This window comes from Actinoplanes sp. NPDC000266 (assembly GCF_042899005.1).
Taxonomy (GTDB): Bacteria; Actinomycetota; Actinomycetes; order Mycobacteriales; family Micromonosporaceae; genus Actinoplanes.
In genome coordinates, this window is sequence record NZ_JBIAZI010000007.1 from 531,253 (window position 1) to 588,923 (window position 57,671).

Here is a 57,671-nt window from a genome sequence, read left to right on the forward strand (position 1 = left end):
GCCGGCGTCCACGTCGTCCTGGGTCACTGTGTACGACGGCGCGTCGCACAGCATGGTGGCGGTCGGCGCGAGCGTGGGAGCAGGGCAATTGGCCGGGCCCGACAAAGTGTCCGTGACGATGATCTGGTCCAAGGGCTCCGTGCCGTCGTTGGTCAGGCGGTAGCGGAACGGAACCGTGTCACCGGCGGCGGCGGGAGAGCGTGGGCCCTCGACCGCGATGGCCAATGAGGTGCTGTCGTGGCTGGCCGTGATGGTGGCCTTCTTCTCCTTGTCCTCCGTCGAAACGGTCAACGACAGCGGGCCGGAGATCAGGGCGGTGGCGGTCAGGTCCAGATGCGCCGCCGCGCCCGGTGGGATTTCGGGGACCGTCCACGTGCCGTCGCTGTAGGCGCCCACGTCGGGCGTGCCCGCGGTGATGGCCAGACCGGAGGCTGGCCGGACACGGACGGTCGCGGCCGCCGGGGCGTCGGTGTCGTTGCGTACGGTCGCCTGGAAGCTCGCTGTTCCGTCGCGCGCGACGCGTGGGGTGCTGGTGGTGACCGTGAGGTTCAAGGGGCGGTCGGCCGGTGGCGTGTCCGCCGGGGAAGGTTCGAAGCCGATCACGTTGTCGCGTGGGGTCAACTCGTCGGTGGTGCTGGATGCGGTCACCGTGACGTCGTCGTGGGAGTCGACGGCGGTGACGGTCATCGTTCGGGACTCGCCCGGCGGCAGGGTGGGGTAGGAGCACTCGGCGGTGGTGCTGGTGACGGCGCACGTGCCGCCGGGAGAGGTGGCCGAGACGGCGGTGGCTCCGTCGGGGAGGGCGGCGGTCACCTGGGCCGACTCGGCGGGGCTGGGGCCTTTGTTGCCGGTGGTGATCTCGTACGTCGTCACGGGGCCGGCTTCGGAGGTGGCGTCGACCGTGAGATCCGCGGCGGGGGCGATCTCGGTGCCTACCGTGTTCGAGGTCGAGGTCAGTCTGTCGCCCGAGCCGGTCAAGGTGGTCGCGTATTCGGCGGTCGTCCTCGTGCGGAGCGTGGTGCCGGCGTTGTCGGGGGCCACGCGGACCTCGTACGTCCGGGTGTGGCTCTCGCCCGGGCGCAGGATGCCGACCTCGATGGCGGAGGGGGCGTTCGTGATGGTCGTGGACCGAGCCGGGTTGCCGCCCGCGTTGCGCGTCGTGACGACGTACGACAGACGGTCCTTGACCTTGGCCTTCGACTTGCTGACGGTGGTCGTGGTGACCAGGCAGGCGGGGGTGCCGAAGGCGACGGCGTCGATCGCGGTGGGGCCGGTGGCGCGCAAGGCGAAACGCGTGGTGGTCTGGCCCTCGGGGACCGTGTAGGCGCCGGCGTACGTGGCCCAGGCGGCCCGGTCGCCGCTGATGACGTCGCCCTGCTGCTCGAGGTGGCCTGTGGCTGAGCCGGCCAGGACGGTCAGGGTGCCGCCGCGGTGGCGTAGCTCCCAGTGCAGAGTCTGGCCAGGGGTGGTGGTCACGTCCTGGTGGATCGTGCCGGTGGTGAGCTCGGCGTGCTGGCCGTCGTCGTGGCGCAACAGTGCCTGGCCGCCCTCCCAGCCGGGGAGAGGCACGGCGGCGACCGAGCCGTCGGCGATCAGTGGGGACTCGAAGTCGCCGTTGCGGAGCGCTACCGGGGAGGCGCAGGTGCTCTGCGCGGCGCCCACCGGACGCTGGTCCAATGGATCGGCGGCTCCGACGACGTACAGGACGGCGGCCATCATGATGACCGCCATCCACCGGGAAAACGCAGCCCAAGGCACATCAGCACGCTAACCGGGGGTTAGGTACCTTTCGGGCTGTATCGGCAAAATCAGACGCGGCCGAAGTCCTGCGTCCAGTACGGTGCGCCGCCCGACGTGTAGGCCACGCCGACCCCGACCGCGGTGTTCGCGCAGTTCAGGATGTTCTTGCGGTGGCCCGAGCTGTTCATCCAGCCAGTGACGACCTGCTGCGGGGTGCGGTAGCCCCAGGCGATGTTCTCGGCGGCGGCGCCGTTGCGCGGGTAGCCGGCGCGGACCTCGCGGGTCACGAAGTTGCTGCCGTCCGAGCCGGTGTGGCTGAAGAAGCTCTTCTTGACCATGTCGGTGCTGTGGGCGCGGGCGGCGGTGGTCAGGCGGGCGTCGGTGCGGAGGCTCTTGCAGCCGTTCTTGACCCGCTGGGCGTTCGTGAGCTTGACGACCTCGGCCTCGTACGCGGCGGGGGTCGTCGGCGCGGCCTGGGCGGCCGCGAAAGCCGGGGCGCCGAACAGCGTCGGGATGGCGGCGAGGGCGGCGGTGACGACGGCGCGGCGGACGAAACGCTTCAAGAGGTGGCTCCTTCTTTCGATCGGCTGTCGCCAGTCAGATCGGGGAGCCGGAGCGCGGATGAAGCAGCGGAACCGGGAAGCAACCTGGGGCAACCCAGGTGCTCCCCGGCACCGCAAAACTGGATCAGAGGGTCAGGGTCCAGGTGTTGATGTAGCCGGTGTCGGCCGAGTAGACGTCCTGCGCCCGCAGCTTCCAGGCGCCGTTCGCGGCCTCGCTCGACAGGTTCTTGGTGTACGTGGTCACGATGTTGTCCGCGCTGTCCGAAGACGACGTGGCCTTCAGGGCGTACACCGTGCCGTCCGGCGCGACCAGGTCGAGCTTCACGTCACCGCGGTAGGTGTGCACCACGTTGACCGCGATGGTCGAGGTGGCCGAGGCCGACCGGGCGCATCCGGCGATCGTGATCGTGCTGGTCACCGCGGAGCCGGCGTCGGGGATCGTCACGTCGGTGGCGTTGGTGCCGGTGCAGCCGGTGGTCGGCGGCGGGGTGGTGGTCGGCGGGGTGGTCGGCGGCGTGGTGCCGCCGGTGCAGGTCGGGTCGGCCGACTGGGCCGGGACGCTGACGGCGTCCCACGCGGCCTTGACCGTGTTGAACTCGGTGCAGCTGCCCGTGAACAGGTTCTTGGCCGCGGTCAGCGTCCAGGTGCGGTACTTCAGGTACGAGGAGCTGGACGTCTTCATCAGCATCGCGTTGTACATGATCTTGATGGCGTTCTGGATGCCGAGGCCGGTGACCGTGCTGCCGTTGCAGGTCGTGCTGGCCGGCTGGCCGTTGCCGCTGGTGCCCTGGGCGAGCAGGTAGAACCAGTGGTTGCCGGGGCCCGCGGCGGCGTGCACCTCGTCGCCCGGGGTGCTGCTGGAGTAGCAGTTGTCGTCCCCGGCCAGCGACGGGTTGTACATGTACCGGATCGGGCCGCTGCCGACCAGGTTGACCTCCTCGCCGACCTGGTAGTCGGGGGCGTCGTTGGGGTTGTTGATGTACCACTCGGTCGCGGCGCCGATGGTGTCGGCCACGAACTCCTGGGTGTTGCCGTTCGAGATGCCGCCCGGCGTGTAGTCGTCGATGCCGTGGCCCAGCTCGTGGCCGACCACGTCCGCCGAGGAGATCCACTGGCCGGCCGTGTTCTTGCCGATCTGGATCTGGGTGCCGTCGTAGTACGCGTTCTGGTCGTTCAGGCCGACCCGGATCGGCCAGGCGCCGCCGCTGCCGTTCTGGCCGTTGCGGCCCAGCCACGCCGAGAGCATCGCGTACTGCTTCTGCGCCACGTAGAAGGCGTCGACGCAGCCGGTCTCCTTGTTGGTGCCGGTGCCGTTGCCCCAGACGTTGTCACTGCCGCTGAAGGTCGTGTTGTTCGCGGCGTCCTGGCAGCGGATCGTGGTGTGACTCGGGTCCTGCAACGTGTAGGTCGAGCCGGACTGCGTGGTGTCCAGCGTGACCGAGCCGTTGATCCAGCCGGTTCCGGTGCCGGAGACGTCGGTGACGTGCTCGTACTCGCGCAGCACGGCGCCCGAGGCCGCGTCGACGTCGACGGTCAGCCGGCTCGGCCCCTCGGCGCTGGTCCCCTTGACCGTGGTCTCCCAGGCCAGCTTGCCCGGCTTGTTGTCGAGGGCGACCACGACGAGCTTCGTGCCCTCCACCTCGGTCACCGTCTTGAGCTGCGCCCTGGCGATGCCGGCGGCCGCGGTGTCGGCCAGCTGGGGCACGGTCGAGATCTCGCCGATCGGCTGGGTCAGGGCCACCGACGTGTACCTGGTGGCGCCGGCCGAGTCGGTGACCACGACGAAGTCGCCGCCGATCACCGGAAAGCCGTTGTAGGTGCGGTCGTAGGCGACGTAGTTGAAGCCGGCGGAGCTGTAGACCTGGCGCCGCTGGAACGTCTCGTTCGGGCTGGCGGCCAGGACCGCGGGGCGGGAGGCGACGAGGGCATCGGCCTTGGCGGCGGCCGACTGCGGATCCTGTGGGACGGCGGTGGCCGGCTGGGCGACGGCGACCATGGCGGTGGCGGCCAGGGTTCCGGCGGCCGCCGCCATGATCAGGGGGGTTCGACGTTTCACGCGCGTACTCCTTCAGGGGTGACTTGTTGAAGGACGCTAGGCATCGATGGTCGTCACCGAATCAGGGAAAACCCTTGCGCCGGTCATTCAACAATTTCTTTCGGTGACGCCCTGAGCGCTGGCAGTGACTGTCGTGGTGGGGCATCATGGCCGGACAGCGTCCCGTCAGGAGTGTGTGATGACCTCACAACTCGAGTTCGCGGCCCGATCCGCGTTCGCGCAGGTGCTGAACGCCTGGCGTACACGCAGGGGCCTCTCCAAGAAGCAGCTCGCCGCGTCGATGGGCTACCACCCGTCGTACATCAGCCACGTGGAGAGCCTGCGTCACCACCCGACCTTCGAGTTCGCCTGCCGCGCCGAGGCGGTTCTGGCGAGCGGGTCCGAGATCATCGAGGCGTACACGGGCTGCCGGCAGGCCACCGGTGAGCTCGAGCCGGCCGCCCGCTCCGGCTATGAGCCGAGCCAGATGCTGCCGGCCACCATCGTCATCGAGGACGAGCTGGCCACCCTCACCTACACCGACGACTGGTACGTCTGCCGGGTCGAGCGGCTCGTCCGCAACGTCGGCGACCGCCCGGTCACCACCTGCCCGGTCCGCATCGACGTCGACCGTTTCCCCGATCAGCCCGGCGTTTCCCGGCGTCTCTACCAGGAGAAACCGCTACGCCTGGCCGATCTCGACTTCGCGGCCGCGGCCGGCGAGGAGCTTATGGACGTACGCGTCACGCGCACCAGCGACGCGTATCTGAAACTGGCCCTCGTGTTCGGCAACGCGCGCGCCCGGTTCCCCCTCTACCCGGGCGAACAGACCCGGGTGGCCTACTCGTACCGGGTGCCGGCCAGCCAGTACGGCCAGTGGTTCCAGCGGGAGGTCCGCTTCCCGACCCGGGCCCTGACCGTGTCGCTGCGGCTGCCGGAGTCGCTCGGGGCCGAGGTGGGCGCCGAGGTGCTGTCGTACGCGGGCATCAAGTCGTACACACCGACCGTGGCCCACGCCGACGACGGCACGGTGCTGCACACGATGCGGATGCGGGAACTGCTGCTGACCAGCCAGGTGCGGCTGCGCTGGCGGTTCGCGGCGCCGCGGTCGTCAGCCCCACGGGCGGCCTGAGCCGCGGTACTGCGACAGCGGGATGACCTCGTCGCCGGCCGGCATCCGGTCGGTGTAGAAACGGCCCTCCAGGTGGTCGATCTCGTGGCAGACGTGGCGGGCCAGCCCGCCCGTGAACCGCGTGATGACCAGGCCGCCGTCGAGGCGCCGGTGCTCGACCTCGACGCTGAGCGGCCGGTGCACCCGGCCGCGCACGTCGAAGAAGCTCATGCAGCCCTCGTACTGCACGTCGTGGCGCCGGGACTCGTCCACAATGCGGGGATTGAGCAGCACGATCTCGCTGCCGCCGGGATCGGCCGGGCGGATCACGGCGGCGGCGCGGTCGATGCCGATCTGCGGCGCGGCCAGGCCCATGCCCTTGGCGAAGACGTGCGCCCGGGCGACCCGGTCCATCGCGGCGAGGACCCGGTCGATGACGCGGCGGGCCTGTGCGGCCTCGCGGGGGAGATCGAAGGGACGGGCCGGTGTGCGCAGGGCGGGATCGTCACGCTGGAGGATGCCGATCGCTGCCATCCGGTGGGCTGGGGTGAGTTCTTTGGAAACCACGAGAACCCCTCGGTTTCGGTCGTCGAACCCATTGATACATGGGGACGAGCTGAAAACCGCATGAACGGTCGTGAATGAGACCGTGAATGAAGGAGAGGACTCAGCCTGCGGTTTTACGCCCTCGGACGGCCCACGCGGAGGCGGTCAGCGGGATCTCGCCGGTCTCCGTGACGGGCAGGCGTTGGCGCAAATCGTCGCGAATCCGACGCCTTTCCGAGTCGCTCAAACCGGCCAGATAGGCCGGGGCGGGACCGGTGGCGCCGAGGAACGGGGTCCAGTAGTCGTCGAAGCTGGCGAAGACGGTGGGGATCTCGATGGCGCGGGTCCGCACGCTGGTCAGGCCGGCGTCCGACCAGGCCTCACGTAACGCTTCCTCGTGACAAATCGGAAATCTCCGGCTCTCGTCGCGATCGGGTGCGGCCGCGGCGTCCCAGAAGTGCCGCATCATCGGCATTCCCGAGGCGTAGTTCCAGACGTACGCGGCCACGACCGCCCCGGGCGCGGCGACGCGGGTGAACTCGGCGACGGCGTGGGCCGGGTCGGGCACGAAGTTGAGCGCGAGGCCGCTGACGACGGCGTCGAAAGAGCTGTCGCGCAGGGGGAGCGCGGCGGCGTCGCCGGCCACCCGGGTGGCGTCGAGGGCCGACCTCAGGAATCCGCGCGACGGGTCGAGGCCGATGACATCCGCCGGGCCGGCCGCCATGATCGCCGAGGTGAGCGCGCCCGTACCGCATCCGGCGTCGAGCCAGCGGCGGCCGCCCGGGACGCCGAGCCACTCGACGAAGAGCGGGGCGACCCGGCGGCTCCACCGCCCGACGTACGCCTCATAGGCGTCGCCGGCCGCCCAGATGTCGCCGGTCATGGGGTTGAAGGTAGGGCATCGGAGGGGCGAGGAACAGTCAGATCTGGCGGTCCCGGCCGGCGAAGAAGCCGGCGATGATCTGGGGGATCATCAGCAGGAGGACGAACGTCAAGGGGGCCCGCCAGCCGTTCGTGTGGTCGTGGAGGACGCCGACCAGGATGGGGCCGGGGATGGCGAACAGGTAGCCGGTGCTCTGGGCGAACGCCGACAGCTTCACCACCGTCGCGGGAGTGCGGCCGCGGAGGGCGATCATCGTCAGGACCAGCGGGAACGCCGTGTTCACGATGCCCAGCAGGATGGCCCACAGCAGCGGGGCGGCGGCCGGGGACCACCACAGGCCGCCGTAGCCGGCCAGGCCGAACAGGCCCAGGACGACCGCGATCCAGCTCTGGCTGCGGACCCGGCCGGCCAGCGACGAGAGCAGGAAACCCAGCGGCACGCCCAGGAACGAGGTCACCGCGAAGTACACGCCGGCCCGCTCGGCCGAGATGCCGGCGTCGCGGTAGATCTGCGGCAGCCAGCCGATGATGACGTACGCCGAGGTCGACTGCATGCCGAAATAGACGGCCAGCGCCCACGCGACCGGGTGGCGGGTCACCCGTACGACATCGGCCTTGTGGCTCTCGGGGTCGGGAGCGAACGGTTGCCGGGCCAGCGGGAGCCACGCCGGCACGGCCAGTACGGCCACCGCCGCCCAGCAGGCCAGGCCCAGGCGCCAGTCGTCGCCGAAGACGCTCGCGGTCAGCGGCACCGTGGTCGCCGCGGCCACGGTCGCGCCGATGTTCAGCGACACCGTGTACAGGCCGGTCATCGTGCCGACCCGATCCGGGAAGTACGCCTTCACGACCGACGGCAGCAGCACGTTCACCACCGCGATGCCGGCCAGCGCGACCAGGCTCAAGAGCAGGAACAGAGCGGTTCCGGGCGCGTACGGGCGGACCGCGAGCCCGGCCGCCAGCACCACCATGCCGGCGAGGATCACGCGGGCCGGGCCGAAGCGCCGGGCCAGCCGCGGCGCCAGGAAGCCGACGCCGGCGAAGCACACCGCCGGCACCGAGGTGAGCAGTCCGGCCACGCTGGAGCTCATGCCCAGCCCGGAACGGATCTCGCTGAGCACCGGGCCGACGCTCGTGACGGCCAGCCGCAGGTTGACCGCGGCCAGCAGCAGGGCGGCCACCGCGATCAAGCGGCCCTTGGTGGAGCTTTGTGTCAGGTCTTCCTCGGCGGTCACCACTTACCCATCATCGACCGCCGGGCCGGGCCGCTTACGCCCGGTCCTGCTCCTGTTCCACCTGCTGGTTCCATTCGCGCTTGGAGGACTGCCAGCCGTCCTCGTTCATGCCGCGCCGCCAATATCCCGAGATCGAGAGCTGATCCATCGGGATGCCCCGCTCGACCTTCAGATATTTCCGCAGGTCCTTGACGAAGTTGGCCTCGCCGTGAACAAAGGCCTGCACATCGTCGCTGGGGAACTCGAGACCTCGTACGGCCTCGATCAGCAGCTCGCCGGGAGCGCGGCCGGCCCGGTGCAGCCAGGTGATCCCGGCCTCGGTCTCGATCTTCTGCTCCTCGTCGGGGCCCTCGACCTCGATGAAGGCGGTGACCTTGGCGCCCGCGGGCATGCCCTCGAGCGCGGCCGCGATCGCCGGGAGGGCGCTCTCGTCACCGGCCAGCAGGTGCCACCCGGCGCCGGCGCTGGGCGCGTAACCACCACCGGGGCCCATGAACCGGAAGGGGTCGCCCGGCTCGGCCCGGGTCGCCCACGGGCCCGCGATGCCCTCGTCGCCGTGCACCACGAAGTCGACCCACATCTCGGGGACCTCGGGCAGCCACTTGCGGATCGTGTACGTCCGCACGACCGGCCACTGCTCGCGCGGGAAGCCCTCGCGGATCGCGGCCATGTCGAACGGCTCGGGATAGGTGACGCCGTCCGCGGGGAAGAGCACCTTCACGTAGTGGTCGGTGCACCTGCTCGCGTCGATGGCCCTGAGGGCGTCGCCTCCGACCACCACGCGGACCATGTGCGGGGTGAGCTGCTCAACCCGGGTGACGACCGCCTCGGTCGCCGCGCGTGCCGGCCTGTTCGCCATGTCGAACCTCTTCCTTGGGCGTCCGGTTGGTAAGGCTACCCTCAGTTGCTGAGTTCGGGATCACTGATCCCCGCACGCTTAGGTTTTCCGGTCATACGCACAAAGGGGCGGCCCGCACTTGGCGGGCCGCCCCTGTTGCTGCTGTCGGCACTTACTCCCAGGTGGTGCCCGGACGGCGGCGGCGGGTGAAGGCCATGATCGCCATGCCGGCCAGCAGCAGAACCGCGGCGCCGGCGATCGCGGCGAACGTGTTGCTGCCGGTCAGGGCGAGCAGGCCACCCTGCTCCTTGGTGGCGCTCTCGGCCTGCACCTGGGCGACCTGCTCGGCCACCGGGGCCTTGTTGCCCGAGTTGAACTGGCCGTCCTCGCCGTTCGAGTAGGTGTAGTCGGTGCCGCCGGCCGCCGCGGCCGGGGAACTGCTGGTGGCGCGGGGCTTGGGCGCCGCCTTGGTGGTGGGCTCCTGGGCGGGAGTCTCCTCCTGCTCCGTGGTGCCGTTCCCCGAGCCGGAGTCGTCGGTGCCGGAGTCGCTGCCGGTTCCGGTCCCGGTGCCGGAGCCGGTGGCGGGCTTGGTCGTCGTGGCCGGCTTGACCGGGGCCTTCGTGGTCGGCTTGGTGGCCGGGGTGGTCGGGTCCGGCGTGAAGTCGTCCTTGGTGTCGGCCGGCGTGCCGGGCGGAGCCTGCGTCGGGGCCTTCGTGGGCGGCTTGGTCGGGGTCACGCCGCCGCCATTGGTGCCGTTGCCGCCACCGTTGTTGCCGCCGCCCGTGTTCCCGCCGTTGTTCCCGCCGCCGGTGTTGCCGCCGTTGTCGCCGCCGCCGGTGTTGCCGCCGTTGTCGCCGCCGCCGGTGTTGCCGCCGTTGTCGCCGCCGCCGGTGTTGCCGCCGTTGTCGCCGCCGCCAGTGTTGCCGCCGTTGTCGCCGCCACCGTTGTCGCCGCCACCGTTGTCGCCGCCGCCGTTGTCGCCGCCGCCGGCGGCGTTGCGGACGGTGATGCGGATGGCGTCGATGGCGGGCGTCTGGTTGGCGCGGACCATCATCGGCACGCGGTGCGAGCCGTCACCGGCCCACGAGGCGCACTGCGCGGTGCCCTCGGTCGGCACGCCCGGCACGGTGATGCTGACCTCGTCCGGCGTGGCGCTGCCCCGGCTGTCCTCGGTCGCCACGAAGAACGCGGGAACCGGGTCGGGCGCGGGGGCCGCGTTCGTGTTCTCGAGCATGCGGCACGCCGTGTGGAAGTGGCCGCGCACCAGGCCGTCCTGGAGCACCGAGCTCTCCACGTAGTACCCGCCCTTGCCGGCCGCCAGGAAGCGGTCGCGGATCAGGTTGCGGGTGCTGATCTTGAGGGTGAAGGGTGTGTTCGGCGCGACCTGCTGGGGCGCGTCGGTGATCAGCAGGGACGGGTTGTTCGCCGCCTCGCCGACCTCGCCGAACTCGGTGGAGACGCACCGGTTGCCGTTCTGGAAGCCGTCGTGCGGAGTCAGGTTGCTGTCGACGCACGTGTCGGTGAGGATCACCTGCCCGTTCACCACCTTGCCGGCCCCGCTGCCCTCGGGCCGGTCGTTGGTGGCGGCGTTACCGATCTGAGCGAAGGCGACCGCCGCGCCGGCGGCGGTGATGACCGCGCCGACCGCGAACAGCCGCCGGTTGCGTCCCGACGGCGTGGCGGCCGCACGGCGGTAAGCAGACCTGCGCATGCGCGATACCTCATCTTCCCGGAAATCCACCCGGCGACAATTCCCACCGGCACCCAGACGGTAGGAGCGCGCCCGCTGAAACGCAATTCCGATGAGGAAGTTGATGGATTCTTATCCGGGAATTAAAGAAAAGATATGCGACCGCCCTCGAACCCCGGACATCCTCCGAACGGATGATGTCGAGGGTTCACCAAGATCACACAAAAGTTTGCTGACCAGTGCACATTCCTCAGCGTCACTGGATGGTCCCACCGTAGGGCCCGAACCTGAGAATAGCCTCGGAATGTTACGGCGAAGCCATCCTGAGTGACTATTCACCCGGCCAGGCGCCGCGTTCGCGATAAACATTCCGCAGGATTTCCGGGCGGTCGGTCATGATGCCGTCCACGCCGAGGCCGAGCAGCCGGTCCATCTCGGCCGGGTCGTCGACCGTCCATACGTGGACCTGGAGGCCCGAGCGGTGGGCGGTGGCGACGAACCGGCGGTCGACCACGGTCACCGGGCCCTGCCGCGCCGGGACCTGGGCGGCTGCGATCGACGGGGGCAGCTTCAGCCGTACGCCCAACAACGACGCCAAGCGCAAGCGGGCCACCGAGGCCGGGCCCATCGATGTCGCCACCGCCGGACCGGCCAGAGCGCGCAGCCGGGCCAGGCGGCGGTCGCTGAACGAGGCCAGCAGGACGCGCTCGGCCGCGCCGGCGCGCCGGACGGCCGCGACCGTGGGATCGGCGCCGGCGTCGGCCTTGACGTCGATGTTGAAGCGGATCGTGGGCCAGGCGTCGAGGACCTCGTCCAGGCGGGGGATCGCGGCCGCGCCGCCGATCCGCACGGTCCGCAGATCGGTCCAGCTCAGGGCGCCGATCCGGCCCTCGGTGCCGGTCAGCCGCAGCAGTGACGAGTCGTGGAAGACGACGGGGACGCCGTCGGTGGTGGAGTGCACGTCGGTCTCGACGTAGCGGTAGCCCAGGGCGACCGCGCGGGCGAACGCCTCGGCCGTGTTCTCGTCGCCCTCGGCGGCGCCGCCCCGGTGGGCGAAGGCGAGCGGGGTCGGGGCGTCCAGGAACGCGAATCGGCGCACGCACCACAGCTTAGGAGCCGGGGTGGGCTAACCGGCCGACTGCCTCCCATTAGGGACAAATAGTCGAGACTCGGGCCCGCGGCTCGGCGTGCTGCCCTACTTTAGGCCACGTCCCACTTGGGGCAAATCATCCGATTTGGAGCGCAGAACCGTGTCTTCTTCACGTTCCACGAGAGTTGTCCGGGGAGGTCTGGTCGCCGCCTTCGCCCTGTCGATAGCGGCCGCCCTGTCCCCGGCGGGCGCCTCCGCGGCGTCCGACGATCCGTTGATCGACTACGAGACCTTCAAGGGCGCGTCGTCGACGCTCGACCGCAACGGCAGCGCCGACCTGATCTGGTCGTCGGGCGGCCGGGTCGACCAGCGCGTGCTGCGGCTCACCGCCGGCGGCTACAAGCAGATGGGCTCGGCCTGGGCCACCCAGAAGCTCGACGTCACGCGGTCGTTCGAGTCGACCTTCAAGGTCTATCTGCACCACGGCGAGCCCGGCGCCGACGGCGTCGCCTTCGTCGTGCAGTCGAAGGGCCCGCGCGCGCTCGGCGGCTGGGGTGGTGGCCTCGGCTACCGCGGTATCAAGCCCAGCGTCGCCATCGAGTTCGACACCTGGCAGAACACGAACGACCCGAGCAGCAACCACCTGGCCGTCGTCATGGGCGGCAACCCCGACTTCCAGGCCGACACGGCCGAGTCGGGGATTCCGCTGTACGGCAAGCCGTTCTCGGCCCGTGTCGTCTACGACGCCGACGAGTCGCTGCTCCAGGTCTACGTGAAGTCGCTGAGCGCGGGCTCGGAGGAGCAGCTGGCGCTCGAGCACGAGGTGAACCTGGCCGACGAGGTCGAGGAGTCCGGCGCGTGGGTCGGCTTCACCGCCGGCACCGGCACCGCCCTGTCCAAGCAGGACGTCTACTCCTGGTCCGTCGACGGCGCAGGGGCCTGACCGAAGAAGAAACGCCGGTGCCGCCGGGCGTGATGGCGGCGCCGGTGTCCCCGGCAATCGCCACCGAGTCCTTGGAGAGAAGTCATGTCTACGGTCCCCTACGTCCGCCCCGAGGCCGGGACGGGAACCGAGCTACCGCCGCCGGTGGTCGTGCCCGCGAGTGAGCCCCTGGTCAGCGTCATCATCCCCGCCCTCAACGAGGCCAAGAACCTGCCGCACGTGATGGCCCGGCTGCCCGAGGTCGACGAGGTGATCCTGGTCGACGGCGGGTCGACCGACGACACCGTCGAGACCGCGCGCCGGCTCATGCCCGGCATCCGCATCGTCACGCAGAACCGCAAGGGCAAGGGCAACGCTCTGGCCTGCGGTTTCGCCGCCGCCACGGGCGACATCATCGTCATGATCGACGCCGACGGGTCGACCGACCCCAAGGAGATCCCCAGCTTCATCGCGGCGCTGCGCTCGGGCGCCGACTTCGCCAAGGGCTCGCGGTTCAGCGGCAGCGGCGGCAGCGCCGACATCACCCGCCTGCGCCGGGCCGGCAACCGCTGCCTGAGCCTGATGGTCAACATCCTGTTCCGCACCCGGTACAGCGACCTCTGCTACGGCTACAACGCCTTCTGGTCGCGCTGCCTGGACGTCTTCGACCTGGACAGCACGAGCCCGGTGCCGGTCAAGAGCCGCGACGGCCGGCTGTGGGGCGACGGCTTCGAGATCGAGACCCTGCTCAACCTGCGGGCGGCCCGGGCCCGGCTGCGCATCGTCGAGGTGCCCAGCTTCGAGCAGCAGCGCATCCACGGCGAGAGCAACCTGAACGCGCTCACCGACGGCCTGCGGGTGCTGCGGACCATCGCCCGCGAGTGGCCGCGCCGCCGTGCGACCGGCGCCCGGCGCGCGCCGGAGCGCACCCGGTGAGGATCGGCGTCGTCACGAACGCCTACCACCCCGACATAGGCGGGGTGGAGACCCACGCGCGCCGGCTCTGCGCCGCCCTGGTCGCCGCCGGTGACCAGATCGAGGTGCTCACCCAGCACGCCGCCGGCTCCGAGGAGGAGATCGACGGGGTGCTGGTCCGCCGCTTCCCGCTCACGGTCGCGGCGGCCAACTACCGTTTCTCGCTTCCGCTGTGGCGGTGGCTGCGGCGTCACGCCGGGCGGTACGACGTGTTGCACGCGCACAGCTACCACGCGCTGGCCGCGCTGCCGGCCGCCCTGACCAACAGCACCCCGCTGGTGTTCACGCCGCACTATCACGGCACCGGGCACAGCCGCCTGCGGGCGGCGCTGCACCCGATCTACCGCCCGGTCGGCCGCCGCATCGTGGCCCGCTCGGCCCGGATCATCTGCGTCACCCGGGCCGAGCGGGAGCTGCTGATCAGCCACTTCCCGGAGGCCCGGGACCGGATGGTGGTGGTGCCCAACGGCACCGATCCGGCGCCGGTCGCCGAGACCGAGGCCGGTGAGGGCACCTCGATCCTCTGCGTCGGGCGGCTGGAGCGCTACAAGCGGGTCGACCGGGTGATCCGGGCCATGGTCCACCTGCCCGAGGACCACCGGCTCGACGTGGTCGGCTCGGGGCCCGCGGCCGACGAGCTCGAGCAGCTCGCCCGCCGGATCGGGCTCGGCCCCGAGCGGGTGGCCTTCCACGGCCGGCTGCCCGGCGACGCGTTCGCCGGCCGGATGGCGACCGCGGCCGCGCTGGTCTCGGCGTCCGAGCACGAGGCGTTCGGGATGGCCGTGGCGGACGCGCTGACCGCCGGCATCCCGACCGTGGCCTCGTTCATCCCGGCCCACCGCGAGCTGGCCTCGATGGCCGGGCCCGGGGTGCCGCTGTGGCTGGTCAACCCGGACGACGAGGTGGCGCTGGCCGAGGCGATGGTGACCGCGGCCGAGGCGGAGCGGGCCACGCTCGGCCGTAACCCGCTGCCGACCTGGCACGACGTCGTCGTGGCGACCCGGGAGGTCTACGCCGCCGTCGCCCCGCCGGTCCGGGTGATCCAACAGGCCGGCCGATGACCCTGACTCTTCTGGCCCGCTCCGGCGAGCGGACGCGCCCGGCGCCCGCTCCGGCGAGAGGCCGGCCGGAGCTGTGGTGCGCCGCCTCCCTGACCGTCGCCGGCGTGGCCGGGGCGGCGCTGCTGGTGGCCGCGAACCGGGCCGCCGAGTGGGACCGCGGCTCCCAGTTCGGCCTGTTCTGGCTGGGCATGCTGGTCTTCACGCTGCCCGCCGTGTGCTGGGCGGTGCGCCGGGCCACCGGCGCCCGGCTGCGCGTCGCCGTGCTGGCCGGTTACGCCGGCTTCACGTTCCTGCCCAAGCTGCTGCGCAACCCGTTCGGGCCGCTCTACCACGACGAGTTCGCCCACTGGCGGCAGAGCAAGGAGATCCTGCTCGACGGCCGCCTGTTCGAGCAGAACCCGATCGTCAAGGTGGTCGGCGACTTCCCGGGCCTGCACTCGACGGTGGCCTCGGTCAGCGCGCTGACCGGCATCTCGGTCTGGCACGCGGCGCTGCTCGTGCTGGCCGCCGCCCACGTGCTCGTGGTGCTCGGCGTGACCGTGCTGGCCGAGGAGATCTGGCAGGACGGCCGGATCGCCGCCGTGTCCGCCGTCATCTACAGCCTGAACAGCTCGTTCCTGTTCTTCGACACCCAGTTCGGCTACGAGTCGCTGGCGATCGCGCTGCTGGTGTGGACGCTGGTGGCGCTGCACCGGGCGATGCGCGGGCCGGCCCGCCGCTCCCGGGCCGGCTGGGCCGCGGTGACCGTGATGCTCTCCGGCGCCACCATCGCCACCCACCACCTGACCGCGATCGCTCTGATCGCCGTCATGATCATTATCTGCCTGGTGGTCACCGTCCGGGCCGTGCGCCGGGGCACGCCGGTCGCGGTGCCGATGACCGCGTGGGGGCTGACCCTGGCCGCGGCCGCGCTGGTGGTGGCCTGGCTGGCGCTCGTCGCGCCGCGCACCACCGGCTATCTCGACCCCTATCTGGCCCGCGCCCTCGACCAGATCGCCGGGATGGCCGGCGACGGCGGCGGTGGCGGCCGGACGCTGTTCCGCGAGTCGATCGCACCCTGGTGGGAGCAGGCGGCCGCGTTCGGCGCGCAGGGCCTGGCCGCGGTCGCGATGGCGGCCGCCGCCCTGCGCCTGCGCCGGGGCCACGGCACCGAGCCGGTCGCCCGCAGTGGCGCGCTGGCCATGCTCGTGCTCGGCTCGTTCTACTTCCCGGCCGCCCTGCTGATCCTCACCCCGTCCGGGGCCGAGGGCGCCCGGCGGTCGTGGGCGTTCAGCTATCTCGGCATCGCGCTGGTGGTCGCGCCGCTGGTGGTGACGCTGCTCGACCGCCCGGTGCGCAAGCTCGGCAAGGCCATGGCGGCCGGCCTGCTGCTCGCGGTCTGCGCGGTGGCGGCGGTCGGCAACACCGCGGCCGGGATGAACCCGTCCTACCGCTTCCCGGGCCCGCCGGTCTTCGGCTCGGACACCCGCTCGTCCATCCCCGAGGTGCGGGCCGCGTCGGCCTGGCTGCGGGCCACGCAGGGACGCGAGCTGCGGATCGTGGCCGACCGCTACTCCGGGTTGATCTTCGGCTCGTACGGCGGGCAGAACCCGGTCACCGGCTCGGTCACCTTCCCCACGTACGACCTCTATCTCACCCAGCCCGGCCGGCCCGCCCCGAGGCAGCTGATCCAGCAGCTCAGCGCATGGCGGTTCGGCTATCTGATCGTCGACAAGCGGATGGCCCGGGAGGTGCCGGAGATCCAGATCTACTTCGAGACCAACGAGCCGGTCCCGCACGACGGGCGCCCCGCGTTCACGCTCGGTCAGCTGACCAAGTTCGACCGCACACCGTGGACCATCAAGATCTACGACAGCGGCAACATCGCGATCTACCGCTTCGACTTCGCGCGGGCAGGACGATGACGACGTTCCGGCTGCTGGCCGCCGGCTCGGCCGGGCTGCTCCTGCTGGCGTTCGGCAGCGGTCTGCCTGTGGTGTTCCCGCTGGTCCTGCTGGCCGTGCTGCTCGTCCTGGGCGAGCTGTGGCTGCGGGCGCTGGCCGCGGAGACCATGCCCGCCCTGGCCCGCCTCGGCCTGGCCACGGCGGCCGGGCTGGTCAGCCTGCCGTTCACCGCGATCGCCCTGCACGCGGCGGGTGTGCGCATCCGGGCCGAGTCGATCACGGCCGGGCTCGCGGTGATGCTGCTCGTGGTGACCGTCGTGGTGCTGATCCGCGAGCGGACGGGGAAGGTGGCGGACGATCCGCGGCTGGCCCGCACCGCCCTCGCGGTGGCGATTCCCGGTGTGCTCACGCTGATCGTGGGGGTGGCGGCGGTTCAGATGTACGCCCGGATGCCGCACCCGCCGGAGCCGGGCTACACGAGCCTCGCGCTGAACGGCTGGGCCGGTGACGTCACCGGCCCGGTGCGCATCCCGGCCGGCGGCCTGATGCTGCCGCTGAGGGTGAGCAGCGCCGGTTCGCCGCCGGCGGTGGCGCCGCTGCGGGTGCGCGTGGGCGAGCGGTTGGTCTCGGCCCGCCCGTTGCGCATCGCGGCCGACACGACGCGGGCGGTCGAGGTCTTCGTGCCGCCCCCGCCGGCGGACGGCTGCCTGCACCGCGTCGAGGTCAGCCTCGGCGCCACCAGCACGGTCCTGTACGCCCGCGGAGCTGTGAGTGGTCGAGGGGCGGGCGGCGCGTGCTGAAGGCGGTCGCGCGGGACTCGCTGGCCCGTAACAGTGTGCTGATCATGGGGAGCACGGTCGGCACGGCCGGACTCGGTTATCTGTACTGGCTGCTTGCCGCTCGGGAGCTTCCGCAACCGGCGATCGGCACCGCGACCGCGCTCATCTCGGTCGCCACCGTTGTCAGCATGGTGTCCAATCTGGGTGTCGGGCACATGTTCATCCAGCGGCTGCCCGGCGCCGGCCTGGCCGCCTGGTCGCGGATCGTCAGCGCCGGGCTGCTTCTCGGCTGCTCGTCGACCGCCCTCGCGGCATTCCTGGCGGCGGCCGTCCTGCCCGCGATCGGCGCCAACTTCGCCTTCCTGGCCGGCGCCGGTGGGGCCCTGGCCCTCATCGTCACCGCGGTCGCGCTGACCGCGTCGACGCTGCTCGACTACGTCTTCATCGCGCACCGGGCCAGCCACGGCATGCTCGGGCGCAACCTCGGGGTGGCCGTCGGCAAGGTGCTCACGCTGGGCGCGCTGATCTGGTCCGGGGTCGGCGGACCGGCCGCGGTGCTTCTTGCCTGGACGGTGCCCTCGGTGGCCGTCACGGCGTACACCCTGGGGGTCAGCCTGACCCGGCTGCGACCGGGAGCGAAACTCCGGGGCGCCGGGATCGGCGCCGAGCTGCCGCACGTGCGGAGCTCGCTGACCGGGCACCACCTGATCAATCTCGCCCAGGCCGGGCCCAGCGCGCTGCTGCCGGTGCTGGTCACGGCCCGGCTCGGCGCCGAGGCCAACGGGCACTTCTACGTGGCCTGGATGACCGCCTCGGTGCTGTTCATGGTGTCGCCCGCGGTGGCCTCGGCGATGTACGCCGAGCGGGCCAACCGGTCGGCGGCCGGCCTGCCCCGCGCCGCCCTGGTCGTGCTGGTCGTCATCGGGGCGCCGGCGCTGGCCCTGTTCACCTGTGGAGAGGAGATCCTCGGCCTGTTCAGCGCCGGCTACGCGGCCGAGGGTGAGCTGCTGCTGCGGATCCTCGTGCTGGCCGCGATCCCCGACGCCGTCACCAACCTGGCCGTGGCCCACTGGCGGTCGCTCGGCGAATATCGCCGCTGCCTGCGGCTGAACCTGCTGATGGCGCTCATCTGCCTCTGTCTCACCTGGCTCTGGCTGCCCGGCACCGGCATCGAGGGCGCCGGCATCGCCTGGCTGGCCGGGCAGTGTGCGGGCGCCGTCGCGGTCGCCGTCATCGCCTTCCGTCGTCGTCCCCCTGGGAGGAACGTTGAAGATCCTGCACCTGTCCAACCTGTACGCGCCGATCATCGGCGGGCTTGAGCGCAGCATCGCCACCAGCAGCGAGGAGCTGGTCCGGAGGGGGCACGAGGTCACCGTGCTCACCCTGGCCACGCCGCGCGCGGCCCACGACGAGCAGATCAACGGGGTCCGGGTGCGGCGCGTCCGCAGCGTGGCCAACACCGTGCTCCCGGGCATGAACGAGGACGCGTCCAAGCCGTTCCACCCGACCACGGCCGACCCGCTGACCATGGCGGCGATCCGCTCGCACCTCAGCGCGAACCACTACGACGTGATCCACAGCCACGACTGGCTGATGTACAGCTATCTGCCGCTGCGCTTCGGCCGCCTGGGGCGGCCGCACGTGCACACCGCGCACGACTTCGGGCTGACCTGCGTCAAGAAGACCTTCACCCGGGACGACAAGACCTGCGGCGGTCCCCGGCTCGGGCGCTGCCTGCCGTGCGCCTCCGGCCAGTACGGCCGCCCCCGCGCGGCCCTGCTCACCACGGCCCTGCGGTCGCAGCGGCACCGGGGCATCGACGCGCTCACCGCGATCTCGCCGGCCGTGGCCGAGGCCCTCTCGCAGGCCCGCGTCCCCGGCGACCGGCCGGTCAAGGTGATCAGCAGCCTCGTGCCGGACGGCCTCGACGAGCTGGCCCGGCGCACGCCCCGGCCGTCCTGGCTGCCGGACCGGCCCTATCTGCTGTTCGTCGGCGCGCTCGGCCCGCACAAGGGCATCGACGTGCTCTTCGACGCCTACCAGCGGCTCGGCGACGACAAGCCGCCGCTGGTCTGCGTCGGCACGCCCCGGCACGACACGCCGCCCATCCCGGACGGTGTGATCGTGCGGCACAACGTGCCCCACCACGAGGTGATGGCCGCCTGGCACGGCGCCGCCGCCGGCGTCGTGCCGTCCCTGCTCGAGGCGATGGGGCAGGTCGCGGTCGAGGCCCTGCTGGCCGGGGCCCCGCTGATCGCGTCCCGGACCGGCGGCCTGGCCGACATGATCCGCGACGGCGAGACCGGCCTGCACGTGCCGCCGGGCGATCCGGTCTGGCTCGCCGCCGCCATCGTCCGGGTGCTCACCCAGCCCGGTCTGGCCGGCCGGCTGCGGGTGGCCGGTCACCAGCGCGGACTCGACTACACCGCCGCGCGCGTCGTCCCGCAGATCGAGGAGGTCTACCGTGAGTGCGTCCACGCCTGAGCCCACCCGCGTCGTCGTCGTCGGATCCGGCTGGCGGTTCCTCTCCGGGATCAGCTATTACACCTGCCGGCTCAGCAACGCGCTGGCCGGCCGCTACGAGGTCGGCGCCATCCTCATGCGGCAGCTGCTGCCGACCCGGCTCTATCCGGGACGGTCCCGCGTGGGGCAGCGCCTCAACGACCTCGACTACGCCGACGGGGTGCGCGTCCTGGACGGGATCGACTGGTGGGCCGTGCCGAGCCTGATCCGGGCCGTGCGGTTCCTGCGCTCGTTCCGGCCCGACGTGCTGGTGCTGCAGTGGTGGACGGGGACGGTGCTCCATTCCTACCTGGTGCTGTGCTTCGCCGCCCGTCTTCTCAACATCAAGATCGTGGTCGAGTTCCACGAGGTGCAGGACACCGGCGAGGCCGCGCACAAATGGGCCTCGCTCTACTGCCGCAAGCTCATCAAGCCGCTGCTGCGCAGCATGGACGGCGCGGTGGTCCACTCGCGGTTCGACCGGGTGGCGCTGCGGCAGACGTACGACCTCAGGGGCGTCCCGGACGAGATCGTGCTGCACGGGCCGTTCGACCACCATGTGGTTCCGGCGCCCCGGGCCGTCGTCCCGGAGCGGCGCCGTCTGCTCTTCTTCGGCACCATCCGGCCGTACAAGGGCCTCGAAGATCTGATCGAAGCCTTTGCTCTGCTGCCGGACGACTATGAGCTCACCGTGGTGGGGGAGACGTGGGAGGGCTGGACGCTGCCGGCCACGCTGATCGCGGAATCGCCGGCCGCCTCCCGCATCACGTTCGTCAACCGCTACGTGACCGACGCCGAGGTGGACGGGTTCTTCGCGGCCGCCGACATGGTCGTGCTGCCCTATCGGCGCAGCTCGGCCAGCGGGCCGCTGCATATCGCCATGAGCCACGGGTTGCCGGTCGTGGTCACCGCCGTGGGCGGGCTCGTGGAGGCCGCGGAGGAGTATTCGGGGGCTGTCTTCGCGCCCGCCGCGTCCCCGTCCGCCCTGGCCGCGTCGATCCTGAAGGCGGCGGAGAAGACGGGAAGGCGGCACACCGACCCCTCCTCGTGGGAGCGGTCGGTGGCCGCCTTCGAGCGCCTGTTCGCCGAGATCGGCGTGGTTCTGGTGCCTCAGGACGCGGTGATCACCGCGTCGTCGAACCAGACCGTGCCCTTGTTGTCGCCCGATTTGATGTGAACCTGCATGCTGGCCGAGCCGGCCGGGGCGACACCGTCGACCGCCAGCTTGGTCCAGCCCACGGTGCCGTTCGGCAGCCAGTTCGAGGCCACGCCGCCCAGCCACTTGTCGTTGATGTCGAACCAGCTCAGCGCGACCTGGGTGGTGCCGGTGGTGGCGTTGCCCCGGGCCCACACCTCGGCGTGCCACTTCTGGTTCGACTTCACCGGCGTGACCGGGGAGACCCGGTAGGACGGCGAGCCGGCCGCGGTCTTGCCGGTGTTGGACATGGTCACCGACCACTGGCCGGTGCGGCGCACCGTCTGCGTCTTGGTGGCCAGGCCCAGCTCCGGCAGGTACTCGCGCCACGGGCTCTGCCCGGCCGGCAGCTCGAAGCTCGGGTCCATCAAGCTGGCCGGCATGGCCTGGTTGGCCCAACCGGCCTTGACCACGGCGGCGGCCGGCTTGGCGGTGCCGTCGAGACGGAAGAGGCCGTAGTAGTACTGCCCGGGCAGCTTGGAGACGGCCGAGGTGGGGATCGAGCCCTGTGCCGAGTCGGTCAGGGTCCACGGCGCGACCGGCACGCCGGCGATCTCGGCCGCCTCGAACACGCGGCCCAGGAAGGCCGCCTGCTCGCCCTCGGTGTTCTGGAGGGTGTTCAGGCCGGTCTCACCGATCACCATGGGTGCCGGGGCGACGGTCGCCTCGGCCTGGTTGATCATCGCGAGCGCGCGCTCGGAGTTGCCGTAGAAGTGGAAGTCGTAGTAGTCGATGGGGCTGGCGGCCAGCGCCGTCTTGATCTTGGCCATGCCCTTGGCGCCCTGGCCGCCGTCGACCGAGAACGTCAGCGGCATGGTGGGGAACGCGGAGCGTACGGCCGGAACGATCTTCTTGGCCCAGGCCACGGCGGCGGCGTTGTCCGGGTTGAACTCGTTCTGGAGCTCGACCGAGATGATCCGGTTGTCGTTCTTGTAGGGCGCGAGCAGGGTCTTGGCCCAGGTGATGCTGCGGTCGACGTCGGTGTAGCCGTCCCACCAGTCGAACAGCGTGAACTTGACCGACATGCCCCGGGCGCCGGCCATGTCGACGAACTGGTCGAGCCGGTTGACGTAGGTGGCCGACGGCGTGGGCCAGCCGAACGTCGTCGGGAAGACGATGATGCGGATGTTGTTCGTGCCCAGCGTGGCCGCCTTGGCCAGATCGGCGTCGATCTTGGCGGCGTCCCAGCTGGTCCACATCTTCGACCAGCCGGCGGCCGACGGGTAGTAGTTCAGGGTCTTGGCGTTCTTCACCGCGTTGAGGCGGCTGGCCAGGGTGGGCACGGACGACGTCGTGGTGGCGGCCTTGGCAGTCGTGGTCGTGGTCGTGGTCGTGGTCTTGGTGGGGGCGGCGGCCTTGGCCGTGGTCTTCGCGAAAGCGGCGGAGTCGACCAGGCCGATGCCGAGCAGCAGCGACGAGGCCAGCACGGCGGCGCAGTGGCGAGGGGAGATCACTTAGGTCGTGCCCTTCAGTCAGACGAATCGAGGCGGAAGTGCCCCTCAATTCGGCGGACCGCGGGCCGGGTGTCGAAGAGTGCCGATTGCATCGCGGTTGCTCCGCGGTGCAACCCGGTTGTCTGGCCCCTTTCGGTCAGACGGGGTAGTGGCGAGGCGTGTATACGACCGTCGTGCCGTCGCCGCGGGTCACCGCGCGGGTCTGCGACGACCCGACGATCAGCAGGCAGCGCATGTCGATCGAGGCCGGGTCGAGCTCGCCCAGCGTCGTCACCCGCACCGACTCGTCCGGGCCGCCGACGTCACGGCCGACGACCACCGGCGTGCCGGCCGCCCGGTGCTCCAGCAGCACCTCGCGGGCCCGCACCAGCTGCTCCCGGCGGGTCTGGGAAGCGGGGTTGTAGAGGGCGATGACCAGGTCGGCGGCGGCCGCGCCGGCCAGGCGGCCCTCGATCACGGGCCACGGCTTGAGGCGGTCGGAGAGCGAGATGACGCAGAAGTCGTGGCCCAGGGGAGCGCCGGCCCGGCTGGCCACGGCCTGGGCGGCGGTCAGGCCGGGGACGATCCGGACCGGGACGTCCTTCCACTGCGGGTCCTCGGCCACTTCGAGCACGGCGGCGGCCATGGCGAAGACGCCGGGGTCGCCGGAGGAGACGACCGTGACGCGGCGGCCGCGCTTGGCCAGATCGAGGGCGAAGGCGGCGCGCTCGGCCTCGACCCGGTTGTCGGAGGGGTGCAGGGTCTGGTGCGGTCCGGGTACCACGCGTTGGAGGTACGTCACGTAGCCGACCAGGTCGTCCGCTTCGGCCAGGGCCGCTCGTGCTTCCGGGGTCAGCCAGCGCGGATCGCCGGGGCCGAGGCCGACGACAGTGACCTGACCCGCTTTTTCGGATTTGTCGCCCATAAAAGCTGAGGCGGCGGGGCTGGGGAGCAGAGCCAGCGAGAAGTACGGCACGGTGGCCGGATCCACGTCGGCAAATGGGGCGGAACGCTCGCGGTCGGTGGTGGCGCGCTCCACGTACCAGGCGTCGCCGAGCCGGCCCGCCCGCTCCAGCGCCTCGCGGACGCCGTCGAAAGTGCGGCCCAGCTTCATCACCGCGGCCGACTCGGTGCCGGACAGGCGCGCGGCCAGTTCGGCCGGCGGCAGCGTGCCGGGCAGGACGGTCAGGGTCTCGTCGCGCTCCATCAACGGGCGGCCGAGGACGGCGCTCGCGGCGCTCACCGAGGTCACGCCGGGCACCACCTCGGTCTCGTAGCGGTGCGCGAGCCGCTTGTGCATGTGCATGTAGGAGCCGTAGAAGAACGGGTCACCCTCGGCCAGCACGACGACGGTGCGGCCGGCGTCCAGATGAGCGGCGAGACGGGCGGCGGCCTCGGCGTAGAAGTCGTCGATCGCGCCCTGATAGCCGCCCGGATGGTCGGTGTCCCCGGTGGTCACCGGATAGATCAGCGGCTCCTCGATCTGCTCCTCGCGCAGCAGGGAGGCGGCGATCGCCCGGGCGTTGCTGCGGCCGTGCCGCGCGGCGTGGTACGCCACGACGTCGGCCCCGGCGATCAGCCGGGCCGCCTTCACCGTGATCAGCTCGGGGTCGCCCGGCCCGACACCGACACCGAAAAGCCGTCCCGCCATGCTCACTCCGCCTCCGAGGCCAGCGCGTTCACCGCGGCCGCCGTCATCGCGCTGCCACCACGGCGGCCGCGCACGATCAGATGGTCCAGATCGGACAGCGCCAGCGCGTCCTTCGACTCGGCGGCCCCGATGAAACCGACCGGGATGCCCAACACGGCCGCGGGCCGCGGAGCGCCACCGGCGATCATCTCGAGCAGCCGGAAGAGGGCGGTGGGCGCGTTGCCGATGGCCACCACCGAGCCCTCCAGGCGGTCGAGCCACAGATCGAGGGCGGCGGCGCTGCGGGTGGTGCCCAGCTTCTCGGCGAGGGCCGGCACCGAGGGATCGCGCAGGGTGCAGACGACGTCGTTGCCCGCGGGCAGGCGCTTGCGGGTGACGCCGGAGGCGACCATCTCGGCGTCGCAGAGGATCGGGGCGCCGTCGAGCAGGGCCTCACGGGCGGCCGAGGCGACGTTCGGGCTGTACGCGATGTCCCGCGCCAGATCGACCATGCCGCAGGCGTGGATCATTCGCACGGCCACCCGCGCCACATCGGACGGAAAGCCGCCGAGATCGGCCTCGGCCCGGATCGTGGCGAACGAGCGCCGGTAGATCTCGGCGCCGTCGCGCTCGTACTCCATCAGATCCTCCTCGCCGGCGCGATCGCGCCGAACGTCTCGCCGGTCGGTTGCCGGGTCACGGCATAGCCGGCCGGGGTCGCCTCCACTCGCACGTGTGCCCCGGACGGGCTGCCGCAACCCCGGGCGCAGCCGATCCAGTGCACCGGCAGGCCCTCGGCGAACTCGCCGGCCGCGGTGGCGTCGGCCCGGACATCGGCCAGGGACTTGGCGCAGCCGGGACGGCCGGCGCAGGCGGTCACACCGGTCCAGCGGGAGCCGGCGGTCGTGGGCAGGCCGGCCTCCTCCAGGTGGCGCTGCCAGCGGCGGGCGGCCTCGGGGGTCAGGTCGGGGACGACGACGCCGCGGGCGGGGGTGACGACCAGGCGGCGGGCGGTCGTGAGCAGTTGGAGAGCGTCGCCGCCGAGCATGCCCAACGGGACGAGGGCGCTGACCGCGACCAGGCCGCCGGGCTGCGGGAGGATGCCGACGGCGGCCGGTTCGGGGGTCCGCGTCACGGGGTGGGGCGTGCCGGGGGCGCCGAGCCGGGCGGCCACCCGGGCCGGGCCGCCCGGCATCTCGTGCAGGCGCCAGGCGGTGACGTCGGCGCGCTCGTCGAGGAAGGCGCGGGCGGCGGCCAGCAGGGTGCCGACCACGGCGGTCGCGGGAACGCGCAGGCCCGCGTCGTGGCCGGCGAGGAGGATCGCGAACGTGGCGCCCCCGGGAGCGGCGTCCCGATCGCGGCCGGCCGGCGCGGCGGCCTCCGGGACGGCGGCCAGGTCGGCGCTCAGGGGGACGTCGCCCAGGGCGAACAGGAAACGGCCCGGGAGGGCGGCCAGGGCCGGGTCGGCGCACAACGCCCGGTCGAGGTCGGTGACCAGGGTGCGGAGGGTGGCGTCGGCCAGGGGCGGGGCCGCGATGTTGCGTACGGTCTCGTGGGTCCACGAAGGCAGCAGGCCGGCGGCCGCCAGATGGGTCGCGAGGGCCGTCGGATCCACGTCGTTCAGGGCCCTGAGCTGGAGGTTCGCCCGGGACGTGAGCTCCACGGGCCCGATCTCGCCCAGCGCCGCGAGCTGGGCGCCGGTGAGCATGCCGCCGGGCAGCCGGACGCGGGCCAGCGGGCCGTCGGCGGCCGAGTGCAGCCGCAGGGCGCCGGGGCAGGCGTCGACCTTCGTCTGGCGGATGGGGGGAGGCACGGCCCGGATACTACGTTCGAGCACCGATGTGCCCGCATCCTCGGGTCGGGATCGTCACACCGCCGGACCCTCCTTGACGGCGGGTGGGAGCGCCCGGAAGGGTGGTAGGTCACGAGCGGCGACGCCGCGGAGGAAGCCGGTGTGAATCCGGCGCGGTCCCGCCACTGTCACCGGGCCTCACCGGCCCGGGAGCCAGGAACTCCGGTCGCCGTGGATTCCTACGACCCGGGGCGCGGACCCCGAGGGGAGCGCGCGTGTTCCTGTTGCTGTCGACCTCCGACACCGATCTGCTCAGTGCCCGGGCCAGCGGCTCGGCCTGGCGTCCGGCCAACCCGGCCCGCACCCAGGTGAGCGACCTTCCGGCCCTGCTCGACGGTGTCGAGCTCGTCGTGGTGCGCATTCTCGGCGGGCGCCGGGCCTGGGAGGAGGGGCTCGACGCCCTGCTCGCCGGGCCGGTCCCGGTGGTCGTGCTCGGCGGTGAGCAGGCACCCGACGCCGACCTGATGAAACTCTCCACCGTGCCGGCCGGTGTGGCCGCCGAGGCACACGCCTATCTGGCCCAGGGCGGGCCGGAAAACCTGGCGTCGGTGCACGACTTCCTCTCCGACACGGTGCTGCTGACCGGCCACGGGTTCGCGCCCGCGCAGGCCGCGCCCGAGTGGGGGCCGCTGCCGCGGGAGACCTCGGCCGAGGGGCCGGTCGTGGCGGTGCTCTACTACCGCGCCCACCACATGGCCGGGAACACGGCGTTCGTCGAGGCGCTGTGCCAGGCGGTCGAGGCCAAGGGCGGGCGGCCGCTGCCCCTGTTCACGTCCTCCCTGCGTACGGCGCCCGAGGAATTGCTGGTCGAACTCCGCAAGGCGGACGCCCTGGTCGTGACGGTGCTCGCGGCCGGCGGCACCAAGCCGGCGACCGTGGGCGCGGGCGGCGACGACGAGGCGTGGGACGTAGGGGTCCTGGCCGGGCTCGACGTGCCGATCCTGCAGGGCCTGTGCCTGACCAGCAGCCGGGCCGCGTGGGAGGAGAGCGACGACGGGCTGACCCCGCTCGACGCGGCCACGCAGGTGGCGATTCCCGAGTTCGACGGGCGGATCATCACGGTCCCGTTCTCGTTCAAGGAGATCGACGAGGACGGGCTCTCGGTCTATGTGGCCGACCCCGAGCGGGCCCTGCGCGTGGCCGGCATCGCGGTGGCGCACGCCCGGCTGCGCCACGTGCCGCCGTCCGAGCGGCGCATCGTGCTCATGCTGTCGGCGTACCCGACGAAGCACTCGCGCATCGGCAACGCGGTCGGCCTGGACACGCCGGCCTCGACCGTCGCCCTGCTGGCGGCGATGCGGGCCAAGGGCTATCAGATCGGGGACTTCGGTCAGTACGACGGCGACGGGCTCATTCACGCGCTGATCGCGGCCGGGGGTCAGGACCCGGACTGGCTGACCGAGGAGCAGCTCAGCGGAAACCCGGTGCGGATTCCGGGTTCGGCGTACGCCTCGTGGTTCGCGACCCTGCCCGACGGCCTGCGCTCCAGCATGGAACAGCACTGGGGCCCGCCGCCGGGCGAGCTGTACGTGGACAACGGCGACATCGTGCTGGCCGCGCTGCGCGATGAGAACGTGGTGGTGATGGTGCAGCCGCCGCGCGGGTTCGGGGCCAACCCGGTGGCGATCTACCACGACCCCGACCTGCCGCCGTCGCATCACTACCTGGCGGCGTACCGCTGGCTGGCCGACGACTTCGGCGCGCACGCGGTGGTCCACGTGGGCAAGCACGGCAACCTGGAGTGGCTGCCGGGCAAGAACGTGGGCATGTCGGCCTCGGACGGCACCGACGCGGCGCTGGGCGACCTGCCGCTGATCTACCCGTTCCTGGTGAACGACCCGGGCGAGGGCACCCAGGCCAAGAGGCGGGCCCACGCGACGCTGGTCGACCACCTGATCCCGCCGATGGCGCGGGCGGAGTCGTACGGGGACATCGCCCGCCTGGAGCAGCTGCTCGACGAGCACGCGACGATCGCCACCCTCGACCCGGCCAAGCTGCCGGCGATCCGGGCCCAGATCTGGACGCTGATCGAGGCGGCCCGGATGGACCACGACCTCGGCCTGTCGGTCCGCCCCGGCGACGAGGAGTTCGACGAGTTCATCCTGCACATCGACGGCTGGCTGTGCGAGGTGAAGGACGCGCAGATCCGCGACGGCCTGCACATTCTGGGCGCGGCGCCGTCCGGCGAGGCCCGCGTCAACCTGGTCCTGGCCATGCTGCGGGCCCGTCAGATGTGGGCCGGAAAGGTCGCCGCCCTGCCGGGCCTGCGCGAGGCGCTGGGTCTGCGCGACGGCGCGTCCACCTGGGAGACCGACCGGATCGAGACCGTCGCCCGTGGGCTGGTCAGCGCGATGGAGGAGGCCGACTGGCCCACTGACGCCGCCGCGATCTCCACGATCGTGGAGGCCGCGCTTGCTCCGCTGGACGCCACTGCTCCCGAAACCGATATTTCAGAAATGTCCGAAGTGGGAGCGCTGGAGAGCGGAAAATCGGGCGGCGCGGCGGACGTGAGCGGCGTGAGCGGCGCGGGCGGCGTGGGCGGCGTGGGCGGCGTGGGCGGTGCGGGCGGCGTGGCCGACGTCAGCGGTGTGCGGGCGGTGCTGGAGTTCGCCGCGACCGAGGTGGTGCCGCGGCTCGATCGGACCACTGATGAGCTGGGCAATCTGCTGCACGCGCTGGACGGTGGCTATGTGCCGGCCGGGCCCAGTGGGTCGCCTCTGCGTGGGCTGATCAATGTGCTGCCGACCGGGCGGAACTTCTACTCCGTCGACCCCAAGGCGATTCCGAGTGCGCTGGCCTGGGAGACCGGGCAGGCCATGGCCGAGTCGCTGCTTCAGCGCTATCGGGCCGACTACGGCGACTGGCCCCGGTCGGTCGGGCTCTCCGCGTGGGGGACCAGCGCCATGCGTACGGCCGGTGACGACATCGCCGAGATTCTGGCGCTCATCGGGTGCCGTCCGGTGTGGGATCCCGCCTCGCGGCGGGTCACCGGGCTCGAGCCCATCGAGCGCGAGGAGCTGGGACGGCCGCGGGTCGACGTGACCGTGCGCATCTCCGGGTTCTTCCGGGACGCCTTCCCGCACGTGGTGGCCATGCTCGACGACGCCTTCCGGATGGTCGCCGAGCTGGACGAGCCGGACAACTTCGTCCGCGAGCACGCCCTCGCCGACCAGGCCCGCCACAGCGACTGGCGCCGGGCCACCACCCGCATCTTCGGGTCGCGGCCGGGGGCGTACGGCGCCGGGATCCTGCCTTTGATCGACAGCCGCAACTGGCGTGACGACAAGGATCTGGCCGAGGTCTACGCCGTGTGGGGCGGCTTCGCCTACGGTCGCGGGCTCGACGGCGTGCCGGCCCGGGACGACATGGAGAACGCCTACAAGCGGATCGACATCGCGGCCAAGAACATCGACACCCGCGAGCACGACATCGCCGACTCCGACGACTACTTCCAGTACCACGGCGGCATGATCGCCACGGTGCGGGCGCTGACCGGTAAGGCGCCGGCCGCGTACGTCGGCGACTCCACCAACCCGGACGCCACCCGGACCCGCAGCCTCACCGAGGAGACCGCGCGGATCTTCCGGGCCCGGGTGGTGAACCCGCGCTGGATCGCCGCCATGCGGCGGCACGGCTACAAGGGCGCCTTCGAGCTCGCCGCCACCGTCGACTACCTGTTCGGCTACGACGCGACGGCCGGCGTGGTCACCGACTGGATGTACGAGCAACTGGCCGCGACCTACGTGCTCGACCCGGAGAACCAGAAGTTCTTCCAGCAGTCGAACCCGTGGGCGCTGCACGGCATCACCGAGCGTCTTCTCGAGGCGGCGAACCGCAACCTGTGGGAGTCGCCCTCGCCCGAGACGCTGAGCGCGCTCCAGGAGCTGTACCTCGAGACCGAGGGCGACCTCGAGGACGCGTAGTTCCGGAACCGTCACCTCATTCACAGGTTCACCTGCGTCGATCCGGGTCGGGAAGATCAGAAAGCGCTTCCCGGCCCGCGACCAGGCATTGACAGCAATTGAAACCCCGGTTCAGAGTGGCGTCACAAAGAGCGCTTTCACACGGTGTCCCCGCACCGGGAGAGCGCATCCCCCCATTCTGGAGTCGCCCCATGACATCCCCAGTCCTGGAGAGACCGTTCCGGGTCGCCGCCCTCGTGGCGGGCCTCGTCGGCCTGTTCGCCGCCTATCTAGTCGCCACCGTCCAGCCGGCCCGCGCGGCCGAGGTGCTCGTGTCGCAGGGCAAGACCGCCACCGCGTCGTCCACCGAGGCGGCCGGCGCCTATCAGGCCGCCGAGGCCGTCGACGGCAACGCCGGCACCCGCTGGGCCAGCGCGTTCACCGCCAGCCAGTGGTGGCAGGTCGACCTCGGCGCCACGACCAGCGTCTCGCGCATCGCGATCAACTGGGAGGCCGCGTACGCCAAGGCCTTCACCGTCCAGTTCTCCACCAACGGCAGCACCTACACCCAGGCGTACGCCACCACGACCGGCACCGGCGGCCAGCAGAGCATCGCCGCCACCGGGTCCGCGCGATATGTCCGCATAAATCTGACGGAACGGGCGCTCTCGGCGTACGGCTACTCGTTCTGGGAGTTCCAGGTCTTCTCAGGTGACGGTGGCCCGACGACACCTCCGACGACCCCGCCGGCCGGCACCACGCGGCTGCTGTCGTACAACAAGCCGGCCCAGGCCAGCACCTGGCAGAACGACGTCAACTGCAACCCGTGCAGCCCGGACAAGGCGTTCGACAACGACCCGGCCAGCCGCTGGGCGACCAGCTCGACCAACGGCTGGGTCGACCCCGGCTGGATCTCGGTCGACCTCGGCGCCACCGCCCAGATCAGCCAGGTCGTCCTCCAGTGGGACCCCGCCTACGGCCGGGCCTACCAGCTGCAGACCTCCAGCGACAACGCCAACTGGACGACCTTCTACTCCACCACCACCGGCGACGGCCTCAAGGACGTCATCAACGCCACCGGCACCGGCCGCTACGTGCGGCTCTACGGCACCGCCCGCAGCAGCGCCTACGGATACTCGCTGTGGGAGTTCAGCGTCTACGGCACCGGTGGCAACCCCACCACGCCGCCGGCCAAGCCGGCCGACCCCACCTTCCCGGCCACCCGGCTCGTCTTCTCCGACGAGTTCAACGGCGCCGCCGGTGCCAAGCCCGACCAGGCCAAGTGGACGTACGACCCGGGCGTCCCGCAGAACGGCGAGATCCAGTACTACACGCCGAACAGCGAGAACGCGCAGATGAACGGCCAGGGCTCACTGGTCATCGAGGCCCGGAAGCAGGATTACCAGGGACGGCAGTACACGTCGGCCCGGATGAACACGAGCAACAAGTTCCACGTGCAGTACGGCCGGGTCGAGGCCCGCGTCAAGGTGCCGAAGGGCAACGGCCTGTGGCCCGCCTTCTGGATGATGGGCGCCGACTTCCTCACCGGGCGCCCGTGGCCGTACAACGGCGAGATCGACATCATGGAGGTCCTCGGCCGCAACACCAGCGAGGCCTACTCCACGCTGCACGCCCCGGCCTACAACGGCGCCGGCGGCTACGGCCAGAAGTACGCCACGGTCGACCTGTCGCAGGACTTCCACACCTGGGCGGTGGAGTGGGACAGCAAGGGCATGCGCTTCCTGCTCGACGGCAACCAGGTCTTCTACGCCAGTAAGGACACCGTCGAGAACACCCGCGGCCCGTGGATCTACGACCACCCGTTCTACGTGATCCTCAACCTGGCCGTCGGCGGCGACTTCCCCGGCCCGATCGACGCCAGCACCCCCTTCCCGTCGCAGATGCTCGTCGACTACGTGCGGGTGTACCAATGAGGTGGGCGGCCGCGGCCCTTCTCGCCGCCTCTCTTCTGTTCGTGCCCGCCAGCGCCAGCGCCGCCGACGCCTTGATCTCCCAGGGCAAGCCGGCCACCGCCTCGTCCACCGAGTCGGCCGCCTTCCCGGCGTCCAACGCGGTCGACGGCAACCTGGGCACCCGCTGGTCCAGCGCCTTCAGCGACCCCCAGTGGCTCCAGGTCGACCTGGGCGCCACGGCCACGATCTCGTCGGTCGTGCTCAACTGGGAGTCCGCGTACGCCCGCGCCTTCAGCGTCAAGGCGTCGGCCAACGGCTCCACCTGGACCACGCTCTACAGCACCAGCGCCGGCACGGGCGGCCGCCAGGCGCTGACCGTCACCGGCAGCGGGCGCTACGTGCGGCTCGAGACGACGGCCCGCGCGACCCAGTGGGGCGTCTCATTGACGGAGTTCCAGGTGTACGGCAGTGGCGGCGGCACGACGCCGACCATCCCGCCCGGCGCCGTCCGGGTCGCCGAGTTCCTGGCCGACTGCCCGTTCAGCCACCGGCTGCCCGACGACCCGATCATCTTCCCCAACCTGCCGGGCGCCTCGCACATGCACAGCTTCTTCGGCAGCGAGGTGACCAACGCGGCCACCACCACGCAGGACCTGCTCAACGCGAACAGCAACTGCAACCCGTCGATCGACAAGTCGTCGTACTGGATCCCGACCCTCTACAACGGGAACACCCCGGTCGAGCCGACCACCGGCATCTTCTACTACCTGGGTGAGGGCGTGCGCGACGACCTGATCGCGCAGACCCAGCCGTTCCCGCTGGGCCTGCGGATCGTGGCCGGCAACGCCAAGGCGACCGGCCCGGCCGACAACACCATCGCCCGCTGGTCGTGCCTGCACGCGGGCGAGGTGGGCTCGTCGCCGAACTTCGTCACCTGCCCGGCCGGCACCATGCTGGAGTCCTACCTGGACTTCCCGCACTGCTGGGACGGCCTCAACCTGGACTCGGCCGATCACAAGAGCCACATGGCCTATCCGGTGAACAACGCCTGCCCGGCCAGCCACCCCGTGGTGGTGCCGAAGCTGCGCCAGGTCATGCGGTACCCGATCAACGGCAACCCGGCCAACTTCAGGCTCGCCTCGGGGGCCGGCTACACGATGCACGGTGACTTCTTCAACGCCTGGCCGGTGGACGAGCTGGCACGGCGGGTCAACGACTGCATCCGGATCATCGTCAAGTGCGGCACCGACGGACGTCCGTGAGTATGGGCCGGGGTGTTATAACGAACGCCATGACACCCCGGCCCCGCCATCCGACCATGGACCAGGTCGCCGAGGCGGCGGGTGTCTCCCGGGCAACGGTGTCCCGCGTGATCAATGGCGCCACCAGCGTGGACGCCAAGATCCGGGAGGTGGTCCAGCGGGCCATCGCCGAGACCGGCTACGTGCCCAACGTGGCCGCCCGCAGCCTGGTCACCCGGCGCTCCAACTCGGTGGCCCTGGTGATCAGCGAGCCCGACCGGCCGGACAACCACTCGTTCCTCAACCGCATCTTCACCGACCCGTACTTCGGCCGGGTCACCGCCGGGGCGACCGGCGCCCTGCGCCCGCACGACATCCACCTGGTGGTCATCCCGACCGACTCCACCGACCACCACCAGGTGATGCGATATCTGCGTCAGGGTCACGTGGACGGCGTGCTGCTGATCAGCAGCCACGAGCAGGACACGCTGCCGCGCCAGGTGCACGAGCTGGGCATCCCGGCCGTCGTATCGGCCCGGCCCACCTCGCCCATCGCGGTCAGCTACGTCGACGTCGACCAGCGGCTCGGCGCCCGGCTGGCCGCCGACCGGCTGCTGTCGCTGGGCCGCACCCGGCTGGCCACGATCAGCGGCCCGCTCGACATCCCCAGCGGCCTCGACCGGCTGGAGGGATTCCGGGCGCACCTCGCCGGACGGGACGTGCCGTCCATCGAGGGCGACTTCACCCGGGCCGGCGGCGAGGCCGCGGCCCGCCGGCTCCTCGAGGAGCACCCCGACGTGGACGGGCTCTTCGTGGCCAGCGACCTGATGGCCGAGGGGGCGCTGCGGGCGGTGCAGGACCTGGGCCGCCGGGTGCCCGGGGATGTGGCGGTGGTCGGCTTCGACGACTCCAGCGCCGCCCTGGACTGCCGTCCGCTGCTGACCACCGTGCGGCAGCCGGTCGAGGAGATGGCGGCCGAGATGGCCGAGGTGCTGCTCGCTCAGATCGCCTCGCCCGGACGATTGCCGCGGTCCGTGACTTTCCACCCCACTCTGGTCGTACGCGACAGCGGGTAACCACAGAGCGTCCCCGGCCGGTAACGTACCGTCCCATGGGGAGCGAACCGACCGCCGGGGCGCTGCTCGCCGCCGGGAACGAGGCCATGCTCGAGGCCGCCTTCCGGACCGGCGACTTCCTGCCCGCCCGCCAGATGCTGGAGGCCGCCCGCGACCGTGCCCGCGCCCAGCGGGAACGGGTCGCCGAGGCGACCGCCCTGACCCGGCTGGGCATGCTGGCCCACTTCGCCGCGATCTCCGGCGACCTCACCCGCGCCGACTGGGCCGGCGAGCAGCGGCTGTTCGCCGAGGCGCTGCTGATCCAGCGCGAGGTCGACGACCCGGCCGGCGCCGCCGAGTCGCTGTTCGGGCTGGGCCTGGTCCACCAGGTGCTGCGCGGCGACTGGGGCACGGCCATGCCGTTCTACACCGAGGCGCTGACCCTGGCCGAGCGCTACGCCGACGAGATGGTCCGCTCCGAGGTGCACCGCCACATCGGCTTCTTCCACGTCTTCGTCTCCGGCGACACCGAGCGCGGCCTGCGCCACCTGCGGATGTCGCAGGTGCTGCGCGAGCGCTACGGCGATCCGCGCCGGGTGGCGACCGGCACGCTGGCTCTGGGCGAGGCGGAGATGGCCGCCGGCAACCTGCCCGAGGCCCTGCGGCTGCTGCGCGAGGCCGTGCACCAGGCCCGCATGGCCGGGCTCAGCGCGCAGCGCGTGGGCTGGGCCGAGCACGCCCTGCACGACGCCGAACGCGCCGTCGCCCTCCCCGACCGGGGGGCATAGCGCGCCGATCATGATTGGACGGCCCCGATTTGGGGCATGCTGGCCGGGTGCGTCGATCTTTGGCAGCGCTGGTGCTGATGGCGGCCCTTTCCGGGTGCGCCACCGTCGGCGACCAGGAGGACGCCGCCGCCGGAGTCGCCACGCGGCTGCTGAGCGCGGTCGAGGCCGGCGAGGGCGACGCGGCGTGCGCGACCCTCGCGCCGGAGACGGCGAAAACGGTCGCCGAGGACGAGCCGTGCCCCGACGCGATTCTGGACAAGAGCCTGCCGCGCCCCGGAACGGTCGTCGGGACCTCCGTCTACGGCCAGTGGGCACAGGTCAAGTTCACCGACGACACGGTCTTCCTGGCCGCCTTCCCCGAGGGCTGGCGGGTGGTGGCGGCCGGGTGCACCCCGCAGGCCTCCCGGCCGTACGACTGCACCGTGGAGGGCGGCTGACATGCGCGCGCTCTTCGTCCTGCTGCTGCTGATCGTCGGGGCCGGCCTGGCGTACGTCATCACGCTCGGGGTGTTGCACCGATGAAGCGGTTCCTGCGGGAGAACGGGATAGGGCTCGTCTTCGGCGTGCTCTTCCTGATCGTGCTGGTCGGGCAGGCCTTCGCCGGGCTGGCCCAGTTCAACGACGCGCAGCGGGCCTCGGGCCTGCCCGACATCGCGTTCTGGCGCTACGTCACCTCGGCCAGCTTCGGCGTCGACGTGGCCGAGAACTGGCAGTCCGAATATCTCCAGTTCTTCCTGTTCATCATCCTGACCGTCTGGCTGCTCCAGAAGGGCTCGCCGGAGTCGAAGTCGCTCGACAAGCCCGGCCGCGAGACCGACAAGGACCAGAAGATCGGTCAGTACGCCACACCCGAGTCACCGAAATGGGCCGGCGTGGGCGGATGGCGCACGACGGTCTTCTCCAACTCGCTCGGCCTGGTGATGGGCCTGATCTTCGTGGGCTCGTGGCTGGCCCAGTCGATCGCCGGCGTCGCCGCCTTCAACGAGGAGCAGCTCAGCGAGCGTCAGGACCCCGTCTCCTGGGGCCGCTATCTGCTCGAGGCCGACTTCTGGAACCGTACGCTCCAGAACTGGCAGTCCGAGCTGCTCGCGGTGGCCTCGATGGCCATCCTCGCCATCTTCCTGCGCCAGCGCGGCTCCTCACAGTCCAAACCGGTCGGCTCCCCGCACGACGCCACCGGCGTTGAGGGTTAGAGGTCCTTGATCAGCTGTTCGGAGACGACGGGCAGGGCCAGCCGGTCGGCGAACTCCTCGGCGCCGTGGCTCGAGGCGGAGACCAGAAGACCGATCTGGGGTACGCCGTGACGCGCGACCGTGGCCTCGGCGGCGGCCACCATCTCGCGGCCCAGACCCTTGCGGCGGTACGGCTCGTCGACCGACAGATAGAGGACGGTGCCGCTGCCGGGGCGCGCCGGTGACGGCTTGGTGATCCAGATCCAGCCGACCGGGCGGCCGTCGGCGATCGCCGTGTGCAGCCCGTCCGGGCCGAGCTCGGCCGCGCGCCGCCGGGCCCGTTCCGGGCGCTCCCGGACGAGCACCATCGGATCGGCCGCGACCAGCTCGTCGAGGCGCCGCTCCTGCTCACCGGGCGTCATCGGCGCGAGGGTCACCGAGCTGGCCGTCTCCGCGGCGGCGCGGGCCCGGATCTGGGTGAGCATGCGATAGCCGAGGCGGCGGTAGAGGCGCCGTGCTCCGGTGTTCCGGCCGAAGACGTGCAACCCGACCCGGCCGACCCCGCGGGCGGCCAGCTCGGTCTCGGCCGCGCGCAGCATGGCGCTGCCGTAGCCGTGCGAGCGGTGCTCCTCGGCCACCTCGATCTCGGAGATCCAGGCCATCGTCTCGAAGGTGGTGCCGGGCAGCGAGAGCCAGAGGAAGCCGACCTCCTCGCCGTTCACCACGCCCTTGCAGAGCAGCTGGTCGGCGGTGTCGACGCCGTCGGGCAGCAGGGAGCGGGTCTGCCGCTCGGACTCGCGGGCCGCCTCCTCACGGGTGAAGCCGTGGTGCTCGGCCAGGGCGTCGGCGAACAGGGCGGTCATGGCCGGCATCCGGCGGTCGAGGTCATCGGCGGTCAGCGGGAGGAGTTCGATCGTCATCTTTGTTGTCCAGCCTTCGTCGGATGTACGACGGATCGATCGCGGTCTGTTCTGTCGGCTCTGTGACCGATGTTAATTTGACGGCCAGGAGCACGACGGTCACAGGGGGCGGCCTTGACCGATGACTCGGGTTTCCACGGCGTGATAGGCATCGACGTCGGCACCAGCTCGTGTGCCGTGTCGGTGTGGGACGGCACCAAGCTCGTCGTGGTGCCGTGCCCCGACGGCACGCCCACCATGCCCGCGGCCGTCGGCCAGGACGGCACCGGCCAGGTGGTGGCCGGGCTGCCCCCGGCGGCCGACCCCGAGACGGTCATCGCCGGCATCAAGCGCCAGCTCGGCAGCGGCGACCGGGTCCGGTTCCGCGGCCGCACCTATCAGCCCCGCGAGATCTGCGCCTTCCTGCTGCTCGAGCTCAAGCGCCAGGCCGAGGTGTTCGTCGGCGGGTCCGTGCACGACGCGGTGATCACTGTGTCGGCCGCGGCCGGCGAGGCCCAGCGCCGCGCCCTGCGCGAGGCGGCCGGCCTGGCCCAGCTGAACGTGCGCCGCCTGGTCGAGGACCCGGTCGCGGCCGCGATGGCGCTGGCCGCCGACGCCCGGCCGGGCATCTACGCCATCTACGACCTGGGCGGCGGCACCTTCGACGCGTCGATCGTGCGGATCGCGCCGGGCACGGTCGAGGTTCTCGGCAGCGCCGGCGACCCCCGGCTCGGCGGCGACGACTTCGACGCGCGGATCGTCGAGTTCACGCTGCGGCAGATCCGCGAGCGGCACCACGTCGATCTCAGCCAGGACGCGAGCATCCGGCGGCGGATCCGCTGGGAGGCCGAGATCCGCAAACGGGAGCTGTCGGTCACCGACACCACCACCCTGGAGCTGCCGCGGCTCACGGCCACGGTCAGCGCCGCCGTGCCGCTGACCCGGCGCGGCTTCGAGGCGATGATCGAGCCGGACGTGCAGCGCTCGCTCGACCTGCTCACCGAGGCGGTGGCGGCCGCGCACGCCGCGCACGGCATCGGCTGGGGCGACATCGACCAGGTGGTGCCGGCCGGCGGCTCGTCGCGGATCCCGATCGTCCGCGAGCGGCTGGCCGGCTATTTCGGCTTCGGCCCGTCCGGTATCCGCGACGACCTCGACCCCGACGAGCTGATCGCCCGGGGCGCCGGCCTGGTGGCCCGCGACTACGAGCCGGCCCAGCTGTTCGAGGGCTCGCCGGTCGGGCTGCTCAGCGCGAGCCTGCGCCTGCGGGCCGAGCTGGCCGGCGCGCCGGTGGTCCCGTCGGCCACCGGCCCGCCCGAGGCGACTGGGCCGCCCGACCTCTCCGGCCCACCGGCCGAGACCCCGGCCGACTTCCGGCCGGCCGCGGTGGCCGCCTATCTCCTGCTGATCTCACCGTCCCCGTCCCCCGACGGCGTCCTCACCCCACTGCGCACCGCCTACCTCGACTTCATCGCGGCCGTGCACGCGGCCGCCCCCGACGCGCGCCTGTCCGAGCTCGGCGAGGCGCTGACCTCCGAATACCGGCGCAGCCAGGCCGCGGGTTAACGTTGCCCGATGTTGATCAGTTGCGGCGCTCCGGTGGCCGGGGCGTGGGCCGATCCGGTGTCGCTGACGGGCTTCGCCCGGCGGGCCGAGGAGCTCGGCTACCACGGGCTCTGGGCCTTCCAGCGGCTGCTGGTCGGCGAGGGGCAGCGGCTCGAACCGGTCTATCACCGCGTGCTCGACCCGCTGCTCGCGCTCACCTGGGCCGCCGCGCACACCACGTCGATCCGGCTCGGCGTCGCGGTGATCAACATTCCGTACGTCTCGCCGGCCTACCTGGCCAAACAGGCGGCCACCCTCGACGTGCTGTCGGGCGGGCGGTTCGACCTGGGCCTCGGCACCGGCTGGTCCGGGCCGGAGTTCACGGCCACCGGCTCCGATCCGCGCCCGCGCGGCGAGCGCATGACCGAATACCTCGAGGTGCTGCGCACCCTCTGGACCGGCGAGGTCGGCTCGTTCGACGGCCGGCACTACCGGGTGCCGCCGAGCGTCATGGCCCCGCGGCCGGTGCAGCCGGGCGGGCCGCCGGTGCTGCTGGGTGGCACGGCCGACGCCGCCCTGCGCCGGGCCGGCCGGGCCGCGGCGGGCTGGGTGAGCAGCAGCCGCGCCAGCTTCGAGCAGATCGCCCGGGGCGCCCAGATCGTGCGGCGGGCCGCCGAGGAGGCCGGGAACGACCCCGGCCGGGTGCGTGTCGTGGTGCGCGGTGTCGTCCGGCCGGGGGAGCGCCACGACGACGTGCCGCTCTCCGGCGACTGGGAGCAGATCCGGGCCGGCGCCGAGCTGTACGAGCGGGCCGGTGTCACCGAGCTCTTCTACGACCTCAACTGGGACCCGGTCATCGGCGCGCCCGGCACGGACCCCCGGGTCGCCGCCGAGCGGGCGGAGGAGATCCTGACGGCCCTGGCGCCGGGGGCCTGACGGCGCGGGTACCTCCCGGAGAGGTCATACCGTCGCGCGATGACGGACATCGAACTCGGTATTGGCCCGCGAATGGCTACCCGATTCGTTATCGGAATGGCCGCCGTCTCCGTATGAGCTTCTTTCCATGGTCTACGCGGCGTGACCCGGGAGCAACGGAGATCACCCGCGATCCCCGTCCCGCTGGCCGGGATCACCGTCGATACGGTCCCGTCTTCACACATGTACCGAAGATCTTGCGCCGCCAGGCCCCGATGGCCGGAGGAATGAACGGCGGCGAAGGCCCAAGATCGACACTCTCGCGAAACTGTCGTGAAACAGCGGTCTGTTGCATCCTGATCGAGAGTTCCATAACTTTGCGCAACAGTACGATTGCCCTCTGGCGTTCCAAATCGGACATAGGAGGCAAAGATGAGTGTCGTTACGGGGGATTTGCCCGCTGGAGTAGCAGTTCTGCCGTACTACCGGTTGGACCGGATGTGACACGGGCCATCCCGGGCTTTCAGCGGGCCGTTATTCATTCGATGCGTCAACTCATTTCCTACGGGCCAGTTCCGAAGTACCTTGCCAACCGCAGCATCCGAATACCTCTCACGCACGGCGCATGTGAGGTGTGTCGTTCGAAGGAGGTGACCGACGCGTGGAACCGCTGATCGAGGAAGCCGAGTTGTCCCGGACACCGGCCTCGACCGATCCCATGACGGCCGCCGCGGGTGATCACGAGAAGAAGGTGACCACCCGTCGCAAGTCCCCGACGCAGATCGCCCTCGCGCGCCTGCGCAAGGACAAGGTGGCGGTGATCTGTGCCAGCATCTTCATCTTCTTCGTGCTCATCGCGATCTTCGCGCCCCTGCTGGCCAAGCTCGAGGGGCAGAGTCCGACCGAGTACCACCAGGACCTGATCGACCAGTACGGCTATCCGACGATCGCGCCCAACGGTGAGCACTGGTTCGGCGTCGAGCCGCGCCTGGGCCGCGACCTGTTCGCGCGCTTCGTCTACGGCGCCCGCCCGTCGCTCATCGTGGCCGGCTCGGTCACGATCATCACGACGGTCATCGGCGTGGTGGTCGGCCTGCTCGCCGGCTTCGTCGGCGGCTGGCTCGACCGGATCATCTCCTGGGTCATCGACTTCGTCCTGAGCCTGCCGTACCTCCTGTTCGCCATCGCCGTCCCGGCCGTGCTGCTGTCGGTGTTCGTCGGCACCTCGGAGGACGTCGCGGCGGACGACGTGGCCTCAGCGCGTTTCTACTCGCTGATCATCGTGCTCTCCTTCTTCGGCTGGGCCAGCCTGGCTCGACTGATCCGTGGCGAGGTGCTCTCCCTGCGTGAGCGGGAGTTCGTCTCCGCGGCCAAGGTGCTCGGCGTGCCGACGCACAAGATTCTCTTCAAAGAGCTGCTGCCCAACCTGGTGGCGCCCATCGTCATCTCGGTCTCGATGGCGCTGCCGACCTACATCGTCACCGAAGCCGGCCTGACCTATCTCGGCGTCGGGCTCACCGAGCCCACACCGTCCTGGGGCCTGACGATCGCCGCAGCACAGAATTTCTACCGGGTCGACCCGCTCTACCTGTGGATCCCGGTAGCGGCCATCACGATCCTCGTGCTCTCGCTGAGCCTGCTCGGCGACTCGATTCGTGACGCATTCGATCCCCGCACCCGACGGTGACGTGGTGACGCCCAGTATGAGAAGAGGAGAAATGGCAAGGCGATTTAACGTTGCCGTGGCGGCCACCGCCGCCGTGGCGCTCGGCCTGGCGGGCTGCAGCAGCCCGTCGTCGAACAACGACTCGTCGAACGGCGGCTCGTCCGACGCGGGCAAGATCACTCAGCAGGCCAACGCGCTCGACCCGAGCGCCAAGGGCCCCGCGAAGGAGATCGAGGGAGCCCGCAAGGGCGGTGTCCTGAACATCCAGGCGCAGACCACGCCGAACACGTTCGACCCGACGGACATCTACTACGTCGACTCGAACGAGATCGGCAAGCTCCTGTTCCGTACGCCGACCCAGTTCGACATCCGTGACGGCAAGCCCACCCTCGTCCCGGACCTCACCGACCTGGGCACCCCGTCGGCCGACAAGCTGACGTGGACCTTCAAGATGCAGCAGGGCATCAAGTACGAGGACGGCACGGACGTCAAGGTCGAGGACCTGGCGTACGCCATCAAGCGGTCCTTCGCCCACGACATCTTCGTCAACGGCCCGACCTACCAGCTGTCCTACTTCAAGGACGGCGACAAGTACAAGGGCCCGTACAAGGACGGCGACACCTACTCCGGTGTGGAGACCCAGGGCACCGACACCCTGATCATCCACCTGAAGACGCCGTTCCAGGACCTGCCGTTCTACATGACCTTCCCGATGTTCACGCCGATCCCCAAGGCGAAGGACACCCGGCAGGACTACAAGAACAAGCCGCTGTCGACCGGCCCCTACAAGTTCAAGTCCTACGCGGCCGGCACCTCGCTGGTCCTGGAGAAGAACACCAACTGGGACGCCAACACCGACCCGGCCCGCCACCAGTACCTGGACGGCTACAACTTCCAGTGGGGTGTCGACGCGGTCAAGTCGCAGACGGCCATCCTGAACAGCAACGGCCAGGACGCCAACGCGATCAACTACGACGTCCTCGACGCCACGCTGATCCCGCAGCTGGCCAGCAAGAAGGCGCAGCTGGTCCAGGGCGAGAGCCCCTGCACGATCGTGTGGCAGCTCGACAGCCGCAAGATCCCGCTGGAGGTCCGTAAGGCGATCGCCAAGGCGTACCCGAACGACCAGATCTGGAAGGCCGCGGGCTACAACGACTACGTCGCCGAGCCGGCCAGCACGGTCATGCCGCCGTCGGTCCCCGGCTACGAGAAGTACACCCCCGTCGCCGACCTGACCGGCACCGGCGCCGGTGACCCGGCCGCCGCCAAGGCTATGCTCGAGGCCGCCGGCAAGGCGAACTTCGAGGTCAGCTGGTACTACGACAACCAGAAGCCGCAGACGCAGCAGATCAGCCAGATCCGCGCCGACGCGCTCACCAAGGCCGGCTTCAAGGTCAAGCCGATCGGTGTCGCCACCGCCGACCTGCGTACCAAGAAGGGCGACTACGACGCCCCGGTCAACATGGGCCAGAGCCCGGCCGGCTGGTGCTCCGACTGGCCCGCCGGTGGTTCGTGGTTCCCGGTCCTCTTCCGCTCGCAGAGCATCGACGAGGGTCAGAGCTGGGGCATGCTGAGCGACCCGGCTCTCGACAAGGAGATCAACGACGTCGCCAACCTCCCGGCCGACCAGTCGACCCCGAAGTGGGCCGCCCTGGACAAGAAGGTCATGGAGCAGTACATCGCGATCCCGACGTACTACGACAAGCTGGCCGTCGTGCAGGGCACCAACGTCGGCACCACCCTCGGCGACCCGACCATGGGCATGCCGCTGTTCGGCTCGATGTACCTCAAGAGCTGACGTAGCACCTGAGCAGTAGGAACTGGTAGTACCCCGGGGTGGTCCGGTCCGCTGATCCGGCGGACGGGACCACCCCGGGCGCAAAATCAAACCCGGCGTTACCGGCGCCGATGAGAGAACACCGGGAAACCCACCCGGCGCCGTGACGAAAGAGGAGCAAGCGGTGCTGCTGTACATCTTGAAACGCGTCCTGAGCGCGATCTCCGTCGTGATCGTGACGCTGGTGGCCAGCTTCGCGTTGTTCTTCCTGGCGCCGACCGACCCCGCCGGCGTCATCTGCGGCCCCCGATGCACGCCCGAGCGCGTCGCCGACATCGAGGCGAGCCTCAGCCTGGACCAGCCGCCGCTGGTGCAGATCGGCCAGTACATGAAGGGCATCGTGGTCGGCCGCGACTACACCGCCGGCGGAACCACCCAGCACTGCGAGGCGCCCTGCCTCGGCTACTCCTACACGCTCGGCCAGCCGGTCACGAAGCTGCTGGCGGCGGCGCTGCCGGTCACCGTCTCGATCGTCGTGGGCGGCGCTGTCGTCTACCTCATCGTGGGCGTCCTGGCCGGAACGATCGCGGCCCAGGTGCGCGGCACGACCCTGGACAAGGCGGTCGTCGGCACGACGCTGTTCGTCCAGTCGATCCCGTACTTCGTGGTCGCCCTGCTGGTCGCCCTGTACGCCACCTTCCTGCCCGACTCGGGCTATCACCCGTTCTTCGACAACCCATTGACCTGGGCCAGCGGACTGCTCGCGGCCTGGCTGTGCGTGGGCCTGACGAACGCGGCGGCGTACACCCGATACTCCCGGGCCTCGATGATCGAGACGCTCGGCCAGGACTTCGTCCGCACCGCGACCTCCAAGGGCATCAGCCGCCGCCGTGTCGTCTACCGGCACGGCCTGCGGGCCGGCCTGACCCCGGTCGTCACGATCTTCGGCATCGACCTCGCGTTCCAGCTCACCGGCGCGATCTTCACCGAGAGCATCTTCGGCCTGCCCGGCCTGGGCCAGCTCACGCTGCGGGCCTTCGGCCAGTACGACCTGCCGGTCCTGCTGGGCGGTGTCCTGGTCGGTTCCGTGGTACTCGTGGTGATGAACCTCGTGGTGGACATCGCGTACACCTTCCTCGACCCCCGGGTCCGGCTCGGATGACCCCGAACCGCCCCCTCTCCCCACCCCGCAGCACGAAGGCGGCAGTATGAGCGACCAGACGATCCCGGGACCGACCACGGTGACCCGGGGTGCCCGCACCCCCGGGACGAACGAGGAGCCCTACCTGGAGGTCAGCGACCTCCACGTGCAGTTCCCGACGGCCGACGGACTGGTCAAGGCCGTACAGGGCCTGAGCTACTCGGTCCCGCTGCGCCGCACGCTGGCCATCGTCGGCGAGTCCGGCTCCGGCAAGAGCGTCTCCAGCATGGCCGTGCTCGGCCTGCACGACCGCCGCGTCGCCCGGATCACCGGCTCGATCAAGGTCGGCGGCCGCGAAGTGGTCGGCATGTCCGACAAGGAGCTGGAGAAATACCGCGGCGGTGACGCCTCGATGATCTTCCAGGACCCGCAGTCCTCGCTCCACCCGTACTTCACCATCGGCGACCAGATCATGGAGTCGTACCGGGCGCACCACAGCGTCAGCAAGCGCCAGGCCAAGGACCGCGCGATCGACATGCTGGGCCGGGTCGGCATCCCCAACCCGCGCCGCCGCGTCGACCAATATCCGCACGAGTTCTCCGGCGGCATGCGCCAGCGCGCGATGATCGCCATGGCGCTGGTGAACGACCCGAAGCTGCTGATCGCCGACGAGCCGACCACGGCGCTCGACGTGACCGTGCAGGCGCAGATCCTCGACCTCATCGCCGACCTCCAGCGCGACTTCGGCTCCGCGGTCGTCTTCATCACCCACGACCTCGGCGTCGTGGCCGAGGTGGCCGACGACATCCTGGTCATGTACGCGGGCACGGCCGTCGAGCACGGCCCGGTCAACAAGATCCTGGGCGAGCCGCTGCACCCGTACTCGTGGGGTCTGCTGGAGAGCATCCCGGCGCTGACCGGTGAGCCGGCCCCGCTGCACCCGATCCCCGGCTCCCCGCCGAGCCTGCTCGCGGTGCCCAGCGGCTGCCCGTTCCACCCGCGGTGCGAGTTCAAGGACCGGGTGCCGGACGACCTGTGCCGCACGCTCAAGCCCGAGCTGATCTCGCGCACGGCCGACCTGGGCCGCACCTCGCGGTGCCACCTGAAAGACCCCGACAAGGTCTTCGAGACCGACGTCCTGCCCCGGCTGCCTTAGGAACCGTCACCATGACCACTGCCACCACCACCGAGAAGTCCGGCGTCAAGTCGGTTCCGGGTGCGCCGCTGCTCGAGCTCGACAACGTCAAGATGCACTTCAAGACCAAGGGCGACGGCCTGCTGTCGCGCGGCACGAAGTGGGTCCAGGCCGTCGACGGGGTCAACCTGACCCTCAAGCCCGGTGAGACGCTGGGCCTGGTCGGCGAGTCCGGCTGCGGCAAGTCGACGACGGCCCGGCTGATCACCCGGCTGCTCGAGCCGACCGCCGGCGAGATCCGCTACCAGGGCGTCGACATCGCCCACATGAACGAGCGGAAGCTGCGCCCCTACCGGCGCGAGATCCAGCTGATCTTCCAGGACCCGTACTCCTCGCTGAACCCGCGGCACACCGTCGGCACGATCGTCGGCACGGCGCTGCGCACGCACGACATGGTCGACAAGAAGGGCGAGCTGGCCCGGGTGCAGGAGCTGCTCGAGCTGGTCGGCCTCAACCCGGAGCACTACAACCGCTACCCGCACGAGTTCTCCGGCGGCCAGCGCCAGCGCATCGGCATCGCCCGCGCGCTGGCGGCCCGCCCGAAGATCATCGTGGCCGACGAGCCGGTGTCGGCCCTCGACGTGTCGATCCAGGCCCAGGTGATGAACCTGCTGGAGAACCTCCGCAAGGAGCTCGGCATCGCGTTCGTCTTCATCGCCCACGACCTCGGCGTGGTGCGGCACTTCTGCGACCGGGTGGCGGTCATGTACCTCGGCCGGGTGGTCGAGGAGGCGCCACGCAACGAGCTGTACGAGGCGCCCCAGCACCCGTACACCCAGGCGCTGCTCTCAGCGGTGCCGGACATCGCCGTGGTCCGGGGCGTGCCGCCGAAGAACCGCATCCGCCTGGTCGGCGACGTGCCGAGCCCGGTCGACCCGCCGTCGGGCTGCCGTTTCCGCACCCGCTGCTGGAAGGCACAGGACATCTGCGCCACGAACGACCCGGCCCTGGAGGAGAAGGCCCCGTCCCAGCACGTGGCCTGCCACTTCGCCGAGCCCCCGGCCGAGTCGATCATCGCCGAGGCGGTCTGAGCAGTTGTCCGTCCCACCGTCCTACCCGCCGTCCTCCCCGCCGCCCTTCCCGCCGGAAATGTCCGGTGTGGGGCGACCGTCGTGGGGAGGGCCGGGCGCTGGAAGCTTCCCGCCGGAAATGTCCGGTGCAGGGCTGCCCGCGCGGGGAGGGGCGGGCGCTGAAAGCTTCCCGCCGGAAATGTCCGGCATGAGGTCGGCGTCGCGGGGAGGGCCGGGTTCTGAGGGCTTTCCGCCGGCGGGGCCCGGTGTTGAGGGCTCGGCCGGTAGCGGTGGCAGCCGGGTTTACCGCACGCGGGCGCATCGATGGCGGCAGCGCACGCTCTTCGCGCTGGCGGCGTTCGGGCTGCTGCTGGTCGGCTATCTGATCGGGCGCTGGCAGGACTCGTCGGCGCCGGCTGTTGCTTTGCCGCCTGTGCCGTCAGCTTCGGCGGACAGGGCGGGCGAGGCGTCGGAGGCGGCCGAGGAGCCCGCGCCGACCACCAGCCCGCCGCCGGTGCCGACGGTCTATCCGACTCTTCAGGCCGAGGCGGCCGACGAGAAGGTGGGGATCGAAGCCCAGGACACCGAGGATCAGGGTGGTGGGCAGAACGTCGGCTGGATCGCCAACGGGGACCGGCTACGGTTCGACGACTTCAACTTCGGTGAGGTGCCGGCGACCAAGGTGGACGTTCGGGTCGCCACCGACGCGGCCGACGGCGGGCGCATGGAGATCCGGCTGGACAGCCCGGACGGGCCGGTGATCGGCACGATGCGGGTGACCCGCACCGGTGGGTGGCAGACCTGGCGTACGGACGAAGTGACCCTCACGCCGACCACCGGGCGGCACACCGTCCACCTGGTGTTCGCCCGGGACGACGGCAGCGAGTTCCTCAACGTCAACTGGCTGCTGTTCGGGCACTGAAAGGCCCTCAGACGGCGGTGACCGCCACCTTGCGCGGCTGCGCCTTCTCGGCCACCGGGATGTCCAGGATCAGGACGCCCTGCTCGTAGCGGGCCTCGAGCCGGTCGGTGTCCAGCGTGTCGGAGAGGAACACCTGACGGCTCACGGGGCCGGCCGGGCGCTCGGCGACGATCACGTCGGCGTCCTCGCCGTCGGCGCGGCGCTTGCGCTCGGCGCGGACGGTCAGCACGTTGTGGTCGACGGTGATGTCGATGCCGGCCGGGTCGACGCCGGGCAGGTCGATGTCGATGAAGAAGTGGTCGTCGATGCGGTAGGCATCGAGGCGCGCGCCGGAGCTGCGGGTAGCAGTGTCGAACACGCGAGCGGTGAGCCGGTCCAGGTCACGAACCGTCGCGCTACTGAGCAACATTGGTGGTTCCTCCAGCGGAACTCTCATAAAGGTTGAGCGTTGTGCGCTCAAGTCTGAATGCGACAACAGAGATTCTCGTCGCGGAATTCCCCGAGGAACATGACCGGCGTCACGATCGGACGTAAAGCTTCGTTACATTCCGTTGTCCATCCGAAGAAAACCAACGAATATCGACACCCTGCGTGACGTATTCGAACAGGTGTTCTATGCTCTCGGCGTGGCCATCCTGCACGCCGACCTCGACGCCTTCTACGCGTCGGTCGAGCAGCGCGACGACCCGGCCCTGCGCGGCCGGCCGGTCCTGGTCGGCGGGGGCGTGGTCCTGGCGGCCAGCTACGAGGCCAAGGCCAGAGGCGTCCGTACGCCGATGGGTGTGGCCCAGGCGCGGGCGCTGTGCCCCGGCGCCGTCGTCGTGCCGCCGCGCATGAGCGCCTACTCGGCGGCCAGCAAGGCCGTCTTCGAGATCTTCCGTGACACCACCCCGCTGGTCGAGGGCATCTCCATCGACGAGGCGTTCCTCGACGTGAGCGGGCTCCTGCGGGTCAGCGGCACCCCGCGCGAGATCGCCGGCCGCCTGCGGGCCGAGGTCCGCGAGCGGGTCGGCCTGCCCATCACGGTCGGCATCGCGGGCACCAAGTTCCTGGCCAAGGTGGCCAGCGCCGTCGGCAAGCCGGACGGGCTGCTCGAGGTGCCGGCCGGCGGCGAGCTGGCCTTCCTGCACCCGCTGCCGGTCGAGCGGCTCTGGGGTGTCGGCCCGGTCACCTCGGCCAAGCTGCGTGAGCGCCACATCGACACGGTCGGTCATGTGGCCCGGGTCGGCGAGGCGGCCCTGGTCTCCCTGCTCGGCGCGGGCGCGGGCCGCCATCTGCACGCGCTGGCCCACAACCGGGACCCCCGGCGGGTACGGGTCGGTCACCGCCGCGGCTCCATCGGGGCGCAGTGCGCGCTGGGCCGCCGGCCGCGCCCGTTCACCGAGATCGAGGCGACCCTCGACGCGCTGGTCGACCGGGTCGCCCGCCGCATGCGGGGCGCCCGGCGGGCCGGCCGCACCATCACGCTGCGCCTGCGCTTCGACGACTTCGGCCGGGCCACGCGATCGCGCTCGCTGCTCAAGGCCACCATGCAGACCCGCACCATCGCCGGCACGGCCCGGCAGCTGCTGGCCGAGGCCCGGCCGCTGATCGACACCCGCGGCCTGACCCTGGTCGGCGTGGCCGTGAGCAACCTCGACGGCGACGGCCACGTGCAGCCGTCGCTGTTCGACGACACGGACGACGACGGTCTCGACCTGGCCATGGACGCGATCCGCGACCGCTTCGGCTCGTCGTCGCTGACCCGGGCCGCCACCATCGGCCGCCAGCTGGGCCCGTCTGTGCCGATCCTTCCCGACTAAGCGGCGGTGATCCGCGCCGTGCAGTACTGGTTCCACAAGTAGACCTTGTCGCTGCCGCCGGGCCGCAGCGTCAGCGGGCCGCCGCCCTCGGGAACCGTGCCGAAATCGAGCTGCCCGCCGGTCGCCGCGTCGTGCAGCGTGAAGTCGCAGCTCTTGTTGCCGTGGAAGTCGATCACCTCGATCGCGACCGGCCCGGAGACGTCGAACGCGTCGGTGTCGCCCAGCGTGCTCTGCACGAAGGGGACAGCGGCGTGGCCGGCTCCGGACTGGAGGGTGGTCAGGCAGCCCGGGTCGTTCACCGACCAGTTGAAGGTGCCGTCGCGCTGGATCTGGAACGCCATCGGGGCGTAGACGGCCGTCGGCAACGCGATCGGCTGGCCGCTGTCGTTGTGGACCATGGTGACCGTGCAGCCCACGTCGTTGCCCTGGATGTTGTCGCGGATCAGGAGCCGCCAGGGCGCCGCCGCCTCGAAGTTGCCGGCGGGCAAGGGGCCGTCCTGGGCGTACGACGCCGGATCGTCCGAATCGTTCAGCAGCAGCGCGGTCACGGCGGCGGCGGTGACGAGCACGGCCACTCCGGCCGCGTACACCCAGCGGCGGCGGCCGCTCGGCTTCGACGGCTCGGCCGGGGCGGCGGCCGGCGGGCGCACCTCCGGGATCGGGCGGCGGCTCCTGGCGACGTACAACTCGCCCTGCATCTCGATGTCGCGGCTGGGCGTCTGATGCGGCGTGCGCTCGCGGACGCGGTCGAAGACGTAGTCGTAGAGCTCGTTCAGGGACACCCAGCCGTCCTGGTCGCGGTCGGCCTCACCGGTGGCCAGGCCCTCCACGAGCGCCGACGTGAAGACCGACGGGCGGCTCTGGTTGTCGGCGAGCTGGTCGCCCTCGAAGGCGTACTCCATGGCGCTGGAAGCGGTGATGACCGCCCGCCCCCGGCTGCCGCCCGGGAAGTTGTCGAGCACGTCGACGTCGCCGGCCGCGCGTACCCGCACGCCCCGGCTGAACGCGCCGCCGTAGCAGCAGTCAAGCAGCAACACGACACTGCGCGACCGGCTCGCCCGCATGCAGCGCTGCACGAAGTCGGCCGAGACGGCGGTCGAACCGAGCCGGTTGGGCCGGGTGTTCGTGGTCGCGAAGAACAACTCACCCGACTCGCCCTTGAGCCCGTGACACGAGAAATGCAGCAACAGGACGTCGTCGGGGCGGCTGTCGGCGAACAGGTCCTCGATCCGCTCCTGGATCACGTAGGCCGGTTCGTTGCTCACGACCCGTACATCGAAATCTCCGATGTTGGGGTCTCCCAGAACGTCGGCGAGAGCGGAGGCGTCGGCGGCCGGCGCGAGCAGACGGCGGAAACCCTCGTGCTCGTACGTGTCGTTGGCGACGATCAGGGCTTTGCGGCTCATGTCTCGCCCCGGTGCTTGTGCACGAAAAGGTCGATGAGCCGCTGCTGCTCGGCCTCGCTCGCCTCGGAGATCTCCAGCACGTCGCCGCCCAGCTCGAGCCGCACGGTCCGGCGGGTGCCGTCGCCGCGCCCCAGCCAGCCGCGCACCACCGAGACGACCTCCTTGAGACCGGTGGCCGAGTTGCCGAGCATGACCAGCAGGGCGCCCACCGCGCCCACGTCGATGGCCCGGGCGCCGGCCGGCGGCGCCTCGGCCGAGGTGAGCCGGCGCACGTCGTCCACGTCGAGGAGCCCGATCTGGTCACGGACCTGGCCGGTGAGCAGGTCGAGCCGTTCCGCGTCGGCGCCCTCCTCGGCCAGGTAGAGCCGCAGGTCGTCAGTCAAGGCGTCCACCTCCCTCAGACCAAGATGCACCCCAGGTGTGCGGCTGGGAACCGTCCGAAAGTCGACCCCGAGAGGCGTATCTCCGGCGCGGCTACGGCACACTTGCCCAGGTGCGGAAAATCTGTCTGATCGGGATCGGCGCCGGCGACCCGGACCACCTCACCCTGCAAGCGGCCAAGGCCATCGGGCGTACCGACGTCTTCTTCGTCCTCGACAAGGGCGAGGTCAAGCAGAGCCTGGTCGACCTGCGCGAACGCATCATCCGCGGCTATTCCAAGCCCACCCGCAAGATCGTCGAGGGCCGCGACCCCGACCGCGACCGTACGCCGGCCGACTACGAGGGCACGATCGCCGACTGGCGAAGCCGCCGCGCCCTGGTCGTGGAGGAGCTGATCCTCGAGCACCTCAAGGATGACCAGCAGGGTTCGCTGCTGGTCTGGGGCGACCCCGGTCTGTACGACTCGTCGATCGCCATCGTCGAGGAGGTGCTGGCCCGGGGCAACGTCGAGTTCGAGTACGAGGTGATCCCCGGCATCAGCAGCGTGTCGGCGCTGGCCGCGAAACACCGGGTGCCCCTCAACCGGGTCGGCCGTCCCTTCCAGGTGACGACGGGCCGGCGCCTGGCCGAAGGCTGGCCCGAGGGAGTGGACGACGTGGTGGTGATGCTGGACGCGCAGCAGGCGTTCACGGCTCATCCGGACGCTCAGATCTACTGGGGCGCGTACGTGAGCACCGCCGACGAGATCCTCCGCTCGGGGCGGGTGGCCGACGTGGCCGATGAGATCGTCAAGACGCGCCAGGAGGCTCGCGATCAGCACGGCTGGATCATGGACACGTACATCCTGAAGCGCGACGCTTAGCCGGTGACCGATCCCTACGCGACCTTCGAGGACCGCGTCGTCGCCGAGTTCGGCGACGGCCATGATGTGGAGGGCATAGCGGCCCGCTACGGCCTGACCGTCGCTCAGGTCTACGCCATCGTCGAGCGCGAGGTCGGCCCGGCGGCCCCGCCCGCGTATCCGCCGCCGCCTCCGGGCTACTACGCTCCCCACCGCGCTTCGCGCGAGACGGCCGCCGCCGGGTTATTACGGGCCGCCGCCGCAGTCCCAGCCGTATCCGCCGCCGGGTTACCACCAGCCACAGCCCTATCCGCCGCAGGCCTATTACGCGCCGCCGCCTCCGCCGCCGGCCGGGTATCACCCGCCCGGCACCCCCGCCTGGGTGCCTAATGTGCTCGACGAGGACGCCATCGTCGCCGAGTACGGCGACGGGCACGACCTCGACGCGATCGCCCACAGACACGGCATCACCCCCGACCAGGTCCTCCAGGTGGTCCAGCGGGCTCTGGGCTGACCATCCACTATGCTGCGAATCACTCGGCGAATCCGTGCAGATGCCTGACAGAGGTGCGTATGGCGAGCGGTCTCGATCCCATGGTGCAGCGCCGGCGCCTGCGGGTGGAGTTGCGCAAGGCGCGTGAGGCCGCGGGCCTGTCCCAGAAGGAAGTCGCGCCGGAGATGGACTGGTCCGATTCCAAGCTGATGAGGATCGAGGCCGGTGCGGTCGCCATCGCGGTGAATGATCTTCGCGTGTTGCTCCAGCTTTACGGGATCACCGACAAGGAGCGGATCGATTCGCTGATCGCGATGGCCCGGGCCGCCAAGGAACCGGCCTGGTGGCGGCCGTACTGGGACACGGACACCATGACGACCCACTTCGCCAATCTGCTCAGCTACGAGTCGGCGGCCTCGATCATCCGCAATTACGAGCCGCTGCTGATGCCCGGCCTTCTGCAGACCGAGGACTACGCCCAGGCGACGCTGGCCGAGATGGCGCCGCAGGCGGCCGACGCGGTCTCGGTGGGGCGGGTCGACAATCTCGTCAGCCTGCGGATGAAGCGTCAGGAACAGCTGAGTTCCCGAGCGGATCGGCCGGAGCTCTTCTTCGCGCTCGACGAAGCGGTGCTCTATCGGTGGGTCGGTGGCCCGGGCACGATGCGCCGCCAGCTCGAGCGGCTCGCGGCCACGCTCGAACAGCCGGACGTCACGATCTGGATCGTTCCGTTCAGCCAGGGGCTCTATCCGCGCATGCGAGGGGCGTACGCCCTGCTCGAACTTCCCTCGGCCGACGAGAGCGAGGACATCCTCTACCTCGAGGATCCCCGGGGAGAGTGGCTGATCCGGGACGACATCGAGGAGGCGGCGAGCTATCTGGAGGCCTTCTGGGGCATCGAGCAGGTCGCGCGGAAGAACGAGGACGCACTGGTGCTCGTGGAGCGCGCGGTCGCGAGCCTCGACCGGTCCTGAAGTTCGGCGTCCGGGCGGACAAGCCGCCCGGACGCCAGGTCATGCCCGCGCCGGAAGGTCGAACTCTCCGTCGTTGACGCCGCCCACGAAGGCGGACCACTCGCTCCGGGTGAAGGTGAGGACGGGTCCACGCCCTTCCGCCTTGGTGTCACGCACGAGGATGACCTCTTGATCGGCCTGGTAGGAGACCTCGACGCAATTCCCGCCCGCGCTGCGCGTGCTCGTGCGCCATTCACCTGAATTCATTGAAGATCACCTATGCTTTGAGGGTCGCCGAAGGTATTGCTGAATGCTGTCTTGCGGTTACAATAGGCTCGGGCGTCGAGGCTTGTACGCCATTTGGCGGATAAGCCTGATGGAGTCAAGTCATAACCCGCGTGTGAGTTAACCGCGCAAGGGTACCGCCGATGGGCTTCGCTGTCCATTTTCGGAATTGAAGGAATCTCACGATGTTCGTGTGGTGAGATAGTGGACTACGAAATTCTGCTACCTGGCAGATTGCCGTTGGCAGACCGCCATGTCCGATATGCCGCCGAGCGTCGTGCCCACGGCAGGCCGTCGGGCTGCAACTCGGCTGTTGCAGGCCTCGGTCAGGCGCTTTGCGACCCGGCGGGGCGACGCCGGTCCGTATGCGATCGTCAATTGGACGCCCGGCGAATGGCCTTTCATCGGCCGGTGAAAGTCAGAGCGCCATAGTGCAAGCGGATACTTGGCAACTAAGGATCGATCTCGCATACTGATTGCGGATCCGCTGCCTCATGACTCGACGGCAGTGCCAACATTCGAGGCGGCTACCTCGAATCAGGCCGGATTGTCCGCTTTTTGCGACGGGCAATCCGGCCTTTGTCGTCGGATGATGATTTGTGGCTGGAAAGTCCTTGTGATTCTGGGGCACAATTACCGAGTGTCAATGATCCTTCACTTTTGGGCGTGAGTGGAAGATCTAATTCGACCGGGGGAGGAGGTGCTACGGATGCGCAAAGATTTCATGGACGTCGTGAGAGAGGCGATCGGATCGTGGCCCGCAACATTTCGCCTCTGCTTGATTCTCGTGGTAGCCGCCACGATCACGATGTACTACTTCGTCATGGGGGTGCCGGACCTGCCGGGTCTCATGAGGTAGCGGATCCGAGAAGAGCCCCGTCCCAGCGGCAACTGGGCGGGGCTCTTCGCCGTCAGTGGGCCAGGCGGTGGAACAGGCGGGGGGCCATGGTCAGGCCGGCCCAGATGATCAGGGACAGCACGCCCAGGACCAGGGCGCTCGCGCTGGCCGCCATGCCGATGGCCGGGGCGGCGATCATCATGGGCAGGGCCCGTACGGCGACCGCGCCACCCAGGGCCCGGACCGACGCGCTGTAGGCCAGGTCCCGGGTCAGGGTTCCCGGTGACGCCTCGGCGGCCACCCGGGCGTCCATGTCGCCCTCGAAGGCGGTTGTCGCCAAGCCGGCCGCGAACTGGGCCAGGAGCACGAACGGGGCGTAGACCGGGGCCAGGATCCAGCCCGCCAGCATGCCCAGGCCCCACAGCGACCACCGCAGCACGGCCGGCAGGCCCAGGCGTTCGATCCAGCCCACCGCGCTGTCGGCCAGCAGCGTTCCGGCGCAGAAGGCCACCGCCGCCCCCGCCACCCAGCCGCTTCCGTACAGCTCCTCGGTGACCGGGACCGCCAGCAGCGACGGGCCGGCGGCGATCAGCATGACGCCGCCGCCGGCCAGCATGAGGCGGGGCATGGGCAGGCGCCAGCCCGGTTTGGCGTGACGGCCGCGGGACGGGGAACGGGGGAAGACCGAGCCGGCCGGGATGATGCGGGCGCGGCGGGCGATCAGCATGACCGGCAGCAGGGTGCCCAGGAAGACGACGAAGACCGCGTGGAGCAGCCAGCCCGCCGGGCGGCCGTCCGGGCCCGACGGCAGCAGGGCGGCCAGGGCCGTGCCCGCCGCCTCCACGCTCACGATGCAGATCACGAAGCGGGTCATCGTGCGCGGCGACGCGTCCACCGCCGTCACCTCGGCCCGCAGCCCGGCGTAGCCGGCCCAGGCCGCCGTGTGCATGATCAGGATCAGCGCCGCCACCAGCCAGGCCGGCAGGCCCGCGACCACGCCGAACAGGACCAGGAAGCGCATCGGCAGCTCGACGCCGGCCGCCGTGCGCAGCAGGGCCCGGCCGTTCAGGCGGCTCGACAGCCAGCCCGCGGCCGGGGCCGACAGCACCGTGCCGACCAGCATGGCCGCGTTGTAGAGGGCGGCCTCGCCCAGCCCGCCCCGGGCCGTGCCCATGAGCACCACGAAGGTCCAGCCCAGGGCCATGCCGAACGAGTCGACGACGCCGGTGACGAGCAGCTCCCGCAGACGGCCGGCCCGGCGCAGACCGCCGGGGCCGGTGGCGCGGTGGGTGCCGCGACGCCGATCAGCCAGCAGCACGGGCGCCCTGGACGAACAGCTGTCCGGCCTGCTCGGCCGGGACCGGGCGGGAGAAGTAGTAGCCCTGCGCGAAGTGGCAGCCCATCTCGCGCAGCGCCTCGAGCTGGACGAACTCCTCGATGCCCTCGGCCACCGTGTCCATGCCCAGGCTCTTGCCGAGCTGCACGATCGTGTCGGCCAGGGCCGTGTCGTCGGTGAGGGCGCCGAGGCGTTCCACGAACGAACGGTCGATCTTCAGCGTGTCGACCGGGAAGCGGCGCAGATAGGCCAGCGACGAATATCCCGTGCCGAAGTCGTCGATGGCGAGCGTGACGCCCAGCGCCTTCAGGCGTACGAGCTGCTCGAGATTGTCGTCCGTGTCGGTCATCAGGACGCTCTCGGTCATCTCCAGGCACAGCTGGTCGGCCGGCATGCCGGTCTCGGCCAGGATGCCGGCGACGACCTCGACCAGGTCGGTCCGGTCGAACTGGCGCACCGAGACGTTCACCGCCATCTTCACCGGGCGGCCGCCCTCGGCCGACCAGGCGACGGCCTGACGGCAGGCCTCGCGCAGCACCCAGCGGCCCAGCGGCACGATCAGGCCGGTCGCCTCGGCGATCGGGATGAACTCGGCCGGCGGGATCAGGCCGCGCGTCGGATGCTCCCAGCGGGCCAGCGCCTCGAAGCCGATCACCTCGCCGGTGGCCAGGTTGATCGTCGGCTGGTAGTGCAGGTGCAGCTGGTGCCGTTCCAGCGCGAGCCGCAGGTCGGCCTCGAGCTCGAGACGGGCGACGAGACCCGAGAGCATTTCCGGGTCGTACGTCGCGTAGCCGCTCCCGCCGGCCGACTTCGCCTTGTACATGGCGAGGTCGGCGTTGCGCATGAGCTGCTCGGCGCCGTCCTTGGCGTCGCCGAGCATGTCGGCCGAGGCCAGGCCGATGCTGGCCTGCACGTGGATGTCGCGGCTCTCCCCGCCGAACGGCGTGTCGAGGGCGTCGATGATCCGCTGGGCGACCTGCTCGGCCTCGTCGGCGTCGCCGCCGGGAGCGGTGATGATCAGGACGGCGAACTCGTCGCCGCCGAAGCGGGCCACGATGTCGGCCGAGCGCACCGAGGACCGGAGCCGGTCGGCCACCTGCACCAGGAGCTGGTCGCCGGCCAGGTGACCGAGGCTGTCGTTGACCTCCTTGAACCCGTCCAGGTCGAGGAAGAGCACGGTGACCTCGCCGCCCTCGGCGCGGTGGTGCAGCGCGTCGCTGACCCGCTCCCGGAACAGCGCCCGGTTGGCCAGCTGGGTCAGGGCGTCGTGGTACGCCTCGTGGACGAGCTGGTCCTGAAGCTCCTTGCGCTCGCTGATGTCGCGGGTGTTGAGCACGAGCCCGGCCACGCTCGGGTCGCTGAGCAGGTTCGTGATGGTCATCTCGGCCTGGCGGACCCGCCCGTCACGGTGGCGGACCACCAGCTCCAGCACGGTCGTCGCGTACGGCCGGCCCGCGACCTGCCGCAGCGCCTGGGCCAGCCGCAGGCCCGACTCGGGGTCGAGCATCTTGGTGAGCCGCCGGCCGGTGAAGACCCGGGCCGGATAGCCGAAGACGCGCTGCACCGACTCGCTCTGGTAGAGCACGTCGGCCTCGGGGCTGACCACGGTGACGACGTCGGAGCTGTGCTGCACGAGCGCGTGGAACCGCTGCTCGCTGGCGAACAGCTCGGCCGTCCGGTCGGCGACGCGGGCCTCGAGCGTACGGGTGAGGTTGCGGTTCTCCCGCAGCGTGAGCAGTTGGCGCCCCACGATGAGCAGGATCAGCGCGGACCGCGTGTACGCCACGAAGAGGTTGCTGTGCCCCGTCTTGGCGTACCAGATCACCGAAGTCAGAAGCGCGGCCAGGACGGCGACGTACGGCAGCAGGATGCCGACCGGCTGGCCGTTGTCGGTCCCCTCGTCGTCACCGGCCGGCGACGACGGCTTGACCGCGGCCAGCAGGATCAGCAGGAAGCCGGCGAACCAGCCGATGTCGGTGGGCCCGCCCGAGCTGTAGCGGTCGACCAGCTGGAGATAGGCGTAGGCGATGTCGGACACCGCGAAGGCCGAGATGCCCGCGCCGACGAGCGCGAGCTGAGCGAACGTACGCCCGTGCCGTCGCTGCTGGGCCAGCATGTACAGCACGATCGTGATCGTCACGACGTCGCCCAGCGGATAGGCCAGGCTGATGTAGAGCGCGAGCCCGCTGCCCCGGCCGTTCTCCAGCAGCGGCGACACCACGAATATCCAGGCGAT

50 protein-coding genes and 1 riboswitch (2 of these 51 only partly in view) are annotated in these 57,671 nt (G+C 70.8%); of the genes, 30 read left to right on the forward strand and 20 right to left on the reverse strand.

Features of this window, described 5'->3' with window-relative positions; all coding sequences use genetic code 11:
• The 3 genes from ACFY36_RS30055 to ACFY36_RS30065 all read right to left on the reverse strand — a co-directional run.
• On the reverse strand, window positions 1-1,758 hold the 5' portion of the coding sequence (locus tag ACFY36_RS30055; protein WP_499749247.1) for a CLIPPER-2 domain-containing protein. Its footprint begins 1,053 nt before the window's first position; the window shows 1,758 of its 2,811 coding nt (coding positions 1-1,758); the start codon lies at window positions 1,756-1,758; its stop codon lies beyond the left edge, outside the window.
• Window positions 1,759-1,808: 50 nt separating this feature from the next.
• Window positions 1,809-2,303, reverse strand: a complete 495-nt coding sequence (locus tag ACFY36_RS30060) for a CAP domain-containing protein (protein WP_499749248.1) — start codon at window positions 2,301-2,303, stop codon at window positions 1,809-1,811.
• Between the two features lie 124 nt (window positions 2,304-2,427).
• Window positions 2,428-4,335, reverse strand: coding sequence for a M4 family metallopeptidase (locus ACFY36_RS30065; protein WP_499749332.1), 1,908 nt, complete (start codon window positions 4,333-4,335; stop codon window positions 2,428-2,430).
• 202 nt (window positions 4,336-4,537) lie between these two features.
• On the opposite strand from ACFY36_RS30065, the gene ACFY36_RS30070 reads away from it, so the two are divergent.
• Window positions 4,538-5,470, forward strand: a complete 933-nt coding sequence (locus ACFY36_RS30070; protein WP_499749249.1) for a helix-turn-helix domain-containing protein — start codon at window positions 4,538-4,540, stop codon at window positions 5,468-5,470.
• On the opposite strand, the gene ACFY36_RS30075 is transcribed toward ACFY36_RS30070, so the two are convergent.
• From ACFY36_RS30075 to ACFY36_RS30100, 6 genes are all read right to left on the reverse strand, one after another.
• Window positions 5,450-6,016, reverse strand: coding sequence for a peptide deformylase (locus tag ACFY36_RS30075; RefSeq protein ID WP_499749250.1), 567 nt, complete (start codon window positions 6,014-6,016; stop codon window positions 5,450-5,452). The two genes, ACFY36_RS30070 and ACFY36_RS30075, sit on opposite strands and share 21 nt — an antisense overlap.
• 100 nt (window positions 6,017-6,116) lie before the next feature.
• Window positions 6,117-6,878, reverse strand: a complete 762-nt coding sequence (locus ACFY36_RS30080; protein ID WP_499749251.1) for a class I SAM-dependent methyltransferase — start codon at window positions 6,876-6,878, stop codon at window positions 6,117-6,119.
• A 37-nt stretch (window positions 6,879-6,915) separates the two neighbouring features.
• The gene (locus ACFY36_RS30085; RefSeq protein WP_499749252.1) at window positions 6,916-8,109 is read right to left on the reverse strand and encodes a CynX/NimT family MFS transporter; all 1,194 of its coding nucleotides are present in this window, start codon (window positions 8,107-8,109) and stop codon (window positions 6,916-6,918) included.
• A 34-nt stretch (window positions 8,110-8,143) separates the two neighbouring features.
• The gene (locus tag ACFY36_RS30090) at window positions 8,144-8,968 is read right to left on the reverse strand and encodes a siderophore-interacting protein (protein ID WP_499749253.1); all 825 of its coding nucleotides are present in this window, start codon (window positions 8,966-8,968) and stop codon (window positions 8,144-8,146) included.
• Between the two features lie 151 nt (window positions 8,969-9,119).
• Window positions 9,120-10,658, reverse strand: a complete 1,539-nt coding sequence (locus ACFY36_RS30095) for a hypothetical protein (protein ID WP_499749254.1) — start codon at window positions 10,656-10,658, stop codon at window positions 9,120-9,122.
• 310 nt (window positions 10,659-10,968) lie between these two features.
• Complete coding sequence (locus ACFY36_RS30100; protein WP_499749255.1) at window positions 10,969-11,736, reverse strand: glycerophosphodiester phosphodiesterase family protein; 768 nt, start codon at window positions 11,734-11,736, stop codon at window positions 10,969-10,971.
• 151 nt (window positions 11,737-11,887) lie between these two features.
• Here ACFY36_RS30100 and ACFY36_RS30105 point away from each other — a divergent pair, with 151 nt between their 5' ends.
• The 8 genes from ACFY36_RS30105 to ACFY36_RS30140 all read left to right on the forward strand — a co-directional run bounded on the left by ACFY36_RS30105 (window position 11,888) and on the right by ACFY36_RS30140 (window position 21,026).
• Window positions 11,888-12,670: an L-type lectin-domain containing protein gene (locus ACFY36_RS30105; protein WP_499749256.1), complete on the forward strand. Its 783-nt coding sequence runs from the start codon at window positions 11,888-11,890 to the stop codon at window positions 12,668-12,670.
• 84 nt (window positions 12,671-12,754) lie between these two features.
• Window positions 12,755-13,585: a glycosyltransferase family 2 protein gene (locus ACFY36_RS30110; protein WP_499749257.1), complete on the forward strand. Its 831-nt coding sequence runs from the start codon at window positions 12,755-12,757 to the stop codon at window positions 13,583-13,585.
• Window positions 13,582-14,685 carry a glycosyltransferase family 4 protein gene (locus ACFY36_RS30115; protein ID WP_499749258.1) on the forward strand — a complete coding sequence of 368 codons (1,104 nt, stop codon included), beginning with the start codon at window positions 13,582-13,584 and terminating at the stop codon, window positions 14,683-14,685. Before ACFY36_RS30110 ends, ACFY36_RS30115 begins: the two co-directional genes overlap by 4 nt.
• Window positions 14,682-16,589 carry a hypothetical protein gene (locus tag ACFY36_RS30120; protein WP_499749259.1) on the forward strand — a complete coding sequence of 636 codons (1,908 nt, stop codon included), beginning with the start codon at window positions 14,682-14,684 and terminating at the stop codon, window positions 16,587-16,589. The genes ACFY36_RS30115 and ACFY36_RS30120 overlap by 4 nt, the downstream gene beginning before the upstream one ends.
• A complete protein-coding gene (locus ACFY36_RS30125) occupies window positions 16,586-17,368 on the forward strand; it encodes a hypothetical protein (protein ID WP_499749260.1) in 783 nt (260 codons plus the stop codon). The genes ACFY36_RS30120 and ACFY36_RS30125 overlap by 4 nt, the downstream gene beginning before the upstream one ends.
• Window positions 17,362-18,666 carry a lipopolysaccharide biosynthesis protein gene (locus tag ACFY36_RS30130; protein WP_499749261.1) on the forward strand — a complete coding sequence of 435 codons (1,305 nt, stop codon included), beginning with the start codon at window positions 17,362-17,364 and terminating at the stop codon, window positions 18,664-18,666. The genes ACFY36_RS30125 and ACFY36_RS30130 overlap by 7 nt, the downstream gene beginning before the upstream one ends.
• Window positions 18,614-19,831, forward strand: coding sequence for a glycosyltransferase family 4 protein (locus ACFY36_RS30135; protein ID WP_499749262.1), 1,218 nt, complete (start codon window positions 18,614-18,616; stop codon window positions 19,829-19,831). The genes ACFY36_RS30130 and ACFY36_RS30135 overlap by 53 nt, the downstream gene beginning before the upstream one ends.
• Window positions 19,812-21,026, forward strand: coding sequence for a glycosyltransferase (locus ACFY36_RS30140; protein WP_499749263.1), 1,215 nt, complete (start codon window positions 19,812-19,814; stop codon window positions 21,024-21,026). The genes ACFY36_RS30135 and ACFY36_RS30140 overlap by 20 nt, the downstream gene beginning before the upstream one ends.
• On the opposite strand, the gene ACFY36_RS30145 is transcribed toward ACFY36_RS30140, so the two are convergent.
• The 4 genes from ACFY36_RS30145 to ACFY36_RS30160 all read right to left on the reverse strand — a co-directional run bounded on the left by ACFY36_RS30145 (window position 20,960) and on the right by ACFY36_RS30160 (window position 25,920).
• Entirely contained in the window at window positions 20,960-22,498 is a 1,539-nt protein-coding gene (locus ACFY36_RS30145) for a cellulase family glycosylhydrolase (protein WP_499749264.1), read from the reverse strand. The genes ACFY36_RS30140 and ACFY36_RS30145 overlap by 67 nt on opposite strands.
• Before the next feature lie 136 nt (window positions 22,499-22,634).
• A complete protein-coding gene (locus ACFY36_RS30150; RefSeq protein WP_499749265.1) occupies window positions 22,635-24,128 on the reverse strand; it encodes a precorrin-2 C(20)-methyltransferase in 1,494 nt (497 codons plus the stop codon).
• Window positions 24,129-24,130: 2 nt separating this feature from the next.
• Complete coding sequence (locus ACFY36_RS30155) at window positions 24,131-24,748, reverse strand: precorrin-8X methylmutase (protein ID WP_499749266.1); 618 nt, start codon at window positions 24,746-24,748, stop codon at window positions 24,131-24,133.
• Window positions 24,748-25,920: a 4Fe-4S domain-containing protein gene (locus ACFY36_RS30160; RefSeq protein WP_499749267.1), complete on the reverse strand. Its 1,173-nt coding sequence runs from the start codon at window positions 25,918-25,920 to the stop codon at window positions 24,748-24,750. Before ACFY36_RS30160 ends, ACFY36_RS30155 begins: the two co-directional genes overlap by 1 nt.
• 129 nt (window positions 25,921-26,049) lie before the next feature.
• Window positions 26,050-26,122, forward strand: a riboswitch (cobalamin riboswitch).
• 52 nt (window positions 26,123-26,174) lie between these two features.
• On the opposite strand from ACFY36_RS30160, the gene cobN reads away from it, so the two are divergent.
• From cobN to ACFY36_RS30195, 7 genes are all read left to right on the forward strand, one after another.
• Window positions 26,175-29,882, forward strand: coding sequence for a cobaltochelatase subunit CobN (gene cobN / locus ACFY36_RS30165; RefSeq protein ID WP_499749268.1), 3,708 nt, complete (start codon window positions 26,175-26,177; stop codon window positions 29,880-29,882).
• Window positions 29,883-30,073: 191 nt separating this feature from the next.
• Window positions 30,074-31,795, forward strand: a complete 1,722-nt coding sequence (locus tag ACFY36_RS30170) for a galactose-binding domain-containing protein (RefSeq protein ID WP_499749269.1) — start codon at window positions 30,074-30,076, stop codon at window positions 31,793-31,795.
• On the forward strand, window positions 31,792-33,036 hold the full coding sequence (locus ACFY36_RS30175; RefSeq protein WP_499749270.1) for a DUF1996 domain-containing protein: 1,245 nt from the start codon (window positions 31,792-31,794) through the stop codon (window positions 33,034-33,036). The genes ACFY36_RS30170 and ACFY36_RS30175 overlap by 4 nt, the downstream gene beginning before the upstream one ends.
• A 29-nt stretch (window positions 33,037-33,065) precedes the next feature.
• Window positions 33,066-34,091, forward strand: a complete 1,026-nt coding sequence (locus ACFY36_RS30180; RefSeq protein ID WP_499749271.1) for a LacI family DNA-binding transcriptional regulator — start codon at window positions 33,066-33,068, stop codon at window positions 34,089-34,091.
• 35 nt (window positions 34,092-34,126) lie between these two features.
• Window positions 34,127-34,858, forward strand: coding sequence for a tetratricopeptide repeat protein (locus ACFY36_RS30185; RefSeq protein ID WP_499749272.1), 732 nt, complete (start codon window positions 34,127-34,129; stop codon window positions 34,856-34,858).
• A 47-nt stretch (window positions 34,859-34,905) separates the two neighbouring features.
• Window positions 34,906-35,295, forward strand: a complete 390-nt coding sequence (locus tag ACFY36_RS30190; RefSeq protein ID WP_499749273.1) for a lipoprotein — start codon at window positions 34,906-34,908, stop codon at window positions 35,293-35,295.
• An 81-nt stretch (window positions 35,296-35,376) separates the two neighbouring features.
• Complete coding sequence (locus ACFY36_RS30195) at window positions 35,377-36,051, forward strand: DUF6766 family protein (RefSeq protein ID WP_499749274.1); 675 nt, start codon at window positions 35,377-35,379, stop codon at window positions 36,049-36,051.
• Here the strand turns inward: ACFY36_RS30195 and ACFY36_RS30200 are convergent.
• Complete coding sequence (locus ACFY36_RS30200; RefSeq protein WP_499749275.1) at window positions 36,048-36,950, reverse strand: GNAT family N-acetyltransferase; 903 nt, start codon at window positions 36,948-36,950, stop codon at window positions 36,048-36,050. The genes ACFY36_RS30195 and ACFY36_RS30200 overlap by 4 nt on opposite strands.
• A 114-nt stretch (window positions 36,951-37,064) precedes the next feature.
• Here ACFY36_RS30200 and ACFY36_RS30205 point away from each other — a divergent pair, with 114 nt between their 5' ends.
• From ACFY36_RS30205 to ACFY36_RS30240, 8 genes are all read left to right on the forward strand, one after another.
• The gene (locus ACFY36_RS30205) at window positions 37,065-38,495 is read left to right on the forward strand and encodes an Hsp70 family protein (RefSeq protein ID WP_499749276.1); all 1,431 of its coding nucleotides are present in this window, start codon (window positions 37,065-37,067) and stop codon (window positions 38,493-38,495) included.
• A 9-nt stretch (window positions 38,496-38,504) separates the two neighbouring features.
• Complete coding sequence (locus ACFY36_RS30210) at window positions 38,505-39,410, forward strand: TIGR03619 family F420-dependent LLM class oxidoreductase (protein ID WP_499749277.1); 906 nt, start codon at window positions 38,505-38,507, stop codon at window positions 39,408-39,410.
• Between the two features lie 640 nt (window positions 39,411-40,050).
• On the forward strand, window positions 40,051-41,076 hold the full coding sequence (locus ACFY36_RS30215; RefSeq protein WP_499749278.1) for an ABC transporter permease: 1,026 nt from the start codon (window positions 40,051-40,053) through the stop codon (window positions 41,074-41,076).
• Window positions 41,077-41,107: 31 nt separating this feature from the next.
• Window positions 41,108-42,853 carry an ABC transporter substrate-binding protein gene (locus tag ACFY36_RS30220; RefSeq protein ID WP_499749279.1) on the forward strand — a complete coding sequence of 582 codons (1,746 nt, stop codon included), beginning with the start codon at window positions 41,108-41,110 and terminating at the stop codon, window positions 42,851-42,853.
• Window positions 42,854-43,016: 163 nt separating this feature from the next.
• A complete protein-coding gene (locus tag ACFY36_RS30225) occupies window positions 43,017-43,994 on the forward strand; it encodes an ABC transporter permease (RefSeq protein WP_499749280.1) in 978 nt (325 codons plus the stop codon).
• A gap of 46 nt (window positions 43,995-44,040) precedes the next feature.
• Complete coding sequence (locus tag ACFY36_RS30230; protein WP_499749281.1) at window positions 44,041-45,129, forward strand: ABC transporter ATP-binding protein; 1,089 nt, start codon at window positions 44,041-44,043, stop codon at window positions 45,127-45,129.
• Between the two features lie 11 nt (window positions 45,130-45,140).
• Window positions 45,141-46,199 carry an ABC transporter ATP-binding protein gene (locus ACFY36_RS30235; protein WP_499749282.1) on the forward strand — a complete coding sequence of 353 codons (1,059 nt, stop codon included), beginning with the start codon at window positions 45,141-45,143 and terminating at the stop codon, window positions 46,197-46,199.
• Window positions 46,200-46,386: 187 nt separating this feature from the next.
• Entirely contained in the window at window positions 46,387-47,100 is a 714-nt protein-coding gene (locus ACFY36_RS30240; RefSeq protein ID WP_499749283.1) for a carbohydrate-binding protein, read from the forward strand.
• Between the two features lie 7 nt (window positions 47,101-47,107).
• Here the strand turns inward: ACFY36_RS30240 and ACFY36_RS30245 are convergent, their stop codons facing one another.
• Window positions 47,108-47,509: an Hsp20/alpha crystallin family protein gene (locus ACFY36_RS30245; RefSeq protein WP_499749284.1), complete on the reverse strand. Its 402-nt coding sequence runs from the start codon at window positions 47,507-47,509 to the stop codon at window positions 47,108-47,110.
• Window positions 47,510-47,726: 217 nt separating this feature from the next.
• Here ACFY36_RS30245 and dinB point away from each other — a divergent pair, with 217 nt between their 5' ends.
• Window positions 47,727-48,902, forward strand: a complete 1,176-nt coding sequence (dinB, locus tag ACFY36_RS30250) for a DNA polymerase IV (RefSeq protein ID WP_499749285.1) — start codon at window positions 47,727-47,729, stop codon at window positions 48,900-48,902.
• Here dinB and ACFY36_RS30255 read toward each other — a convergent pair.
• Together ACFY36_RS30255 and ACFY36_RS30260 are read right to left on the reverse strand one after the other, a co-directional pair.
• Window positions 48,899-50,308 carry a caspase family protein gene (locus tag ACFY36_RS30255; RefSeq protein ID WP_499749286.1) on the reverse strand — a complete coding sequence of 470 codons (1,410 nt, stop codon included), beginning with the start codon at window positions 50,306-50,308 and terminating at the stop codon, window positions 48,899-48,901. The two genes, dinB and ACFY36_RS30255, sit on opposite strands and share 4 nt — an antisense overlap.
• Window positions 50,305-50,691 carry a hypothetical protein gene (locus ACFY36_RS30260; RefSeq protein ID WP_499749287.1) on the reverse strand — a complete coding sequence of 129 codons (387 nt, stop codon included), beginning with the start codon at window positions 50,689-50,691 and terminating at the stop codon, window positions 50,305-50,307. The genes ACFY36_RS30255 and ACFY36_RS30260 overlap by 4 nt, the downstream gene beginning before the upstream one ends.
• Window positions 50,692-50,801: 110 nt before the next feature.
• On the opposite strand from ACFY36_RS30260, the gene cobF reads away from it, so the two are divergent.
• The 4 genes from cobF to ACFY36_RS30280 are packed head-to-tail and all read left to right on the forward strand — an operon-like array spanning window position 50,802 to window position 52,997.
• Window positions 50,802-51,551 (forward strand): precorrin-6A synthase (deacetylating), encoded by a 750-nt coding sequence (gene cobF, locus ACFY36_RS30265; RefSeq protein ID WP_499749288.1) that lies wholly within the window; start codon window positions 50,802-50,804, stop codon window positions 51,549-51,551.
• A gap of 3 nt (window positions 51,552-51,554) precedes the next feature.
• Window positions 51,555-51,920, forward strand: coding sequence for a hypothetical protein (locus tag ACFY36_RS30270; RefSeq protein ID WP_499749289.1), 366 nt, complete (start codon window positions 51,555-51,557; stop codon window positions 51,918-51,920).
• 1 nt (window position 51,921) lies between these two features.
• On the forward strand, window positions 51,922-52,044 hold the full coding sequence (locus ACFY36_RS30275; RefSeq protein ID WP_499749290.1) for a hypothetical protein: 123 nt from the start codon (window positions 51,922-51,924) through the stop codon (window positions 52,042-52,044).
• A gap of 59 nt (window positions 52,045-52,103) precedes the next feature.
• Entirely contained in the window at window positions 52,104-52,997 is an 894-nt protein-coding gene (locus ACFY36_RS30280) for a helix-turn-helix domain-containing protein (RefSeq protein WP_499749291.1), read from the forward strand.
• Between the two features lie 39 nt (window positions 52,998-53,036).
• Here the strand turns inward: ACFY36_RS30280 and ACFY36_RS30285 are convergent, their stop codons facing one another.
• Window positions 53,037-53,243 (reverse strand): DUF397 domain-containing protein, encoded by a 207-nt coding sequence (locus ACFY36_RS30285; RefSeq protein ID WP_499749292.1) that lies wholly within the window; start codon window positions 53,241-53,243, stop codon window positions 53,037-53,039.
• A 727-nt stretch (window positions 53,244-53,970) separates the two neighbouring features.
• Between ACFY36_RS30285 and ACFY36_RS30290 the strand changes: the two genes are divergently transcribed.
• Complete coding sequence (locus ACFY36_RS30290) at window positions 53,971-54,120, forward strand: hypothetical protein (RefSeq protein ID WP_499749293.1); 150 nt, start codon at window positions 53,971-53,973, stop codon at window positions 54,118-54,120.
• Between the two features lie 52 nt (window positions 54,121-54,172).
• Here ACFY36_RS30290 and ACFY36_RS30295 read toward each other — a convergent pair whose 3' ends face one another.
• Both ACFY36_RS30295 and ACFY36_RS30300 read right to left on the reverse strand, forming a co-directional pair.
• Window positions 54,173-55,417 (reverse strand): hypothetical protein, encoded by a 1,245-nt coding sequence (locus tag ACFY36_RS30295; RefSeq protein WP_499749294.1) that lies wholly within the window; start codon window positions 55,415-55,417, stop codon window positions 54,173-54,175.
• Window positions 55,404-57,671, reverse strand: partial view of a putative bifunctional diguanylate cyclase/phosphodiesterase gene (locus ACFY36_RS30300; RefSeq protein ID WP_499749295.1) — the 3' portion only. 450 nt of this gene lie beyond the right edge of the window; only the last 2,268 of its 2,718 coding nucleotides appear in the window; its start codon lies off the right edge, out of view; its stop codon occupies window positions 55,404-55,406. Before ACFY36_RS30300 ends, ACFY36_RS30295 begins: the two co-directional genes overlap by 14 nt.

Coding starts and splice junctions, on each gene's coding strand:
- ACFY36_RS30065 (WP_499749332.1), bottom strand. CDS start 4,335: ATGGCGGCGGCCGCCGGAACCCTGGCCGCCACCGCCATGGTCGCCGTC.
- ACFY36_RS30070 (WP_499749249.1), top strand. CDS start 4,538: ATGACCTCACAACTCGAGTTCGCGGCCCGATCCGCGTTCGCGCAGGTG.
- ACFY36_RS30080 (WP_499749251.1), bottom strand. CDS start 6,878: ATGACCGGCGACATCTGGGCGGCCGGCGACGCCTATGAGGCGTACGTC.
- ACFY36_RS30090 (WP_499749253.1), bottom strand. CDS start 8,968: ATGGCGAACAGGCCGGCACGCGCGGCGACCGAGGCGGTCGTCACCCGG.
- ACFY36_RS30095 (WP_499749254.1), bottom strand. CDS start 10,658: ATGCGCAGGTCTGCTTACCGCCGTGCGGCCGCCACGCCGTCGGGACGC.
- ACFY36_RS30110 (WP_499749257.1), top strand. CDS start 12,755: ATGTCTACGGTCCCCTACGTCCGCCCCGAGGCCGGGACGGGAACCGAG.
- ACFY36_RS30120 (WP_499749259.1), top strand. CDS start 14,682: ATGACCCTGACTCTTCTGGCCCGCTCCGGCGAGCGGACGCGCCCGGCG.
- ACFY36_RS30125 (WP_499749260.1), top strand. CDS start 16,586: ATGACGACGTTCCGGCTGCTGGCCGCCGGCTCGGCCGGGCTGCTCCTG.
- ACFY36_RS30150 (WP_499749265.1), bottom strand. CDS start 24,128: ATGGCGGGACGGCTTTTCGGTGTCGGTGTCGGGCCGGGCGACCCCGAG.
- ACFY36_RS30155 (WP_499749266.1), bottom strand. CDS start 24,748: ATGGAGTACGAGCGCGACGGCGCCGAGATCTACCGGCGCTCGTTCGCC.
- ACFY36_RS30170 (WP_499749269.1), top strand. CDS start 30,074: ATGACATCCCCAGTCCTGGAGAGACCGTTCCGGGTCGCCGCCCTCGTG.
- ACFY36_RS30175 (WP_499749270.1), top strand. CDS start 31,792: ATGAGGTGGGCGGCCGCGGCCCTTCTCGCCGCCTCTCTTCTGTTCGTG.
- ACFY36_RS30180 (WP_499749271.1), top strand. CDS start 33,066: ATGACACCCCGGCCCCGCCATCCGACCATGGACCAGGTCGCCGAGGCG.
- ACFY36_RS30185 (WP_499749272.1), top strand. CDS start 34,127: ATGGGGAGCGAACCGACCGCCGGGGCGCTGCTCGCCGCCGGGAACGAG.
- ACFY36_RS30195 (WP_499749274.1), top strand. CDS start 35,377: ATGAAGCGGTTCCTGCGGGAGAACGGGATAGGGCTCGTCTTCGGCGTG.
- ACFY36_RS30200 (WP_499749275.1), bottom strand. CDS start 36,950: ATGACGATCGAACTCCTCCCGCTGACCGCCGATGACCTCGACCGCCGG.
- ACFY36_RS30210 (WP_499749277.1), top strand. CDS start 38,505: ATGTTGATCAGTTGCGGCGCTCCGGTGGCCGGGGCGTGGGCCGATCCG.
- ACFY36_RS30220 (WP_499749279.1), top strand. CDS start 41,108: ATGGCAAGGCGATTTAACGTTGCCGTGGCGGCCACCGCCGCCGTGGCG.
- ACFY36_RS30230 (WP_499749281.1), top strand. CDS start 44,041: ATGAGCGACCAGACGATCCCGGGACCGACCACGGTGACCCGGGGTGCC.
- ACFY36_RS30235 (WP_499749282.1), top strand. CDS start 45,141: ATGACCACTGCCACCACCACCGAGAAGTCCGGCGTCAAGTCGGTTCCG.
- ACFY36_RS30240 (WP_499749283.1), top strand. CDS start 46,387: ATGAGGTCGGCGTCGCGGGGAGGGCCGGGTTCTGAGGGCTTTCCGCCG.
- ACFY36_RS30245 (WP_499749284.1), bottom strand. CDS start 47,509: ATGTTGCTCAGTAGCGCGACGGTTCGTGACCTGGACCGGCTCACCGCT.
- ACFY36_RS30255 (WP_499749286.1), bottom strand. CDS start 50,308: ATGAGCCGCAAAGCCCTGATCGTCGCCAACGACACGTACGAGCACGAG.
- ACFY36_RS30280 (WP_499749291.1), top strand. CDS start 52,104: ATGGCGAGCGGTCTCGATCCCATGGTGCAGCGCCGGCGCCTGCGGGTG.
- ACFY36_RS30285 (WP_499749292.1), bottom strand. CDS start 53,243: ATGAATTCAGGTGAATGGCGCACGAGCACGCGCAGCGCGGGCGGGAAT.
- ACFY36_RS30290 (WP_499749293.1), top strand. CDS start 53,971: ATGCGCAAAGATTTCATGGACGTCGTGAGAGAGGCGATCGGATCGTGG.